This window comes from Dermacoccus sp. SAI-028 (genome assembly GCF_004346775.1).
Taxonomy (GTDB): domain Bacteria; phylum Actinomycetota; class Actinomycetes; order Actinomycetales; family Dermatophilaceae; genus Dermacoccus; species Dermacoccus nishinomiyaensis.
In genome coordinates this window covers 2583403-2640684 of record NZ_SMFS01000001.1, presented here as the reverse complement: position 1 = coordinate 2640684, position 57282 = coordinate 2583403, and the positions used below count along the sequence as shown (strand labels likewise).

The 57282-nt window shown below is 69.2% G+C and carries 56 protein-coding genes (2 of these 56 cut by a window edge); 42 read left to right on the top strand and 14 right to left on the bottom strand.

Translation table 11 applies throughout. The annotated features are described in order from the left end of the window. The 4 genes from hemB to EDC82_RS12010 form a co-directional block, all read left to right on the top strand. On the top strand, positions 1-122 hold the end of the coding sequence (gene hemB / locus EDC82_RS12025) for a porphobilinogen synthase (RefSeq protein ID WP_074040221.1). 844 nt of this gene lie to the left of the window's left edge; the window shows 122 of its 966 coding nt (coding positions 845-966); its start codon lies off the left edge, out of view; the stop codon is at positions 120-122. A gap of 482 nt (positions 123-604) precedes the next feature. After that, positions 605-1225 carry a superoxide dismutase gene (locus EDC82_RS12020; protein WP_074040222.1) on the top strand — a complete coding sequence of 207 codons (621 nt, stop codon included), beginning with the start codon at positions 605-607 and terminating at the stop codon, positions 1223-1225. A 198-nt stretch (positions 1226-1423) separates the two neighbouring features. Next, the gene (locus EDC82_RS12015; protein WP_131941659.1) at positions 1424-1603 is read left to right on the top strand and encodes a hypothetical protein; all 180 of its coding nucleotides are present in this window, start codon (positions 1424-1426) and stop codon (positions 1601-1603) included. Next, positions 1600-2184, top strand: coding sequence for a hypothetical protein (locus EDC82_RS12010; RefSeq protein WP_131941657.1), 585 nt, complete (start codon positions 1600-1602; stop codon positions 2182-2184). The genes EDC82_RS12015 and EDC82_RS12010 overlap by 4 nt, the downstream gene beginning before the upstream one ends. A 348-nt stretch (positions 2185-2532) precedes the next feature. Here EDC82_RS12010 and EDC82_RS12005 read toward each other — a convergent pair whose 3' ends face one another. Then, positions 2533-3063 (bottom strand): YceI family protein, encoded by a 531-nt coding sequence (locus EDC82_RS12005; protein WP_006943676.1) that lies wholly within the window; start codon positions 3061-3063, stop codon positions 2533-2535. Between the two features lie 191 nt (positions 3064-3254). Here EDC82_RS12005 and EDC82_RS12000 point away from each other — a divergent pair, with 191 nt between their 5' ends. From EDC82_RS12000 to EDC82_RS11965, 8 genes are all read left to right on the top strand, one after another. Then, on the top strand, positions 3255-3725 hold the full coding sequence (locus EDC82_RS12000; protein ID WP_006943685.1) for a MarR family winged helix-turn-helix transcriptional regulator: 471 nt from the start codon (positions 3255-3257) through the stop codon (positions 3723-3725). Positions 3726-3938: 213 nt separating this feature from the next. Next, entirely contained in the window at positions 3939-5264 is a 1326-nt protein-coding gene (hemL, locus tag EDC82_RS11995) for a glutamate-1-semialdehyde 2,1-aminomutase (RefSeq protein WP_131941654.1), read from the top strand. Next, positions 5261-5980, top strand: coding sequence for a histidine phosphatase family protein (locus EDC82_RS11990; protein ID WP_006943634.1), 720 nt, complete (start codon positions 5261-5263; stop codon positions 5978-5980). The genes hemL and EDC82_RS11990 overlap by 4 nt, the downstream gene beginning before the upstream one ends. Next, positions 5977-6579, top strand: a complete 603-nt coding sequence (locus tag EDC82_RS11985) for a TlpA disulfide reductase family protein (RefSeq protein WP_006943681.1) — start codon at positions 5977-5979, stop codon at positions 6577-6579. The genes EDC82_RS11990 and EDC82_RS11985 overlap by 4 nt, the downstream gene beginning before the upstream one ends. Further along, positions 6576-7334 (top strand): cytochrome c biogenesis CcdA family protein, encoded by a 759-nt coding sequence (locus EDC82_RS11980; RefSeq protein WP_006943620.1) that lies wholly within the window; start codon positions 6576-6578, stop codon positions 7332-7334. Before EDC82_RS11985 ends, EDC82_RS11980 begins: the two co-directional genes overlap by 4 nt. Continuing rightward, a complete protein-coding gene (locus EDC82_RS11975; RefSeq protein WP_074040225.1) occupies positions 7334-9079 on the top strand; it encodes a cytochrome c biogenesis protein ResB in 1746 nt (581 codons plus the stop codon). The genes EDC82_RS11980 and EDC82_RS11975 overlap by 1 nt, the downstream gene beginning before the upstream one ends. Beyond that, entirely contained in the window at positions 9076-10170 is a 1095-nt protein-coding gene (gene ccsB / locus EDC82_RS11970) for a c-type cytochrome biogenesis protein CcsB (RefSeq protein ID WP_338122016.1), read from the top strand. Before EDC82_RS11975 ends, ccsB begins: the two co-directional genes overlap by 4 nt. Before the next feature lie 7 nt (positions 10171-10177). Then, positions 10178-10426 carry a DUF4229 domain-containing protein gene (locus tag EDC82_RS11965; protein WP_006943689.1) on the top strand — a complete coding sequence of 83 codons (249 nt, stop codon included), beginning with the start codon at positions 10178-10180 and terminating at the stop codon, positions 10424-10426. Positions 10427-10616: 190 nt separating this feature from the next. Here the strand turns inward: EDC82_RS11965 and EDC82_RS11960 are convergent, their stop codons facing one another. Both EDC82_RS11960 and EDC82_RS11955 read right to left on the bottom strand, forming a co-directional pair. Continuing rightward, positions 10617-11501 (bottom strand): 1,4-dihydroxy-2-naphthoate polyprenyltransferase, encoded by an 885-nt coding sequence (locus EDC82_RS11960; RefSeq protein WP_074040227.1) that lies wholly within the window; start codon positions 11499-11501, stop codon positions 10617-10619. A gap of 44 nt (positions 11502-11545) precedes the next feature. Then, on the bottom strand, positions 11546-12880 hold the full coding sequence (locus tag EDC82_RS11955; RefSeq protein ID WP_074040262.1) for an AMP-binding protein: 1335 nt from the start codon (positions 12878-12880) through the stop codon (positions 11546-11548). A gap of 98 nt (positions 12881-12978) precedes the next feature. Between EDC82_RS11955 and EDC82_RS11950 the strand changes: the two genes are divergently transcribed. From EDC82_RS11950 to EDC82_RS11925, 6 genes are all read left to right on the top strand, one after another. After that, positions 12979-13722, top strand: a complete 744-nt coding sequence (locus EDC82_RS11950; protein ID WP_006943688.1) for an SDR family NAD(P)-dependent oxidoreductase — start codon at positions 12979-12981, stop codon at positions 13720-13722. 302 nt (positions 13723-14024) lie between these two features. Continuing rightward, positions 14025-14936: a DMT family transporter gene (locus EDC82_RS11945; RefSeq protein ID WP_235006220.1), complete on the top strand. Its 912-nt coding sequence runs from the start codon at positions 14025-14027 to the stop codon at positions 14934-14936. Positions 14937-15148: 212 nt separating this feature from the next. Then, positions 15149-16120, top strand: coding sequence for a 1,4-dihydroxy-2-naphthoyl-CoA synthase (locus EDC82_RS11940; protein ID WP_038569428.1), 972 nt, complete (start codon positions 15149-15151; stop codon positions 16118-16120). Between the two features lie 132 nt (positions 16121-16252). Continuing rightward, a complete protein-coding gene (locus EDC82_RS11935) occupies positions 16253-17023 on the top strand; it encodes a TetR/AcrR family transcriptional regulator (protein WP_370448833.1) in 771 nt (256 codons plus the stop codon). 78 nt (positions 17024-17101) lie between these two features. Further along, positions 17102-17473: a multidrug efflux SMR transporter gene (locus tag EDC82_RS11930; protein ID WP_006943680.1), complete on the top strand. Its 372-nt coding sequence runs from the start codon at positions 17102-17104 to the stop codon at positions 17471-17473. After that, positions 17470-17790 (top strand): multidrug efflux SMR transporter, encoded by a 321-nt coding sequence (locus EDC82_RS11925; RefSeq protein ID WP_006943678.1) that lies wholly within the window; start codon positions 17470-17472, stop codon positions 17788-17790. The genes EDC82_RS11930 and EDC82_RS11925 overlap by 4 nt, the downstream gene beginning before the upstream one ends. A 96-nt stretch (positions 17791-17886) precedes the next feature. Here EDC82_RS11925 and EDC82_RS11920 read toward each other — a convergent pair whose 3' ends face one another. Next, on the bottom strand, positions 17887-18708 hold the full coding sequence (locus EDC82_RS11920) for an SDR family NAD(P)-dependent oxidoreductase (RefSeq protein WP_074040232.1): 822 nt from the start codon (positions 18706-18708) through the stop codon (positions 17887-17889). Positions 18709-18962: 254 nt separating this feature from the next. Between EDC82_RS11920 and EDC82_RS11915 the strand changes: the two genes are divergently transcribed. Further along, on the top strand, positions 18963-19991 hold the full coding sequence (locus EDC82_RS11915; protein WP_074040233.1) for an o-succinylbenzoate synthase: 1029 nt from the start codon (positions 18963-18965) through the stop codon (positions 19989-19991). A 285-nt stretch (positions 19992-20276) separates the two neighbouring features. Here EDC82_RS11915 and EDC82_RS11910 read toward each other — a convergent pair whose 3' ends face one another. Together EDC82_RS11910 and EDC82_RS11905 are read right to left on the bottom strand one after the other, a co-directional pair. Continuing rightward, complete coding sequence (locus EDC82_RS11910; protein ID WP_074040235.1) at positions 20277-21044, bottom strand: inositol monophosphatase; 768 nt, start codon at positions 21042-21044, stop codon at positions 20277-20279. Between the two features lie 137 nt (positions 21045-21181). Continuing rightward, positions 21182-21862, bottom strand: coding sequence for a DedA family protein (locus tag EDC82_RS11905; protein WP_038571631.1), 681 nt, complete (start codon positions 21860-21862; stop codon positions 21182-21184). Positions 21863-21974: 112 nt separating this feature from the next. Here EDC82_RS11905 and EDC82_RS11900 point away from each other — a divergent pair, with 112 nt between their 5' ends. Both EDC82_RS11900 and fbaA read left to right on the top strand, forming a co-directional pair. Then, a complete protein-coding gene (locus tag EDC82_RS11900) occupies positions 21975-22775 on the top strand; it encodes a TrmH family RNA methyltransferase (RefSeq protein WP_243754930.1) in 801 nt (266 codons plus the stop codon). A gap of 142 nt (positions 22776-22917) precedes the next feature. Then, positions 22918-23958, top strand: coding sequence for a class II fructose-bisphosphate aldolase (gene fbaA / locus EDC82_RS11895; RefSeq protein ID WP_062257354.1), 1041 nt, complete (start codon positions 22918-22920; stop codon positions 23956-23958). 68 nt (positions 23959-24026) lie between these two features. On the opposite strand, the gene EDC82_RS11890 is transcribed toward fbaA, so the two are convergent. Then, positions 24027-26519: a phosphoketolase gene (locus tag EDC82_RS11890; protein WP_006943697.1), complete on the bottom strand. Its 2493-nt coding sequence runs from the start codon at positions 26517-26519 to the stop codon at positions 24027-24029. 153 nt (positions 26520-26672) lie between these two features. Here EDC82_RS11890 and EDC82_RS11885 point away from each other — a divergent pair, with 153 nt between their 5' ends. From EDC82_RS11885 to EDC82_RS11845, 9 genes are all read left to right on the top strand, one after another. Beyond that, complete coding sequence (locus EDC82_RS11885) at positions 26673-27074, top strand: DUF3151 domain-containing protein (protein WP_006943618.1); 402 nt, start codon at positions 26673-26675, stop codon at positions 27072-27074. Positions 27075-27368: 294 nt separating this feature from the next. After that, entirely contained in the window at positions 27369-28331 is a 963-nt protein-coding gene (locus EDC82_RS11880) for a response regulator transcription factor (protein WP_074040237.1), read from the top strand. Positions 28332-28543: 212 nt separating this feature from the next. Next, positions 28544-29833, top strand: coding sequence for an adenylosuccinate synthase (locus EDC82_RS11875; RefSeq protein WP_074040239.1), 1290 nt, complete (start codon positions 28544-28546; stop codon positions 29831-29833). A 102-nt stretch (positions 29834-29935) separates the two neighbouring features. Then, the gene (locus EDC82_RS11870; protein WP_074040242.1) at positions 29936-30445 is read left to right on the top strand and encodes a DUF402 domain-containing protein; all 510 of its coding nucleotides are present in this window, start codon (positions 29936-29938) and stop codon (positions 30443-30445) included. 117 nt (positions 30446-30562) lie between these two features. Beyond that, positions 30563-32377, top strand: a complete 1815-nt coding sequence (gene lysS / locus EDC82_RS11865; RefSeq protein ID WP_074040245.1) for a lysine--tRNA ligase — start codon at positions 30563-30565, stop codon at positions 32375-32377. Between the two features lie 149 nt (positions 32378-32526). Beyond that, positions 32527-33534, top strand: coding sequence for a thermonuclease family protein (locus tag EDC82_RS11860; RefSeq protein WP_235006302.1), 1008 nt, complete (start codon positions 32527-32529; stop codon positions 33532-33534). A 227-nt stretch (positions 33535-33761) separates the two neighbouring features. Then, a complete protein-coding gene (locus EDC82_RS11855) occupies positions 33762-35069 on the top strand; it encodes an ISL3 family transposase (RefSeq protein WP_006943264.1) in 1308 nt (435 codons plus the stop codon). 132 nt (positions 35070-35201) lie between these two features. Then, positions 35202-35774: a hypothetical protein gene (locus EDC82_RS11850; protein WP_131941652.1), complete on the top strand. Its 573-nt coding sequence runs from the start codon at positions 35202-35204 to the stop codon at positions 35772-35774. A 2-nt stretch (positions 35775-35776) separates the two neighbouring features. After that, entirely contained in the window at positions 35777-36106 is a 330-nt protein-coding gene (locus tag EDC82_RS11845) for a hypothetical protein (RefSeq protein WP_131941650.1), read from the top strand. Between the two features lie 53 nt (positions 36107-36159). Here EDC82_RS11845 and EDC82_RS15020 read toward each other — a convergent pair whose 3' ends face one another. Next, entirely contained in the window at positions 36160-36306 is a 147-nt protein-coding gene (locus EDC82_RS15020) for a hypothetical protein (protein WP_191870482.1), read from the bottom strand. 189 nt (positions 36307-36495) lie between these two features. Between EDC82_RS15020 and EDC82_RS11840 the strand changes: the two genes are divergently transcribed. Then, positions 36496-37803, top strand: coding sequence for an ISL3 family transposase (locus EDC82_RS11840; protein ID WP_083604063.1), 1308 nt, complete (start codon positions 36496-36498; stop codon positions 37801-37803). A gap of 65 nt (positions 37804-37868) precedes the next feature. Next, entirely contained in the window at positions 37869-38720 is an 852-nt protein-coding gene (locus EDC82_RS11835) for a thioesterase family protein (protein WP_074040247.1), read from the top strand. A gap of 21 nt (positions 38721-38741) precedes the next feature. On the opposite strand, the gene EDC82_RS11830 is transcribed toward EDC82_RS11835, so the two are convergent. The 3 genes from EDC82_RS11830 to EDC82_RS11820 form a co-directional block, all read right to left on the bottom strand. Next, positions 38742-39137 carry a chorismate mutase gene (locus EDC82_RS11830; protein ID WP_081873741.1) on the bottom strand — a complete coding sequence of 132 codons (396 nt, stop codon included), beginning with the start codon at positions 39135-39137 and terminating at the stop codon, positions 38742-38744. Positions 39138-39171: 34 nt separating this feature from the next. Beyond that, a complete protein-coding gene (locus EDC82_RS11825; RefSeq protein WP_083603867.1) occupies positions 39172-41460 on the bottom strand; it encodes an AAA family ATPase in 2289 nt (762 codons plus the stop codon). Between the two features lie 110 nt (positions 41461-41570). After that, positions 41571-42758, bottom strand: coding sequence for a response regulator transcription factor (locus tag EDC82_RS11820; RefSeq protein ID WP_074040248.1), 1188 nt, complete (start codon positions 42756-42758; stop codon positions 41571-41573). A gap of 269 nt (positions 42759-43027) precedes the next feature. Between EDC82_RS11820 and purD the strand changes: the two genes are divergently transcribed. The 6 genes from purD to purL all read left to right on the top strand — a co-directional run bounded on the left by purD (position 43028) and on the right by purL (position 49104). Beyond that, positions 43028-44329: a phosphoribosylamine--glycine ligase gene (gene purD, locus EDC82_RS11815; RefSeq protein ID WP_074040249.1), complete on the top strand. Its 1302-nt coding sequence runs from the start codon at positions 43028-43030 to the stop codon at positions 44327-44329. Then, a complete protein-coding gene (locus EDC82_RS11810) occupies positions 44326-45219 on the top strand; it encodes a phosphoribosylaminoimidazolesuccinocarboxamide synthase (RefSeq protein WP_074040250.1) in 894 nt (297 codons plus the stop codon). The genes purD and EDC82_RS11810 overlap by 4 nt, the downstream gene beginning before the upstream one ends. Beyond that, entirely contained in the window at positions 45216-45695 is a 480-nt protein-coding gene (locus tag EDC82_RS11805) for a DUF429 domain-containing protein (protein ID WP_074040251.1), read from the top strand. The genes EDC82_RS11810 and EDC82_RS11805 overlap by 4 nt, the downstream gene beginning before the upstream one ends. Before the next feature lie 124 nt (positions 45696-45819). Beyond that, positions 45820-46077: a phosphoribosylformylglycinamidine synthase subunit PurS gene (gene purS, locus EDC82_RS11800; protein WP_038569404.1), complete on the top strand. Its 258-nt coding sequence runs from the start codon at positions 45820-45822 to the stop codon at positions 46075-46077. After that, positions 46074-46745, top strand: coding sequence for a phosphoribosylformylglycinamidine synthase subunit PurQ (gene purQ, locus EDC82_RS11795; RefSeq protein WP_006945326.1), 672 nt, complete (start codon positions 46074-46076; stop codon positions 46743-46745). The genes purS and purQ overlap by 4 nt, the downstream gene beginning before the upstream one ends. Before the next feature lie 13 nt (positions 46746-46758). Next, positions 46759-49104, top strand: a complete 2346-nt coding sequence (gene purL / locus EDC82_RS11790) for a phosphoribosylformylglycinamidine synthase subunit PurL (RefSeq protein ID WP_235006219.1) — start codon at positions 46759-46761, stop codon at positions 49102-49104. A 217-nt stretch (positions 49105-49321) separates the two neighbouring features. Here the strand turns inward: purL and EDC82_RS11785 are convergent, their stop codons facing one another. Both EDC82_RS11785 and EDC82_RS11780 read right to left on the bottom strand, forming a co-directional pair. Further along, positions 49322-50191, bottom strand: a complete 870-nt coding sequence (locus tag EDC82_RS11785) for an Fpg/Nei family DNA glycosylase (protein WP_131941646.1) — start codon at positions 50189-50191, stop codon at positions 49322-49324. 49 nt (positions 50192-50240) lie between these two features. Next, the gene (locus tag EDC82_RS11780; protein WP_131941644.1) at positions 50241-51101 is read right to left on the bottom strand and encodes a spermidine synthase; all 861 of its coding nucleotides are present in this window, start codon (positions 51099-51101) and stop codon (positions 50241-50243) included. Positions 51102-51188: 87 nt separating this feature from the next. On the opposite strand from EDC82_RS11780, the gene EDC82_RS11775 reads away from it, so the two are divergent. Continuing rightward, positions 51189-51557 carry a sterol carrier family protein gene (locus EDC82_RS11775; RefSeq protein ID WP_115297148.1) on the top strand — a complete coding sequence of 123 codons (369 nt, stop codon included), beginning with the start codon at positions 51189-51191 and terminating at the stop codon, positions 51555-51557. 264 nt (positions 51558-51821) lie between these two features. Here the strand turns inward: EDC82_RS11775 and EDC82_RS11770 are convergent, their stop codons facing one another. After that, on the bottom strand, positions 51822-54008 hold the full coding sequence (locus EDC82_RS11770; RefSeq protein ID WP_131941642.1) for a hypothetical protein: 2187 nt from the start codon (positions 54006-54008) through the stop codon (positions 51822-51824). Between the two features lie 121 nt (positions 54009-54129). Here EDC82_RS11770 and EDC82_RS11765 point away from each other — a divergent pair, with 121 nt between their 5' ends. The 3 genes from EDC82_RS11765 to purM form a co-directional block, all read left to right on the top strand. Then, entirely contained in the window at positions 54130-54498 is a 369-nt protein-coding gene (locus EDC82_RS11765; RefSeq protein ID WP_131941640.1) for a hypothetical protein, read from the top strand. A gap of 81 nt (positions 54499-54579) precedes the next feature. Continuing rightward, the gene (gene purF / locus EDC82_RS11760) at positions 54580-56202 is read left to right on the top strand and encodes an amidophosphoribosyltransferase (RefSeq protein WP_006943258.1); all 1623 of its coding nucleotides are present in this window, start codon (positions 54580-54582) and stop codon (positions 56200-56202) included. 86 nt (positions 56203-56288) lie between these two features. Next, positions 56289-57282, top strand: partial view of a phosphoribosylformylglycinamidine cyclo-ligase gene (gene purM / locus EDC82_RS11755; RefSeq protein ID WP_131941637.1) — the 5' portion only. Its footprint extends 122 nt past the window's final position; only the first 994 of its 1116 coding nucleotides appear in the window; its start codon is at positions 56289-56291; its stop codon lies off the right edge, out of view.

Below are 57282 nucleotides of genomic sequence, written 5' to 3'. Positions count from 1 at the left end.
TGATCGAGGCGGCTGCAGCGAACGGTTGGATCGATCGTGAGCGCATGATCCGCGAGTCGTTGACGTGCATCAAGCGTGCCGGCGCGTCGATCATCTTGACGTACTACGCGCTGACGATCTAGCTCGGTGGGGCCTGAGCTTGCGAAGGTTCCAGCGAGCGTTGAGGAAGCGCGTCAAAAAAATCGTGCGATGGCGATCTGGCTCGGTGGGGCCTGAGCTTGCGAAGGTTCCAGCGAGCGTTGAGGAAGCGCGTCAAAAAAATCGTGCGCTGGCGATCTGGCTCGGTGGGGCCTGAGCTTGCGAAGGTTCCAGCGAGCGTTGAGGAAGCGCGTCAAAAAAATCGTGCGCTGGCGATCTGGCTCGGTGGGGCCTGAGCTTGCGAAGGTTCCAGCGAGCGTTGAGGAAGCGCGTCAAAAGATCGTGCGCTGGCGATCTGACGCGTGCTGACGACCGATCGGGCGCCCAGCCCATCGCGTCACGCATGACGAGAGGCCACGAGTTGTTGCTCGTGGCCTCTCGCGCTTCCCGTCCCAGGTGCGACTGTATCGCATCTGACGAGGTATGCCTTAGTTGCGACTTCGTCGCAGGTGGATAGCGTGGGGTCATGGCTGACTACTCGCTCCCGGAACTTCCCTACGACTACGCAGCTCTCGAGCCCTACATCTCGGGCGAGATCATGGAGTTGCACCACGACAAGCACCACGCGACGTACGTCAAGGGCATCAACACGGCCGTCGACCAGCTGTCGGAGATGCGTGACAAGGAGGAGTTCACGTTCCTCGGCACGCTGGAGAAGAACCTGGCGTTCCACCTCGGTGGCCACGTCAATCACTCGGTGTTCTGGACGAACATGTCGCCTGACGGTGGTGACAAGCCCGTTGGTGATCTCGCGGCTCGTATCGACGCCGACTTCGGTTCGCTCGACAAGTTCCGCGCGCAGTTCGAGGCCAACGCCCTCGGTGTGCAGGGTGCCGGCTGGTCGGTGCTGACGTGGGACATGGTCGCGCAGAAGCTGTACATCGTTCAGCACTTCGACCACCAGGGCAACGTGCCGATCTGCATGGTTCCGCTGCTCATGCTCGACATGTGGGAGCACTCCTACTACCTGCAGTACAAGAACGACAAGGCGACGTTCGTCAAGCAGTGGTGGAACATCGTCAACTGGGCTGACGTGCAGGCGCGTTTCGAGAAGGCGTCGAAGCAGACGCCCGGTCTCATCGTCTGACCGCTGCATCAGTCATCGACGCAAGGGTTGAGGAGGTTCGCGCTCCAGGGGGGGGCGCGAACCTCCTCAACCCTTGTCGGCGTCTGCGGCTGTCATTCCCGGCGGTGACGATCGTGGGCGTCATCGTGAGGTGGGGGAGGCCCCAGGGTGGGCCGGCGTCGATGGCGCCGGGCGCGGCGCGCGCGTCAGGCTGGATCCATGACTGTGGAGCGAGTGAGTGCAACGCAGGTGGCGGCTGACCTGGCCGTGGCCTCGTGCGGCGTCGTCGGCCGCGTTCAGTTGCGCGAGCGAGGCGTCGAGCGTCACTACGTGCGTACGCTCGTGCGCCGGGATGCTGCGGGCCCGCGAAAGGCGCGGTTCGGCCTGGCGACGGCGTGAGTGAGCATCGTGTTCGCCACGTGCCGCCGCTGCACGCCCCTCCCGTTCCGCGAGCGCGCGAGGACGTCGCAGCCATTCGTGCCGCCTCTTTCGCCGCCACGGATCACGCGGCCGGGGCGCTGCTCGCGATGACGGTGCAACAGCGCCTCACCACACCTGAGTGGCTCTCTACGGCGTCGCAGATGCACCCCACGCTGCGGCGACGACGTGCCATCGCCGGGTTCATCCGCGACATCGGCGGTGGGTCGCAATCCATCGACGAACTCGCCTTCGTCGCGCACCCGCGTCGACGCCGGTCTCCACTGCCGGATCGTCAGGTCGTGCGCCAGGGCCCCGACGGGGGCTGGTACCTCGATGCACGCTGGAACGCCGACGGCCGCGTCGCCGATATCGACGGCGCACACCACCAGGGCGGCGCCAACCCGATCACCGACGCACTGCGGCAGAACGCCGTCGCCCTCCACGGCGATCGCGTCCTGCGCGTTCCCGACATCGGCCTGCGCAGCGACCCTGATGCGTTCCTCGACCAGATCGAAGCCGCACTCATCGACGCAGGGGTTGTGGAGGTTCGTGCTCCATGAAGCACGAACCTCCACAACCCCTGTGGTTGCTTGATCGTCGTCAGGCCTTTTTCCGGGCCTGACTCCTCAACGCTCGCTTCGGCAGGATCCTCGCATGACATGCGCGTTCGTCCGCGCCGCGCTCGACGAATACGACGCTGCGGTCCTACCTACGCTCGCTTGATCGTCGTCAGGCCTTTTTCCGGGCCTGACTCCTCAACGCTCGCTTCGGCAGGATCCTCGCTTGACATGCGCGGTCGTCCGCGCCCGGCGCGGGTGAAGCCATCCTCGCTTCGCTGCGGTGACTCCACCCGCGCCGTGCTCGACGAACACGACGCTGCGGTCCTACCTACGCTCGCTTGATCGTCGTCAGGCCTTCGTGAACTCGAGGTCGAGGTTGATCTTGATCTTCTCGCTGATCAGGACGCCGCCACCGTCGAGGGGAGCGTTGAACGTCATGCCGAAGTCGTTGCGGTTGATCTCACCCGACGCCTCGAAACCGGCGCGCGTGGCGCCCCACGGGTCGGTCGCGACACCGTTGAAGTCGTACGAGAACGTGACGGGCTTCGTCACATCCTTGATCGTCAGGTCACCCGTGATCTCGTCGTCCGTGATCTGCGTGGCCTTGAACGTCATCGTCGGGTAGGTCTCGACGTCGAAGAAGTCGCCCGACTTGACGTGCGCATCACGGTCGGCGTTGCCCGTGTCGACCGACGCGGTCTGCACCGTGAACTCGACGCTCGAATCCGAGATCGGGTCGGCGGCGACGACCGTTGCCGAGTAGTCGGTGAACTTGCCGCGCACCTTCGTCACCATGAGGTGACGGGCGACGAACGAGATCTCCGTGTGCGCCGGGTCGATGTTCCAGGTGCCGGCGGGGAGGGTGTTGAGGGAGGCCATGACGAGCCCCTTTCCTTCAGATCGTTGATGGGCGATGCACTCACCGTAGCGGAGTGTTGTTGAATTTTAAACTACATGCCCGGGGGTGCGTATTCCATTCCACACCCCAACAGGGGGTTCGTGTGGAACTGACGCTGAACACCGGGAATACTGGGTCTGTTGAGGAAGCGGCTGCAGGAGAGGCGAGTAGCGTGACGCGAGGTGGCGAGACGGCGTGGTTGAGCGAGTCCGAGCAGGCTGCGTGGCGCCACTATCTGCGCGGCGCGCGGGCGCTCGAGACGGCGCTCGATCGTGAACTTCTCGCCCACGGCATGTCGCTGGCCGAGTACGAGATCCTCTCGATGCTCTCCGAATCGGAGGGTCGGCGCCTGCGCATGAGTGCGCTCGCGACCATCGTCGTGCAGTCACGCAGTCGGCTGACGCACACCGCCAACCGCCTCGAACGGCGCGGCTGGGTCGAGCGTCAGCCCTGCCTCGACGACTCGCGCGGCGTCGAACTCGTCCTCACCGAGGACGGGCTGCAGGCCCTGCACGAGGCAGCCAAGGTGCACGTCGCGAGTGTGCGCGCCTTCATGGTCGACGTGATGCCCGCGCGTCAGTTCGCGAGCCTCGGGGATGCCATGCGCCGCGTCGGCGAGGCCGTCGAGGCCAGCGAGCGCTGACGACCGGAGCACGCCACCACCCCGCGCACGGTGTGTCGAGGCACCACCTGCCACGCCCGGAGCGAGGAGTATGACGGGACGTTCCCTGCGACGGCGCGCACCGGCCGTCCCCGTCGCAGGTGCGACGACGCGACGCTGCTGTGGTAGGCCTCACGGGCCGTGAGGGGGCCGGCGTGGAGGGGGTTGTCAGTGCGCGATGGAACAATGATGCGCATGAGCCAGAACACCTCGACGTCTCAGGCATTGCTCGATCACGCCCGCTCGGTCACCCCAGGCGGCGTCAACTCCCCGGTGCGGGCGTTCCGCGCCGTCGGCGGCACGCCGCGCTTCATCCGTGAGGCGAAGGGGCCGTGGCTGACGGACGTCGACGGCAACCGTTACGTCGACCTCATCTGCTCGTGGGGGCCGATGATCCTCGGCCACGCCGACCCGCGCGTCATGGACGCGGTGCAGCAGGCCGCGTCGCGCGGGTTCAGCTTCGGCACGCCGAGCGAGAACGAGGTGGCGCTCGCCACCGAGATCGTCAGCCGCGTCGAGCCGGTCGAGCAGGTACGCCTCGTCTCCTCCGGCACCGAGGCCACGATGTCGGCCATCCGTCTCGCCCGCGGCGCGACGCAGCGCAGCAAGATCATCAAGTTCGCAGGGTGCTACCACGGCCACGTCGACGCGCTGCTCGCCGCCGCCGGCTCCGGCCTCGCGACGTTCGCCCTGCCCGACTCGGCCGGCGTCCCCGCCTCGAGTGCGGGAGAGACGATCGTGCTGCCGTACAACGACGTCGACGCGCTCGACGCGGCCTTCGCCGAGCACGGTGACGAGGTCGCCGCCGTCATCACCGAGGCCTCGCCGGGCAACATGGGCGTCGTGCCGCCGGCGCCCGGTTTTACGAAGGCGCTGCGCGACATCACCACGAAGCACGGCGCTCTGCTCATCTCCGACGAGGTGATGACGGGCTTCCGCTGCTCCGCGGCCGGCTGGTTCGGTCACGAGGGTCAGCAGGGTGAGACGGCGCCCGATCTGTTCACGTTCGGCAAGGTCATGGGCGGCGGCTTCCCGGCTGCCGCGTTCGGTGGGCGTCGCGACCTCATGGAGCTGCTCGCACCCGACGGCCCCGTCTACCAGGCGGGCACCCTCGCCGGTAACCCGATCGCGACGGCCGCCGGCCTCGCGACGCTGCAGGCCTGCACGCCGGAGGTCTACGCGCACCTCGACCTCGTCGCACACACGATCGCCGATGCGGCCTCGAGCGAGCTGACGAAGGCCGGCGTCCCGCACCAGGTGCAGTGGGCGAGTTCGATGTTCTCGATCTTCTTCACCGACGAGGCCGTGACGAACTACGACGGCGCCAAGAAACAGGACATCCATGCCTTCGCCCGCTTCTTCGACGCGATGCTCGCCCAGGGCGTGCACCTGCCGCCGTCGTCGTTCGAGGCCTGGTTCGTCTCCGCGAGTCACGACGACGAGGCCGTCGCGCACATCGTCGAAGCGCTGCCGACCGCGGCGCGCGCCGCGGCGTCCACAGACTCGGCTGCGACACTGTGAGCATGTCCGAGCACGCCACCTCCGATCCGTCGCGGACGCCGCAGCCGTCGCCCGCCGCCGTCAGCGAGCCGCGGGTGCCCGTCACGACGCTCGTGCACCTGGTGCGCCACGGCGAGGTCCACAACCCCGAGAAGGTGTTGTACGGGCGCCTCGATGGATACCACCTCTCTGAGCTCGGGCACGAGATGGCCGAGTTGACGAGCCAGTGGTTGGCGCCACGCGACGTCACGCACCTCGTCAGCTCGCCGCTCGAGCGAGCGCAGGAGACGATGGCGCCGATCGCCGACAAGCTCGGTCTGCCCGTCACGCTCGACGAGCGTGTCATCGAGGCAGGCAACGACTTCGAGGGCATGACGGTGGGCTCGAACCCCAAGCAGCTCATGCAGCCGCGCTTCTGGCCGAAGCTCACCAACCCGTTCCGCCCCAGCTGGGGCGAGCCGTACGACGAGATCGCCGCGCGCATGGATGCGGCGATCCGTGATGCTCGTGATGCGGCATCCGGGCACGAGGCCGTCATCGTCAGCCACCAGCTGCCGGTGTGGACGGCGCGTCGTTTCGCCGAGGGCAAGCGCCTGTGGCACGACCCGCGCTCGCGCGAGTGCACGCTCGCGTCGGTGACGACGATCGAGTTCATCGACGATGAGATCACCGACGTGCGCTACACCGAACCCGCCGGCCGGTTGCTCGCCGCCTCGACGAATGCGGTGGGAGCATGAGCAGCAGCATCACCCGGCGCGCCGCCGCCGTCATCGCTGCCGGTGCTCTGACGTTCGGTGCGACGGCGTGCGGTGACGGCAAGAACGACGAGATCAGCAAGCAGGCGCAGGACCAGAAGGGCTACGTCGGCGGCGACGGAACCGTCGAGGAGCTTCCCGCAGCCAAGCGCGACAAGCCCGTCACGTTGAGTGGCAAACTGCTCGACGGCACCGACTGGAACGTGGAGCAGGCTCGCGGCAAGGTTGTCGTGCTCAACGTCTGGGGCGCCTGGTGCGGCCCGTGCGGGGCCGAGATGCCGCACCTGCAGAAGGCGTGGCAGTCGTACGAGAAGGCGGGCAAGAACGTCGTGTTCATGGGCATCGACCAGCGTGACTCGAACGCCGTCGCCAGTTCGACCCTGAAGAAGTGGGGCGTCACGTACCCGTCCCTGGCCAATGACGACGGCGCCAACCTGCAGGGCCTTCAGCGCAAGGTCTCCGCGACCCCGACGACGCTCGTGCTCGACGCGCAGGGCCGCATCGCCGCGCGCGTCAGTGGGGCGACGACGGAGACGACGGTGCGCAACATGGTCGACAAGGTGCTGGCGGAGAAGGCTTGATCGCGTTGCTCGCGGCGAGCGACTCGCCGAGACAGATCGTCGCGGACGGCGCGTTGCCGCTCGCGATGTTCTTCGCTGCCCTCGCGGGGCTCGTCTCGTTCGCCTCGCCGTGCGTGCTGCCACTCGTACCAGGCTTCCTCGCCTACGTGACCGGCCTGACCGACGAGAAGCGTCGCACCCGCATCATCCTCGGCGCGTGCCTGTTCGTCCTCGGCTTCTCCGTCGTGTTCGTCGGCCTGCAGGCCGCGCTGTCGTTCTTCGTCGACACCGTCGGCGCCCACGACACGCTGCTGCTGCGCGTCGGCGGGGTGTTCGTCATCGTCATGGGCCTGCTGTTCCTCGGCGTGCTCGGCCAGCGCGGATTCACCGTGCGCTGGCGCCCGGCCGCGGGGCTGCTCGGCGCTCCGCTGCTCGGCGCCGTGTTCGCGCTCGGCATGTCGCCGTGCGTCGGGCCGGTCTACGGCGCGATCCTCGCGGCCAACACCGCACTCGGATCGAGCGGCGTCAACGGGCGCGGGTTGCTGCTCACCGCCTGCTACAGCCTGGGCATCGGCATCCCCTTCATTCTCATCGCGGCCGGCTGGAGCCGCGCCGAGCGCGCCTCGAAGTGGTTGCGCGCGCGGCATCGTCCGATCCAGCTCGTCGGCGGCGGCCTCATGATCGCCATCGGCGTGCTCATGGTGACGGGTCTGTGGAACTCGCTCATCGCCGACATCCAGACCCATCTCGTCAATCAGTTCGAACCGGTGATCTAGTGGCCAAGACGTCAGACAACCCCGAACCCGGCGCGTTCCGCGTCGACGACGCTGCTCACGGCGAGGCATCCATGGGCGGTGCGGCGCGCGACGACGTGCCCCGTGACGATGCGGCCGACGCAGACTCGACGAAGACGTCCTCGCGGGACGATCGGGCGACGGTGACGCAGCCGCGTCTCGGGTTCCTCGGCGGCCTGCGCTGGTTCTGGCGGCAGTTGACGAGCATGCGCACGGCGCTGTTCCTGTTGCTGCTCGTCGCGGTCGGGGCCGTGCCGGGCTCGATCTTCCCGCAGCACTCGATCGACGAGCAGCGTGTCACGCAGTACCGCCTCGATCATCCGGATCTGGCGCCGTGGCTCGACCGGCTCGGCATGTTCAACGTCTACAGCTCGCCGTGGTTCGCCGCCATCTACCTTCTGCTGACTGTGTCGCTCGTCGGCTGCATCATCCCGCGCGTCCGGGTGCACTACAAGGCGATGCGGCAGGGCCCGCCCGCGATGCCCCGCCGCCTCTCACGCCTTCCCGCGCACCGCGAGGTGACGCTCGAGGCGACCCCCGAGCAGGTCATCGCCGCGACGCGTACCGTCCTGCGGCGCAAGCGGTTCGCGCTGCGCAAGGGCACGGGCGAGTTCGAGGTCGCCTCCGAGGGCGGCATGCTGCGCGAGACGGGCAACCTGCTGTTCCACCTCAGCCTCATCGGCATCATCGTCTCGGTCGCGGCCGGGCACGTCTGGGGCTGGCGCGGTGACGTCATCGTCCCCGAGGGCAGCGGTTTCGCCTCGACGCCGTCGCGCTACGACACCCTGAAGCTCGGGCCGTGGGTCGATGCGGAGCAGGACATCCCCGACTGGGCGCTCAAGATGAACACGCTCAAGGTGATGTTCGAGAGCAACGTCGACCCGACGAGCAGCCAGTGGGGTCAACCGCGCGACTTCACCGCCGACGTCGACTACCGGGAGTCGGCGAACAGCGCGTGGAAGAAGGACACGATCAAGGTCAACCACCCGCTGAAGGTGGGAGGCGGCGAGGTGTACCTGCTCGGCAACGGCTACGCCCCGAAGATCACGTTCAAGGACGCGAAGGGCAACGTCCTGTATGACGAATCCACGCCGTTCCTGTCGATCGACAACAAGTACAAGTCGACCGGCGCATTCAAGATCTCGGGCGCCTCACCGAAGCAGATCGGCCTCACCGGCTTCTTCCTGCCGACGGCCTACCTCGACCCGAACCTGGGCCCGAGCTCGGCCTTCCCCGACGCCAAGGCGCCGGCGCTGTACCTCACGGCGTTCACGGGCGACCTGTACCCGAACGGTCGCCCGCAGTCGGTGTTCAGCCTCGACACCGGCACGATGACGCAGCTCAAGGACGAGAAGGGCCAGCCGGTGCGTCTGCAGCTCGCCCTCGGCCAGACGGTGCAGCTGCCGAACAACCTCGGCTCCGTGACGTTCGACGCGGCGCCACGGTGGGCGGGGCTGTCGATCCGTCACGACCCCGGCAAGGGGCCGGCCCTACTGTTCAGCGTCCTCGCACTCGCCGGCCTCGTGCTTTCCCTGACGATCCGTCGTCGGCGCGTGTTCGTCCGCGTCCGTCCCGCTACGGATGGTGACACCGACGCGCGTACAGTGGTTGAGATCGGTGGGCTCGCCAAGGGTGAGGATCCTCGTCTCGCGCTGGCGGTCGACGACATCCTCGAACGCATCAGCCGCGCGGCGGCCCCCACCACGGAGACGACAGGTAAGGCATGATGTCCGCTTTCGCATTCATCGACGAGGCGCACAGCACCCTCGCGCAGAACTCCACGCGCGCCGTGTATGCGGCCGCGCTCGTCCTCACCCTCGCGATGCTCTCGTTCTGCGTCGACCTCGCCCAGGCCCCTGGCCGTCAGGCGCGGGCCGGACGTCGAGGCGCGGCCGATGACGCTGCCGTCGAGAGCGGCGCGGAGAGCGCAGCCGAGGCCGACGAGGCCACGAGCGCCGGCGTGGCAGCGACGTCGACGGCCAGCGTCGGTGGTGCGACGGCGGTGCTCGAACGCACCCGCGAACGTCGTGACCTCGACGGCGACGGCACCCCCGACGTCCCGGCCGACGGTCACAAGCGTCAGTGGGCCGGCACCGGCATGGCGCTGACGTGGCTGGGCGCCGCGTTCCTCATCGCGGGCATCGTCATGCGATCGCTCGCCGTGCACCGCCCGCCGCTGGGCAACATGTACGAGTTCGACCTCGCCGGTACCGCGTTCCTGCTCGTGTGCTTCCTGCTGTGGAGCCTGCGAAAGGACGTGCGCTGGCTCGGCGCGTTCGTCACGCTGCCCGCGACTCTGTTCCTCATCCTCGCCGCGAAGGTGTACTACACCGAGGCGAGCAAGCTCATGCCGTCGCTGCAGTCGTACTGGTTGTCGATCCACGTGACGGTCGCGACGCTGTCCGTCGGCCTGTTCACGATCGGCTTCGTCATCACGTGCCTGTACCTCGCGCAGAAGACGCGCGAGGAGAAGGGCAAGAGCGGCGGTTTCCTGCGCTCGTTGCCCGATTCGGAGACCCTCGACCGCCTCTCCTACGGCGTGCACATCATCGCGTTCCCGCTGTGGATGTTCACCGTCCTGTGTGGCGCCATCTGGGCGCAGGAGGCCTGGGGTCACTACTGGAACTGGGATCCGAAGGAAGTCTGGTCGCTCGTCATCTTCATCGTCTACGCGGCGTACCTGCACAGCCGCGTGACGGTCGGGTGGAGCGGACGCAAGGCCGCCGCAGTCGTCCTCGTCGGCTTCGCGTGCATCCTCATCAACTACGGCGTGGTCAACGTGTTCTTCGTCGGCCAGCACTCCTACTCGGGGCTGTGATCGGCTGATGGCACCTGTCGCTCGTTACACCGTTCTGCGCATCCTCGTCTTCTTCGGCTGCGTGTGCCTGGGCTACCTGTGCGGGCTGCGCAGTTTCCTGCTGCTCATCGTCGCGGCGCTCGCGTCGACGGCGATCAGCTTCTTCGCGCTCAACCGCTTCCGTCAGGAGACGGTCGACGTCGTCGAAGATCGCGTCGAGAAGCGTCGTGCCCGTGCGCAGCAGATGCGTGAGGCCGAGGACGTCGAAGAGGACTGATCGACGCTCGATCCGCACCGGGCCCCTGACGGGCCGGGCGTGCTGGTCGCAGACGAATGATGACGAAGGCTGGCCGTCTCCGAGGGGCGGCCGGCCTTCGCGTGTGTTGAAGTCTTTGTCGTCGTTGCTGCTGTCGTCGTCGGATTGGCAGCGGATGACGGCGTGGTGGGCGCTGCAGCCGTCAGGGCCGTCAGTGCATGAGGTGCGCGGCGTAGAGGCCGCCGCCGAGGAGCAGGCCGTAGAGCAGCTGGTAACGGCCGGTGCCGGCGAGGGCCGGCACGAGGTCGCGGCCCGTGGCGCCGCGCATGACGCGCAGCACCGGCGGGATCGCGGCGATGAGGGCGACGAAGCCCGCCGCAGCGGCGACGTGGAACAGCGTGCACGCCGCGACGGCGGCGACGGACACGGCGATGAGCAGGACGTAGAACGTGCGGGTGGCCTTGTCGCCGAGCCGCACGGCGAGGGTGTGCTTGCCGGCTTCGACGTCCGTCGGGATGTCGCGCAGGTTGTTCGTCACGAGGATCGCGCAGGCGATCGCGCCCACGCCGATGCTGCCCGCCCACGCGGACGGCGACAGCGTGTGGGCCTGCGTGTACGTCGTGCCGAGTACCGCGACGAGGCCGAAGAAGACGAAGACGAAGACCTCACCGAGCCCCATGTAGCCGTAAGGGCGCTTGCCGCCGGTGTAGAACCACGCCGCGAGGATGGCGGCGGCGCCGACGAGCAGCAGCCACGGCGTGTTCGACAGCGTGACGAGCGCGAGGCCGACGAACGCGGCGACGAAGAAGCATCCGAACGCGGCGAGCTTGACGTTGCCCGGGTTCGCGAGGCCTTGACCGACCAGGCGCACCGGGCCGACGCGGTCCTCGTCGGTGCCGCGGATGCCGTCGGAGTAGTCGTTGGCGTAGTTGACGCCGATCTGGAGGAACAGCGCGACGATGAGCGCGAGCAGCGCATAGCCGGGGTTCGCCTTCTCCATCGCGTAGGCCGCGCCCGTTCCGACGAGGACGGGGGCGATGGCGGCGGGCAGCGTGCGGGGGCGCGCGCCCTCGACCCATTGGTTCAGGGTGGCCATGTGCGGGATGTTCTCCAGGTCGTGTGGGCCGGGGCTCCGGCGATCTAGCGGGGGTCTCGTAGATTGTGCCACTCGGGCGAGCAGGCGATGAGCGCGCGATCGGGCTTGCCGACGCCCGTCAGCGGGATCGTCTCGAGCACGCGAGCCATGGCCGGGACGGCGTACGGCGGCAACGCCTTTCGGCACTCACCCATGAGACGCGCGAGGACGTCATCGGTTGCCTCGCGACGTTCGGTCGTGACGACAGCCACAGCGACGCACTGCCCCCAGCGCTCGTGCGGGCGGGCGACGACGACGGCGTCACGGATGCCGTCGACACCGCGGACGACCTCCTCGACGACGCGCGGCCTCACCTTGTATCCGCCGGTGTTGATGACGTCGTCGATGCGCCCCTCGATGTGCAACGCGCCGTCGAAGCGTCCGAGGTCGTCGGTGAGGAACAGCGTCGCCTCGCCGGGTGTCGCCTGGGTGCGTCGGCGCTCTGACAGGCCCGTGGGGGCAGATTCGCGGGTCGCGTCGCCGTCGGGTGCGGAGTCGACGGGCGATGAGTCGATCGTGGGCCTGGCGAGAGTGCGTGCGGCGACGAACGTCGCGGCCGATCGTTCGGCGTCGCCGAGGTAGCCACTCGCCAGCGTCGGGCCGGACAGGGCGATGCGACCGAGGCCTTCGTCGTCAGCGTCGAGGACGTGGACGCCGACGCCCGCGAGGGGGACGCCGTCGTAGACGCAGCCGCCGGCCGTCTCGCTCGAGCCGTACGTCGTCACGATGGCGAGCCCGGCGTCGCGGGCGCGCGACTGCAGGTCGGGGGGCGTCGCGGCGCCCCCGACGAGGATGCTGCGGTAGCGCCGAGCCGTCTCGAGAGCGCGCACGCCGACGGGGTCGTCGCGCTCGGCGGCGTCGAGGACGTCACGCAGCTGCGTCGGGACGAGGCTCGTGTGGATGGGGGAGAAGGGCGGCGCGTTGCGGGCGACGAGCGTCGTGGCCCTGGTGAACCGCTCGAGCGACCAGGCGTCCATGACGATCGGTGTCGTGCCCGCGATGAGTGAACGCACGATGACCTGCGTGCCCGCGATGTGATGCGGCGGCAGCGGAAGCAACCACGTACCCGCGCCGATGTGCTCGTGGGTCGCGGTGGCGCTCGCGATGAGCGCGTCCTTCGTCAGCATCGCGCGCTTCGGGGTGCCGGTAGAACCGCTCGTCGAGACGACGAGCGCGAGGCGTTCGGGCGCGTCGGTGGGGTGACGCGGGACGTCTGGGGCCGGAGTGCCCGCCTCGTAGGGCGCGAGGGCCGGGCCGGTTCCGGCGAGCGCGGCATCGAGGGCCTCGTAGTAAGGCGTGATGTCGGCGCGGTCGACGGCGAACGGCACGAGCTCAGGCATGACGTTCACTGTACGACGCGCCCGGCAGAGCCAGGTGAGGTGCCTCGCGCCGGCGGACGTCAGGTGCGGGGTGCGGCCAGGACGGGCAGGATGGGGTCATGACTGAGCGCAAGGTGGCAGTGGTGACGGGTGCGAGCAGCGGGATCGGGCGGGCATCAGCTCGCGCTCTCGCGGCGAGGGGGTACGACGTGGTGTGCGCGGCGCGCCGACTCGACCGGGTGGAGGAGCTCGCCCGGGAGATCGACGGGCGCGCCGTCCAGTGCGACGTGACGAACGTCGACGACGTGAAGAACCTCGCCGCTCAGGCCGGCTCGCGCGTCGACGTGCTCGTCGCGAACGCCGGTGGCGCGTTCGGTGCCGAGCCCGTCGCGACCGCGAACCTCGACGACTGGCGCCGCATGTACGACGTCAACGTCATCGGAACCGCGGCGACGATCCAGGCGTTCCTGCCGGCGCTCGAGGCGGCACACGGCGTCATCATCACGATCGGGTCGACGGCCGGCATCGTCAGCTACGAGGGCGGCGCCGGGTACTGCGGTTCGAAGCACGCCGTGCGCGCTCTCATGGGGGCGTTGCGCCTGGAGCTGTTCGACAAGCCGGTGCGCGTCTGCGAGATCGACCCCGGCATGGTGAAGAGTGACGAGTTCGCGCTCGTCCGTTTCGGCGGTGACGCCGACAAGGCCGCGGCCGTGTACCAGGGCGTCGAGGCGCCGCTGACGCAGGACGACATCGCCGACGCCGTCGCCTACATCGCCGAACTGCCGGAGCACGTCAACATCGACCAGATGGTCGTGCGTCCGCGCGCCCAGGCCGCGCAGCACAAGGTGCACCGCACCTCCTGACGCTCTCGCCCGCCGGTCCCCAGATGGGGCACGGTCGGTCGAGCGCGGCGCGTGAGGGACGAGCGGCCAGGGCTGGGGATGAGCGATCGGGGCTGGGTGACGACGCTGCCAGGGCCCCGTCTGCATGCCACCGGTTCACGGGCTGAGCCCGTCTGGCGACGCGTTGCGGCGCGGCCGTATCGTGGCGCCCGTCAGCAGTGGTGACCGCGGCGCGGTCAGTGTCGTGAGAACCAGGGTTTGCGGCGGCCCACAGATGTTCAGGAGCTTCGTTGGCCCCGTCACGGTTTTCCTCGTCCAGCGTCATGTCCTCCTCGACGGCCCCGGCCGTTCTCATGGTCATCGGCTCGTGCACGTCACTGCAGTTCGGCGCGAGCCTCGCGACGCAGCTGTTCGGCCCGCTCGGAGCGACGGGCGTGACGACGCTGCGGCTCGGTCTCGCCGCCGTCATGCTGGCGCTGGTGACGCGCCCGAGGGTGCGCACCTGGACGCGTTCGCAGTGGACGGCTGTCGCCGCGTTCGGCCTCGCTCTCGCAGGTATGAACGGGATGTTCTACGAGGCGATCGCGCGCATTCCTCTCGGCCCGGCGGTCGCCATCGAGTTCCTCGGCCCGCTCGGGCTGGCCGCGATCCTGTCGCGCAAGCTCAAGGACTTCGCCTGGATCGTGCTGGCGCTCGTCGGGGTCATGATCCTCGGTTTTGATGACGCAGGTGGTTCGCTCGACCTCGTCGGCGTCGCGTTCGTCCTCGGCGCGGGGTTCTTCTGGGCGCTGTACATCCTCGCGAGTGAACGCGTCGGGGGAGCGGTCGACGGCGCGGGTGGCCTCGCGATGGCGCTCGTCGTCGGCACCGTCGCACTCGTCCCGTTCGGAGCGCAGGGCGCCTGGACGGGGCTGACGGACGTCCATTACCTCGCGCTCGCCATCAGCACCGCGTTCCTCGCCTCCGTCGTCCCGTATGCGCTCGAGCTGTCGGCGCTGCGGCGGCTGCCGAAGGCCGTGTTCGGGGTGCTGCTCGCCCTCGAACCCGTCATCGCGGCGCTCGCGGGTTGGCTGCTGCTCGATCAGGGCTTCGGTGCGACGCGCACGCTAGCAGTGCTCCTCGTCGTCGTCGCCGGCGCGGGGTCGGCCATCACGGCGTCACGGCGTGACGCGACGGTCGGCGTCGCCGCCGAACATGCTCCTGACGAGCTCGCCGCGTCCATCCACGGAGGGTGACGACGCCCGCGACGGTCGGTGCCGGCGGGCATGCTCCTGCCGAGTTCGCCGCCGTCCATGACGACCGGCACTCTGCCACGGCCAGTGGCGAATGTGGACGAAATTCACGGAGGGGGACGAAAATCGCAGGGGTGCACGGGGCTGCGGGGCCGCCACCGTCGCCCTTCGAGTGGCGCGATGGGGTCGTCACCGCCGCGTCCTAGACTGACGGCATGAGTGAGACCACCCCTGACGAAGCCGTCCGGCAGCCCGAGAACCCCTTCGACCCGAGCGCGTGGACCGCCGTCGAGGGGTTCGAGGATCTCACCGACATCACGTACCACCGCAGTCGCGAACTCGGTTGTGTGCGTGTGGCGTTCGATCGTCCCGAGGTGCTCAACGCCTTTCGTCCGCACACCGTCGACGAGTTGTATCGCGTGCTCGATCACGCGCGCCGCACGCCGGACGTCGGCGTCGTCCTGCTCACCGGCAACGGCCCCGGGCCCGAGGGCACCGGCAGCGCCGGCAAGTGGGCGTTCTGCTCGGGCGGCGACCAGCGCATCCGTGGCCGCTCCGGCTACCAGTACGCGGCCGATCCAACGGGTGACGACTCCGCGAGCGGCGTCGACGAACTGCGTGTCAAGGCCGAAGGTGGGCGTCTGCACATCCTCGAGGTGCAACGGCTCATCCGCACCATGCCGAAGATCGTCATCTGCCTCGTGCCCGGCTGGGCCGCCGGTGGCGGGCACAGCCTCCACGTCGTGTGCGACCTGACGATGGCCTCCCGCGAGCACGCGCGGTTCAAGCAGACCGACGCCGACGTCGGCTCGTTCGACGCCGGCTACGGCTCGGCGTACCTCGCGAAGATGGTCGGGCAGAAGTTCGCGCGGGAGATCTTCTTCCTCGGCCGCACCTACACCGCCGACGACATGCACCGGATGGGTGCGGTCAACTTCGTCTGCCCGCACGCCGAGCTCGAGAGCGAGGCTCTGCAGGTGGCGCGGGAGATCATGGCGAAGTCGCCGCAGGCGCAGCGCATGCTGAAGTTCGCGTTCAACCTCACCGACGACGGCCTCATGGGCCAGCAGGTGTTCGCCGGTGAGGCCACGCGCCTCGCGTACATGACGGACGAGGCCGTCGAGGGCCGCGATCAGTTCCTCGAGAAGCGCGACCCCGACTGGTCGGGTTTCCCCTGGTACTTCTGAGAACCCCCAGGGCCGCCCGCGCCGTCTCCTGCTGAGGCCGGGGGCCGCCCTCTGCGCGCAAATGCACCCGGGTGCATTTGCGGGCAAGGTGAGGGCGCGGTCTTCGCGCATGGCGGGCCGGGCGTTCCACACGTGATCTGCGATGAGCGCGCACCCGCGGGGGTGCGCGCTCATCGCTTTGGTCCATCGTCCCCCGAGGCAGAGGCAGAGGCAGAGGCCGGCGCCCAGCCCCCGTTCGCGGCAGTTTTACTTTACCAACCGAAAGGTAAAGTAAAGCCCACGAGGCAGAGTTCACGTGAGGTCATCCTCGACGCGGCGCTCGCGCTGATGCGGCGTCAGGAGCCGGTATCGCTCGACACGGTCGCGCACGCGGCCGGGCTGACGAAGCCGGGGCTGATGTACCACTTCAAGACGAAGGAAGCGCTCATGCTCGCGGTCGTCGATCGGGTGGCTGACGACCAGAAGCGCCAACTGGAGAAGCTCCTGGCGGACGTCGACCCCGTGTCGCCGTGGCCGCGGCTGACGGCGTACGTCCGATGGATGCTCGCGGGCGAGGTCGACGAAGCAGACCTCGCGATGATGGCAGATCCGCGCCTGCGCGAGGTCCTCACGCGCCGCTGGGAAGAGCACTTCGAGCCCTGGGTGGCGCTGCCCGAAGGTCTCGACCCGCAGACGCGGGCACGCCTCGAGGGCGCCCGCTTCATGGCCGACGGCGTGTGGTTCGCCGACGCCAGCGGCGCCCTGCCCCTCGACGACGACGGCCGCTCGGGCGTGCAGGCACTCGCCGAACAGCTCCTCGCCCCTCAGACGCAGGGCGAGCGACACGCAGCGTCTTCGCACCAGGGGCATGCTGACGACGTCCTGCATGGGCGCCACATCGGAGATCGGCGCCGTCGACGATGACGCCCCTCACCACACGTCGCCACACGAACCCGACACGAAGCCCGGCAAGAAGATCAAGAACGTGAAGGAGGAGGAGGCGTGAAGAACTACCTGATGCTCGGATGCGCGGTCGTGTGCGAGGTCATCGGCTCGTCAGCGCTGAAGCGCGCGGAGCAGGACGCCGCGTGGTTTCTGCTCACGCTCATCGCCGACCTCGTCGCCTTCGTCCTGTTGGCGTTGCTGTTGCGCCGGGGCATGGCACTCAGCGTCGTCTACGGCATCTGGGGCGCGCTCGGCGTGGCGCTCACGGCATTCGTCGGGACGGTGGTGTTCGGCGAGCCCTTCACGCTGATGATGGGTTGCGGCGTCGCACTCGTCATCGGGGGCGTGATCATGGTCGAGGTCGGCTCCGACTCCCAAGCACCGGCCGAGGACGGTTCGAGCGCGACGATGAACGAGGTGCGCGCGTGAGCTACATCTTCCTCGTCAGTGCGGTCATCAGCGAGGTGATCGGCACGGCCTTCATGCGCGTCGCAGCGCAGGGGCGGGCCCGGTACTACGCCGTGGTCGGGGTCGCTTACACCCTGGCGCTGTACCTGCTCGTGCGCACTCTGAGTGAAGGCATGGGCATCGGTGTCGCGTACGGCATCTGGGCCGCCGCAGGCGTCGCGCTGACGGCACTCGTCAGCCGGTTCGTGTTCAAGGAGCCCATCACTCGCATGATGTGGTGCGGCATGGCCCTCATCGCCGTCGGCGTCGTGCTCATCGAGGGTGGCGCACACGCCTGAGGCCCTCGACGTCGCCGCTCTGGAACCGGCCTTGCCGACGACGAACGCACCGGACGATCCGTGATCGTCCGGTGCGTTCGTCTTGTCTGCGCTGCGTCAGCCCTGCGTCCAGCTCCGCGTGGCCTCGAACACCTTCGAGCCGTCGAGGTCCGCGAGCGACATCCCCGCGAACGTCGTCGCCGCGTCGCTCGTCTGCCAGCGGAAGCGGTACTCGTCCGACAGGGCCGCCCCGGCGATGGCCTCGCCCGCGCTCTCGGCGCTCTGGGCGTTGGCGAAGGCGCCTTCGGTGCGCTTCATGTACGCGGCGAGCAGGTCGGCGTACGGCCCCGCGTCGTCGCGCTGGACGTTCTCGACGAAGTTCGTCGCCACGGCGGCCGGTTCGATGACGCTGACCTTGATGCCGAACGCCGCGGCGACCGTCGACAGCGACTGCATGAAACCCTCGACGGCGAACTTGGCGCCGCAGTAGGCGTCGGCGAACGGCTGGCCGACGGCGCCGCCGACCGACGTCACCGTCAGGATCGTGCCGGACGTGGCCTTGCGCATGTGCGGCAGTGCGGCTTGCGTCAGCGCGACGGCCGAGAAGTAGTTCGTCTCCATCTGCTCCTTGATCGTCAGCATGTCGAGCGTCTCCGCCGTACCGACGCACCCGCGCCCCGCGTTGTTGACGAGCACGTCGAGTCGCCCGTACTGCTCGACGACCGCATTGACGAGCTTCTCGCCCGCGCCAAGATCGGTGACGTCGAGTTCACGGACGTCGAGCGTGACGCCCGCCTTGGCCGCCGTCTCGTTGAGCTCGCCCGCCTTGTCGGACGAACGAACCGTCGCGACGACCGTGGCGCCCGCCTTGGCGAGAGCGATGGCGGCATGCAGCCCCATGCCGCTGGAGGTTCCGGTGATGAGCGCGATCTTCGTCATGACGCCATTGTGTGTCCGCCTCCTGAACACGAGCGAATCGGTCGAGTAGGAGCGGCAGGATGCGCCGATTCGACCCTGCCGCTCGTATTCGCGGGGGTGCTGCGCGCGAGTGTGGGAAGCGCCGCCCGCGCATGGCCGTCAGATGGCATGAAGGCAGTTCATGTCCCGGGCTGGACGCGCGGGCCTGCACGTGGCGTAAGGGCGGTTCGTGTCCCGGGGCCTGCATCGCGGAAGCTGCTGCGACGATAGGGGGCATGAACGCGCGGCCTCTTGAACTGCCCCTCTCGTCGCTCGATGAGCTGCTCGATGGGTTCGAGGTCGTCTCGATTCCGCTCAACACGCGCTTTCGTGGTGTCGAGCATCGCGAGTGTGCCTATCTTCAGGGGCCTTGTGGTGCAGGAGAATTCGCGCCGTTCCTCGAGTACGGGCCAGCCGAGGCGTCGCGCTGGCTCGCGGCTGCGATCGAGGCGGCGTACCTCGGGTGGCCCGAGCCGGTGCGCGCGACGGTGCCCGTCAACGCGACCGTCCCGGCTGTTCCCGCCGGCGCCGTCGCCGGGGTGCTCGCCCGGTTCGATGGGTGCCGCACCGCGAAGGTCAAGGTGGCAGAGAGGGGCCAGAACCTCGACGACGACGTCGCCCGCGTCGCCGCCGTCCGTGACGGCCTCGGCGCCGACGCGAAGGTGCGTCTCGACGCGAACGGCGGATGGGATGTCGACCAGGCCGTCGCCTCGATCACACGACTGGCTGCGTTCGACCTCGAATACGTCGAGCAGCCCGTCATGCCCGTCGAAGATCTGGCGCGCGTTCGGAAGACGCTCGCGCGCAACGGAATCGACGTTCTCATCGCCGCCGACGAGTCGATCCGCAAGGCCGACGACCCGATGCGCGTCGTCGAGCTCGAGGCCGCTGATCTAGCGATCGTCAAGGTCGCGCCGCTCGGGGGAGTGCGCGCGGCGCTGCGCATCGCAGACGAGACAGGCCTCCCGATGGTCGTCAGTTCGGCGCTCGATTCGAGCCCCGGGATGGCGGCAGGCGTGGCGCTCGCGGCTGCTCTGACCGAGCTCGATCACGCGTGCGGCCTCGGCACGATCAACCTGCTCGACGGCGACGTCATCGCCGACCCCCTCGTCCCTCGTGACGGGACGATCGACGTAGCTCGCGCCGCCGCCGCGCGCCACCTCGACCCGACGTGCGTCGAGCGTCACCGCGCGAGCCCCGAGCGCCGGCAGTGGTGGCGCGAGCGACTGATCGCGAGCTACCAGCACCTGAAGCGCGACGCCTGACCGACGCTCACCACCTGACCGACGCAGACTGCCTGACCGACGCAGACTGCCTGACCGACGCTCGGCGCGGGTTCGTCATGCCCCGGTCAGAGCTGCGAGCCGACATGGCGGGGTTTCGGCCCTCAGGGGCACCGCTGGGAGCTGTAATTCCGCATGGTGGGGTTGCAGCTCCTAACCGACAGCCGGCCGGCTCACACGGCCACGCCCCCACGCAGCCAGCGCGACCCACTCAATCGGCGCCACTCACTCAATCGGCGCCACTCACGCAGGCAGCGCAGCGCGTCATCAGACGAACGGCCGCAACCGCTCGTGCAGCGCGGCGTCGGCCGTCACGAGCAGCGGCTTGGGTGTCAGTTCGTAGCGCGGGTCGTAGGGCGAGCCGTCGGCGTAGGCGGAGACGCCGCCCGCCTCGCGGATGAAGAGCGCGCCGGGCGCGTGGTCCCACGGCTTCGTCGTGACGTACAGGATGTAGTCCGCGCCGCCCGAGGCGATCTGGGGGTAGTCGACCGCGCAGCACACCCACGGCAGCCCGAGCGGCGGCAGCCCGTCGAGTGATTCGCCGACGCGCGTCTGACGTGACGTCACGCCCTTCGGGGCATCGCCGACGACGCGCGGCTCGATGCGCACCCCGTCGAGGAAGGCGCCATTGCCCTTCTCCGCGACGTACGCGTGCCCGAGCTGCGGCTGCCACATCCAGCTGCGGACGATGTCGCCGCCGCGCATCTCGGCGACCATGACGCCGTGGTTCGGTGAGCCGTGGACGAAGTTCTTCGTGCCGTCGACGGGGTCGACCGTGAACCAGTGGTCGGCGGATTCGATGCGGTCGAGGATGCTCGGGTCGGCTGCGACGGCTTCTTCGCCGACGATCAGCGCGTCAGGGTAGGCCTTCTGCAGTTCGGCGGTGATGAACACCTCCGCCTCGCGGTCGGCGACGGTGACGAGGTCGCCCGGGTTCTTCTCGGTCACCTCGTGCGAGGCGAGCGCCTCGAAACGGGGGTTGATGTAGGTCTCGGCGGCTTGCTGGAGCAGGGTCAGAACAGCCTGGGTATCCACGCCCTCATCCTAGGGAGTGACGCGACGTCCGACGAACCGCACGCACGAACGGCGCCGCGGCCTGGGCCGGGCGCCGTTCGTCAGCGTTTCTCGATGCGGCAGCGTTGCTCGCTTCGTCAGCGTGGTCGCGACGAGTTTCAGTTGTCAGGGTTGTGATCGACGATGTCGCCGGCTTCCTTGACGAGCGCCTTGGCGCGCTTGCGGTGCTTGACCCACTCGAAGATCATCGGCAGCACGCTGACGAGGACGACGACCATGATGGCGGCGTCGATGTTCTTGCCGAGGCTCGGGAAGGCGCGGCCGAGGAAGAACCCGGCGAACGTCACGACGAGCACCCACAGCACGGCACCGATGGCCGACCAGGTGAAGAAGCGTTTGCGGTCCATGTGGCTCGCGCCCGCGACGACGGTGATGAACGTGCGGACGATGGGCACGAAGCGTCCGATGACGAGGGCCTTGCTGCCGTGCTTGTCGAAGAACGCGTTCGTCTGGTCGAAGTACTTCTTCTTCAGCACCCTGCCGTCGCGTTCGTACAGGGGGGTGCCGACGATCCGCCCGATCTCGTAGCCGACGACGTTGCCCGCGAACGCGGCGACGCACAGAGCCGGCAGCGAGACGTAGAGGGGGATGTCGAAGCCGCTCGTGGCAGACGTCGCGGTGAACATGCCGATCGCGAACAGCAGCGAGTCGCCGGGCAGGATCGGGAACAGGAGCCCGCATTCGATGAAGACGATCGCGAGCGAGATCCAGAAGAACGCGCCGCCGAAGTGGGCGAGCAGGTAGTTCGGATCCATGAACTGAGGGCCGAGGGCATGCATCACGAGGCCGAGCCTACCGGCGGGCGATAAGAAACCGCTGAGACGCGCGGGTGAGGTACGGCGCGTCACCCGGACGATGGTGAACTCGTCGCGCCCGCCTACGCTGACGGCCATGGCAGACGTGGACGGGGCGAAACAGATCGACGACGGCGACGCACAACACCGCCGTGCTGACGCCGGGGGCACGGACGAGGTCGGCGTCGGACCGTGGCAGGGCGCCTGGCCGAGCACACCCGACGGCTCGCTCGACCCGCGCTACGACCCCGAGCTGCTCGAGCACGGCGACCGCCGCAACGTCGAGGATCGTTTCCGCTACTGGCGGCACGACGCCATCGTCGAAGAGCTCGACACGGCGCGTCATGCGTTTCACGTCGCCGTCGAGAACTGGGAGCACGACTTCAACATCGGCTCCGTCATCCGCACGGCGAACGCGTTCAACGCCAAGGCTTTTCACATCGTCGGACGGCGGCGCTGGAACCGTCGCGGCGCGATGGTGACCGACCGCTACCAGCACGAGTTCCACCACCCCACGGTCGACGACCTGCTCGCCTGGGCCGCCACGGCCGGGCCCGTCGACGCCGCCGGCCACCCCACGCGCCTGCCCGTCATCGCCATCGACAACGTGGCGGGCAGCGTCCCGCTCGAGGCGTTCGACCTGCCCGAGCACTGCGTCCTGCTCTTCGGCCAGGAGGGCCCGGGTGTGAGCGCCGACGCGCTCGAACGCGCCGACGCCGTCCTCGACATCGCCCAGTTCGGTTCGACGCGCTCGATCAACGCGGGCGCCGCGGCCGCCGTCACGATGCACGCGTGGATCCGACGGCACGTGTTCGGCCAGCGTGTCGACGGCGACGCCCATGGGAGCGCAATCGGAAGCAACCACGCGGACGCCGGCGACGCCCACCCCCGCGCCTGACGCGGCCGGAACTCGGGCGAAGCAAACTCCCGCCGCCCGCCCCGTTGCGCGACGCCCCGTGCGAGGATGGAGGCAGCGGGCCAGCCGCTCACGAAGTGCGCCCGAAACGCGTCATTGTTGTGCCAACACGAGAGGTGATGACATGCCCATCGCAACCCCCGAGATCTACCGCGAGATGCTCGATCGCGCGAAGAAGGAGGGCTTCGCGTACCCGGCCATCAACGTGTCGTCGTCGCAGACGCTGAACGCCGCCATCCGTGGCTTCGCCGAGGCCGGTTCGGACGGCATCATCCAGGTCTCCACCGGTGGCGCCGAGTACTTCTCGGGCCCGACGCAGAAGAACATGGTCGCGGGCGCGCTCGCCATGGCCGCGTTCGCTCGTGAGGTCGCCAAGCAGTACGACGTCAACATCGCCCTGCACACCGACCACTGCCCGAAGGACAAGCTCGACGGTTTCGTCCGTCCGTTGCTCGAGGCGTCGATCGAGAACGTCAAGAACGGTGGCGAGCCGTTCTTCCAGTCGCACATGTGGGACGGTTCGGCCGTGCCGCTCGAAGAGAACCTCGAGATCGCCCAGGAGCTTCTCGCCAAGTGCAAGGAGGCGAACATCATCCTCGAGATCGAGGTCGGTGTCGTCGGCGGTGAAGAGGACGGCGTCGCCAACGAGATCAACGAGCAGTTGTACTCGACGCCGGAGGACGCCATCGCGACCGCCCAGGCGCTCGGCGCGGGCACTGACGTGTACTACATGACGGCCCTGACGTTCGGCAACGTGCACGGCGTCTACAAGCCGGGCAACGTCAAGCTGCGCCCGTCCGTCCTCAAGGACGCGCAGGACGCTGTCAAGGCGAAGTTCTCCGAGGCGGAGGACAAGCCGTTCCACCTCGTCTTCCACGGCGGTTCGGGCAGCTCGCCCGAGGAGATCGCCGAGGCCGTCTCGTACGGCGTCGTCAAGATGAACGTCGACACCGACACGCAGTACGCATTCACGCGTCCCGTCGCCGGTTGGATGCTCGGCAACTACGAGGGCGTCCTCAAGATCGACGGTGAGGTCGGCAACAAGAAGCTGTACGACCCGCGTGCCTGGGGCAAGGCCGCCGAGGAGGGCATGGCGAAGCGTGTCGTCCAGGCCTGCAACGAGCTCGGTTCGGCCGGCAAGAGCAAGGCCGCCAAGAAGGCCTGATCGCCTGACCCGCCGCTGAGGAACGGCCCGCCCCGAATGATCGGGGTGGGCCGTTCGCGTGTCAGGTATCAGACGTTGTCGCCGCCCGTGTCCTGCTGCGGGCCACCGGTTTCGGTGCCGGTGTCGCCGGCGTCGGACCACACCCACGACGCGACGGCGGGGAGGTCCTCACCGTTCTCGTAGGCGTAGGCGCGTGCCTCGAGGCGCAGATCCTGCATCTCCTGACGCAGCCCCGCGCAGCGTGCACCGAGGCCGGGTACACGGTCGAGGACGTCGATGACGAGGTGGAAGCGGTCGAGGTCGTTGCGCATCACCATGTCGAACGGCGTCGTCGTCGTGCCCTCCTCGATGAACCCGCGCACGTGCAGGTTGCTGTGGCCGCTCCGGCCGTAGGTGAGGCGGTGGATGAGCCACGGGTAGCCGTGGTAGGCGAACACGATGGGCTTGTCGGGTGTGAAGATCGTGTCGAACTCGCGGTCGCTCAGGCCGTGCGGGTGCTCCTTCTCGGCCTGCAGGCGCATGAGGTCGACGACGTTGACGACGCGCACCTTCAGCCCCGGCACGCGTTCGCGCAGGATCTTCGCCGCGGCGAGCACCTCGATCGTCGGGATGTCGCCCGCGCAGGCGAGCACGACGTCGGGCTCCTCGCCGGCGACCTCGGTGCCGGCCCATTCCCAGATGCCCAGGCCGCGCGCGCAGTGCCGGACGGCCTCGTCCATCGTGAGCCAGACGGGGTTGGGCTGCTTGCCTGCGACGACGACGTTGACGTATTGCTCGGTGCGCAGGACGTGGTCGAACGTCGACAGCAGCGTGTTCGCGTCGGCCGGCAGGTAGACGCGGATGACGTCGCTCTTCTTGTTGACGACGTGGTCGATGAAACCGGGGTCCTGGTGGCTGAATCCGTTGTGATCCTGACGCCACACGTGCGAGCTCAGCAGGTAGTTGAGCGACGAGATGGGTCGACGCCAGCCGATCTCGTTCGTCACCTTGAGCCACTTGGCGTGCTGGTTGAACATCGAGTCGACGATGTGGATGAACGCCTCGTAGCTCGACATGAGCCCGTGGCGGCCGGTGAGCAGGTATCCCTCGAGCCAGCCCTGGCACTGGTGTTCCGACAGCATCTCCATGACCTGCCCGACGCGGCCCATCGGGTCTTCGGCGTCGTTGGGCTCGTACGCGCCCATCCACTGCTTGTTCGTCGTCTCGTAGACGGCCTGCAGCCGGTTCGACGCGGTCTCGTCCGGACCGAAGATGCGGAAGTTCTCAGGGTTCGCGGCTGCGACGGCGCGCAACCACTCGCCGAGCACCCGCGTCGACTCGGCGACCGAGGTGCCGCGCTCGTCGTCGCGGCCCGCGTCGACGGCGAAGTCGCGGAAGTCGGGCAGTTCGAGGGCGATGCGCAGTTCGCCACCGTTGGCGTAGGGCGTCGCGCCCATGCGCAGCTCGCCGTCGGGGGCGAGGGCCATGATGTCGTCGGCCGGGCGGCCGGCCTCGTCGAACAGCTCGTCGGGGCGGTAGCTGCGCAGCCACGCGTCGAGGTCGTGGAGGTGTTCGTCGGTGTCGCGGGCGTTGGCGAGCGGCACCTGGTGGCTGCGCCAGTGACCCTCGGCGACCTTGCCGTCGATCGTCTTCGGGCCCGTCCAACCCTTCGGCGTGCGGAAGACGATCATCGGCCAGTGCGGACGCTCGGCGTTCTCGGCACCCGCTTCGGCGGCCTCGGCCTTGATGCGGGCGATGTGGTCGAACACCTCGTCGAGCAGCGTCGCGAAACGGCGGTGGATCGAGATCGGATCCTCGTCGTCGAAGCCCGCCTCGAACACGTACGGCGTGTGGCCATAGCCGCGCATGAGGGCATCGAGCTCCTCGTCGCTGATGCGGGCGAGCACCGTCGGATTCGCGATCTTGTAGCCGTTGAGGTGCAGCACGGGCAGGACGACGCCGTCGGTGACAGGGTTGACGAACTTGTTCGAGTGCCACGACGTCGCGAGCGGCCCCGTCTCCGCCTCGCCGTCACCGATGACGGTGAACGCGAGCAGTTCGGGGTTGTCGAAGACGGCCCCGTAGGCGTGGCTGAGGGCGTAACCCAGCTCTCCGCCCTCGTGGATCGAGCCCGGTGTCTCGGGTGCCGCGTGCGACGGGATGCCGCCGGGGAAGCTGAACTGCTTCACGAGCCGGCGCAGGCCCGCCTCGTCGAGCCCGACGTTCGGGTAGATCTGCGAGTACGTGCCCTCGAGGTAGGTGTTGGCGACCATGCCGGGGCCGCCGTGGCCGGGGCCGGTGACGTAGATCGTCGGCTGAGAGCGCTCGGCGATGACGCGGTTGAGGTGGGCGTAGAGGAAGTTGAGCCCGGGCGTGGTACCCCAGTGCCCGAGCAGGCGATGCTTGACGTTGTCGCGCGTCAGCGGCTCGCGCAGCAGGGGGTTGTCGAGCAGGTAGATCTGCCCGACCGACAGGTAGTTGGCGGCGCGCCACCAGCGGTGGATCGTCTCGAGAGTCGCGTCGGTGAGCTCGGTTCCGGGGGAGGGCTGCCAGGGGGTCGCGGTGCTGACGTGGAAGGTCATGCCTCCATTCTCGTCGTGCGGCACGAGCGATGAAAGGGGCTGGGACGTTGGTCCTGACGCTCGGTGGAGTCGGTCGGCGGCGTGAGGGGTGTGACGTGGGTGTTGCCGGCCCGCCGCGGCGGGGTTGTCGGGTGTCGATGCTTGAATGGCGGCATGGACAACCTTCTTGCCATTCCGGAGACCAAGCTCGACGTCGACCCCGCAGCCGAGAAGCTCGACCTCGGCGTCCACGCCCGCGACGTGGCCCGCATGTACCCGGCGAGTTCGCTCGTGTGGGCGACGCTCGCCGAGGACGCGCTGGGTGACGGCGAAGCTGTCGAGGCGTACGCCTACGCGCGCACCGGCTACCACCGCGGCCTCGATTCCCTGCGCCGCGCCGGGTGGAAGGGCCAGGGGCCCGTTCCGTGGGAGCACGAGCCGAACCGCGGTTTCCTGCGCGCACTCGCCGCGCTGAGCAAGGCCGCCGGCGAGATCGGTGAGGTCGACGAGCAGCGACGCTGCGCCGACTTCCTGCGCGACTCCTCGGCCACCGCGGCGCGTGAGTTGGGCGTCTGAGACGCGCTTGAGCGCCGCGTCCGAAAATGATGTCGGCGTGAGGGAACCGATCTCCTGATCGCGGCGTCTCAGATGTGACGATGCCCGGTCAGGGAGCGCTCGCACTCGGTGCGTCGAATCGTCGTGCCTCTCGGGGCGCGGCTGTCGGCGCCCGGTATCTCTGGGGGGATGAGCGAACGGGAGTCGGGCGTCGTCCGCCGCCTGCAACAGGGCGGGCGCGACGGGGGTGTGGCCGGGAGGGGCCACACCCCCGTCGCATGTCATCTGGCGGCCACGGCGCGCTAGCCTGACGGCGTGAATCCTCTCGCCGTCCTCGGCATCGACGACCTCGCCGAACAGCTCTACCGCCAGGTGTTGCGTGACCAGGCGCGACCGTTCGGTGTGTACGCCTCGCGGCTCAACACGCCCGTCGGTGACGTCGAGGCAGCGGCTGAACAGTTGCGCGCGCTGCGTCTCGTGCGCATCACCGAGGACGGTCGTCCCTCCGCCGATCATCCGCGCGCCGGGCTCGAACGCGTCCTGTCGGCCGAGGAGGCGCGTCTCGCCGAGCGACGCCGCGACCTCGCCCGCCTGCGCGACGCCATCGATGGTTTCGCCGGCGACCACCGTGCGGGCCAGGAGCAGGCCGACCCCGCCGAGGCGGGTCGCGAGTACGTCGAGATCGACGGGCTCGGTGACGTCATGGAGCACCTGGCGGCATCGACCTCGGGCCCGATCCGGTTCACGCACACCGACGCACTCGCCGTCAGCGCCGGGGAGCAGCCGGTGCTCGCGCGCCTCGTCGCCGACGGGCGCCTGCTGCGTGGCCTGCACGAGTTCGACGCCGCGAGCACGCGCAGCCTCGACGTCGTCGAGTGGGCGAACCTGGGCGAGGAGCAGCGCCTCGCGACGCACATCCCGAACGAGTTCGTCTGCTATGGAACGGATGCTGTCATCGCCAACACCGATTGGGGCGGCGAGGGCGGGCGCTACGTCGTGCTGCGTGACGCCGTCGTCGTGCGTGCGTTCGTCGAACTCTTCGATCGGATGTGGGCCGCGTCCTCCGGCGTCGACGACGGCGCGGAACCGACGTCGGAGCGTCTCGTCGAACTCATGCAGGCCGGGTTGAAGGATGAGGCGATCGCGCGGGCGCTCGGCGTCAGCCTGCGGACGGTGCGACGCCGCGTCGCGGCGCTCATGGAGGAGTGCGGTGTCGAGACGCGCTTCCAGCTCGCGGTGAAGCTCACCGAACGTGGCCTCACCGGCTTCGAGGGCTGACCAGGCACTCGATCAGGGGCGCCCCGGGGCGCTCGGCGGGCGGCGCGTCGGCTCGCCTGCTGACGACGACCGCGACGGATGCGTGCCAGCGGGTAACCTTGGGCGGTAAGAGTTGACGCCCGGTTCGTCGCTCGAGGCCACCGCGCGCCGGGGGTCGAGCGTGGCGGGGGAGCGGCGTCAGCCCACCAGCTACGCAAAGGCAGTTGATACCGATGCCGGCAATCGTTCTCGTCGGCGCCCAGTGGGGCGACGAAGGCAAGGGCAAGGCCACCGACCTTCTCGGAAGCCGAATCGACTACGTCGTGAAGTTCAACGGCGGCAACAACGCCGGGCACACGGTCGTGATCGACGGTGAGAAGTACGCGCTGCACCTGCTGCCGTCGGGCATCCTGACCCCGGGTGTCACGCCCGTCATCGCGAACGGTGTCGTCGTGGACCTCGGCGTGCTGTTCGAGGAGATCGATGCCCTCGAGGCGCGTGGTCTCGACACGAGCAAGCTCGTCATCTCCTCGAACGCGCACCTCATCCCGCGCTACAACAAGGTGATCGACCAGGTCTCCGAGCGCTTCCTCGGCAATCGCAAGATCGGCACGACCGGGCGCGGCATCGGCCCGACGTACGCCGACAAGATGAACCGCATCGGCATCCGCGTGCAGGACCTCTTCGACGAGTCGATCCTGCGGCAGAAGGTCGAGGCGGCGCTCGAGACGAAGAACCAGCTGCTCGTGAAGACGTACAACCGTCGCGCGATCGAGGTCGACGAGGTCGTCGAGGATCTGCTGCAGTACGTCGAGCGGCTGCGCCCGATGGTGAAGGACACGTCGCTGCTGCTGAGCAAGGCGCTCGACGCCGACGAGGTCGTGCTGTGCGAGGCCGGCCAGGCGACGCTGCTCGACGTCGACCACGGCACCTACCCGTACGTGACGAGTTCGAACGCGATCTCGGCGGGCGCCTGCACCGGTGCGGGCATCCCGCCGACGCGCATCGACCGCGTCATCGCCATCCTCAAGGCGTTCACGACGCGTGTCGGTGAGGGCCCGTTCCCGACGGAGTTGCACGACGAGGTCGGCGACCGCCTGCGCGAGATCGGCGGCGAGTTCGGCACCACGACGGGGCGCCCTCGCCGCATCGGTTGGCTCGACACCGTCATCGGGCGTTATGCGACGCGCGTCAACGGCGTCACCGACTTCGTCGTCACCAAGCTCGACAACCTCGACACCTTCGACGAGATCCCCGTCTGCGTCGCGTACGACATCGACGGCGAGCGCGTCGAGGAGATGCCGGAGAACCAGACCGACTTCCACCACGCGAAGCCGATCTACGAGATGCTGCCGGGTTGGAACGCCGACATCACCGGTTGCCGCACGTTCGAGGACCTGCCCGAGAACGCGCAGCGCTACATCGAGTTCGTCGAGAAGCAGATCGGCGCGCGTGTCTCCGTCATCGGCGTCGGCCCGGGTCGTGACGAAGTCATCGTCCGTCACGATCTCCTGAACGACTGACGCTCTCATCCCGCGCCGCAGGGGTCGACTCGCTGACGAGTCGGCCCCTGCGGCGCGTTCGTGTGCGTCCTGGCGTCGGCGGGCCGCCGGTAGGCTGAGTGTGTGGCGAGGGAAGCGATCCGACTGCAGTTCGGCAAGTACAACGGTGACGAGCACTGGGGGTTCGACGCCGTCGTTCTCGGTCGTGATGCGCAGGGGCTGTGGCTCGGGGTGACGGGTGGCACTCGTGTGGCACGACCCGGGCTTGAGTTCGCAGCGCACGGCGACTTCGTCGTCCTTGTTCCCGACGACGCCTGGTGGGTGGCCACCTTCAACACCGCTCCGGGCGGCAAGGACCATGACATCGACGTCTACGTCGACATCACGACGCCGACGACCGTCAACCAGGGTGAGGCGTTCACGCTCGACCTCGACCTCGACGTCGTCAAGCGCACGAACGGCGACCTCGACCTCGACGACGAGGACGAGTTCGAGCGGCACGCCCGCGAGATGAGCTACCCGCCGCGACTCGTGACGGCTGCGCGCGAAGCTGCCGACACTGTCATGGCGATGGTGCGTGACGGCGCCGCACCGTTCGACGGTTCGCACGAGACGTGGCTCGCGAAGCTCTGACGAGGCGCCGTCTGTTTCGGTTCACGGCCAGCTCGTCCGCCATCCTGCCGATGTCAGCGCGAAGAGCCCCCTGCGGGCGCGTCAGAACCACCCTGACCGGGCGCCTAAAATGAACCCATGACGACTGTGTTGCCTCCTGACGCCGACTGGGTTTCGCGACTTGCCGACGAGACGATCGCCGAAGCCGAGAAGCGTGGCACGAAGGTCGTCGTCGCCTCCGGCATCAGCCCCTCGGGCCCGGTGCACCTGGGAAACCTGCGCGAGGTCATGACGCCGCACCTCGTCGCCGACGAGATCCGTCGCCGCGGCATCGCGTGCGAGCACATCATCAGCTGGGACGACTTCGACCGCTACCGCAAGGTGCCGAACGTCGAGGGCGTCGACGCCTCGTACGAGCAGTACATAGGCATGCCGCTGACGCGCGTGCCCGCGCCGAAGGGCAGTTCGGCGAGCAGCTGGGCCGAGCACTTCCGCGCCCAGTTCGAGGAGGGCCTCGCCGCGCTCGGCGTCGTCTACCGAGGCATCAGCCAGAGCGAACAGTACGGCGCGGGCGCCTACACGGATCAGATCCTCTTCGCGATGAGCAAGCGCGACGAACTCGACGCCATCCTCGCGCGCTACCGCACCCTGCCGAAGCCTGACGGCGACGCCGCCGGCAGCGGCAAGCCCGTCAAGGGCGGCAAGAAGGCGCCCGTGTTGTCCGAGGAGGAGCAGGCGGCAGCCGCCGAGGCGGAGGCCGGTTCCGGGGCGGCAGCCGAGGACGACGGCGGCAGCGCGTCCGGTTACTACCCGTACAAGCCGTACTGCTCGGCGTGCGGCACCGACTTCACCACCGTCACCGCCTATGACGACGCCACGCACGACCTCACGTACACGTGCCGCTGCGGGCACACCGAGACCGTCGACCTGCGTGAGCACCGCAACGGCAAGCTCGTGTGGAAGATCGACTGGCCGATGCGCTGGTCGGTCGAGAAGGTCGTCTTCGAGCCGTCGGGCGTCGATCACCAGAGCCCCGGTTCGAGCTTCGTCGTCGGCAAGGACGTCGCTCCGATCTTCGGGTGGGAGCGCCCGCTCGGCCCGATGTATGCGTTCGTCGGCATCAAGGGCATGGCGAAGATGAGCTCGAGCAAGGGTGGCGTGCCGACCCCGAAGGACGCGCTCGGCATCATGGAACCGGCCCTGCTGCGCTGGCTTTACGCGCGCAAGAAGCCAAACCAGAGCTTCACCGTCGCGTTCGACTCCGACGTGCAGCGCATGTACGACGAGTGGGACGCGCTCGACGCGAAGGTCGCCGCCGACAAGGGCCAGCCGGGCGACGTCGCCGCCTACGTGCGCGCGTCGACGACGGCTGAGAAGGTGCTGCCCGCGACCGAGTACCCGGTCGCCTACCGCACCCTCGCGAGCATCACGGACATCACGACGGGTGACGAGACGCAGACGCTGCGCATCGTCGGCACGCTCGACCCGGCGAACCCCCCGTCGAGCCTCGACGCGCTGCGCCCGCGCCTGACGAACGTCGAGAACTGGGTCGCGCGCTACATGCCCGACGACGAACGCACGGTCGTGCGGGAGACGAAGAACGCTGACGCCCTCGCAGCCGCCAGCGACGAGCAGAAGACCGCCCTGCGCATCCTGCTCGACGGCCTCGACGTACCGGGCGAGCAGGGGCTGCCGCGCATCGAGGACGCGTGGTCGCTCGACGGGCTGACGACGCAGGTCTACGGTGTGCCGAAGGTGCAGATCGGCAAGGGTGCCGACTTCCGACCCGACCGCAAGGCCGACCCCGAGACGGCCGCAGCCCTCGGCGCGAGCCAGCGCGAGTTCTTCAAGCTGCTCTACACACTGCTCATCGACAAGGAGACCGGCCCGCGTCTTCCGACGCTGCTGCTCGCCGTCGGCCCGCAGCGCCTGCGCGAACTCGTCACCCCCTGACGGCCGACCCCCGTCCACGTCGGCGATTCTCGTCCACATTCGTCGAGCCGGGCGGGGTCGGTGATCGGGTCAGCGAACGCCGCAGTGACGGGCGTCTCCGGCCCGATCGGGCCGCGTTGTCGGTGCCGACGTCTACGCTGATGCGCGTGATGACGATGACGACGATCCGCGGAGCTGTGACGAGCCTGGGCGCGGCTGCGCTCCTCGCGGGCACCGCGGCCTGCGGCACCTCGTCGGACGCATCGCACTCGGCGACGAGCGCGTCGCCCACGGCGTCCTCGTCGAACGGCACGCAGCCGGCGCCCTCGGCGTCGGGCTCGTCGCGCGCGTCAGCGTCAGGGCCCACGCCTGCCGACAGTGGCTCGACATCGACGAAGCCGGCGTCCGACGCCACGTCGAGCTCCGCGAAGGGCGGCGACACGCACGGGCAGGGCGCCGGGACGGGTCCGGGAGCGGCGTACGACGTCGTCAGCGTCATCGACGGCGACACCATCGCCGTCCGTATCGACGGAAAGCGCGAGAAGATCCGCATCATCGGCCTCGACACCCCCGAGACGCGCAAGCCGAACACGCCCGTGCAGTGCTTCGGCAAGGAGGCGAGCAGTCACATGCAGTCGCTCGTGCAGAGCAAGCAGGTGCAGCTCGCGGCGGACTCGTCGCAGGGCGATCGCGACAAGTACGGCCGCCTGCTGCGTCACGTCTTCGTCGGCGGGACGACGAACGTCGCGCTCGCGCAGATCGAGGGTGGCTATGGGCGCGAGTACACGTACGACGGGCCGTACCAGCACCGCCTCGAATATCTCGCGGCGCAGAACCAGGCGAAGAACGCCCACCGCGGCACGTGGGGCCCGCCGTGCAACGGTTTTCACCAGGATGACGCAGGCTCGAGCGCTGCTGCGTCGACGTCAGCTGCGCCGGCACCCTCGACGCCCGTCGCGTCGGCGGTGCCAGCCGCTCCATCGTCGCCGGCCGGTGCCGGCTCGAGCGGCGGAGCGTGCGCGATCAAGGGCAACATCAACTCGAAGGGCGCCAAGATCGCGCACGCGCCCGGTTCGGCGACGTACGACAAGACCGTCATCACGCCGAGCAAGGGGGAGCGCATGTTCTGCTCCGCGGCCGAGGCCATCGCCGCAGGGTGGCGCATGGCGAACGACTGACCTGACCGCAGCGCACCACGTCGGCCTGGTGGCCGCCCTGCTCGACGCCGGCCGATGCAGGCGCGCGCCATGGGTGGGAAGGGCCCGGCCACGCCCCGCCACCCCCTGGATTACTGGCTCTTCACGAACGAGGGTGTAGTCGGTTGAGCGCGTCGGTGGCCGGGTAGGGGTCGAGGTCTCCCGGATGATGGAAGTTCTTCACGCTCGCCATCCCGAAAGACCTCGACGTGCTCCACCCTACTTTCGCGACCCCTGACCTGACCACGTTCTGCCGCCTCGACGAGCTCGGCCTCGTCGCCGTCGGCCAGCTGATCGAGCCGGATCGGGCCACGATCGAATGCCGCGTCGTCGGGGACGACCCGTGGTGTCGGAAGTGCGGTGTCGAGGGCGTGCCGCGGGACACGGTCACGCGTCGACTGGCGCACGAGCCGTTCGGGCACCGGCCGACGACCCTGCTGGTGCGGGTGCGCCGGTACCGGTGCGGACACTGCCGGCGCACGTGGCGGCAGGACATGACGCGGGCAGCGGCGCCGCGTGCGAAGATCTCCCGCGGCGGCCTGGAGTGGGCGCTGCGGGGCATCGTCATCGACCACCTCACCGTCACCCGCGTCGCCGCAGGTCTCGGGGTGTCCTGGAGTGCCGCGAACACCGCCGTCCTCGCGGAAGGCAAGCGGCGCCTGATCGACGACCCCGCCCGGTTCGACGGGGTCACCACGATCGGTGTCGACGAGCACGTCTGGCGACACACGAGGCTGGGCGACAAGTACGTCACCGTGATCATCGACCTCACGCCCGCGAGGAACAAGACCGGGCCGGCGAGGCTGCTGGACATGGTCGAGGGCCGCTCCAAGGCGGTGTTCAAGCAGTGGCTCGCCGCCCGCCCTGCGGACTGGGCGAAGCGGATCGAGGTGGTCGCGATGGACGGCTTCGCCGGGTTCAAGACCGCTGCCGCCGAGGAACTCCCCGACGCCGTCCCCGTCATGGACCCGTTCCACGTGGTCCGCCTCGCCGGCGACGCGCTGGATGTCTGCCGGCGTCGGGTCCAGCAAGACACCACCGGTCACCGCGGGCTCAAGGGCGACCCGCTCTACAAAGCCCGCCGCACCCTGCATACCGGGGCTAGCCTGCTCACCGACCGGCAGCGGGCACGCCTGGACGCAGTGTTCGCGAGCGAGGAGCACGTCGAGGTCGAGGCGACCTGGGGCATCTACCAGCGCATCGTCGCGGCCTACCGGGAGCCCGACAAGAAGAAAGCGAAGGCGATGATGCAGGAGGTGATCGCTGCGATCAGCAGCGGCGTTCCCGCGGTGCTCGTCGAGGTCCGCAAGCTCGGCCGGACCATGAAGCAGCGGGCGGGCGACATCCTCGCGTTCTTCGACCGCCCCGGCACCAGCAACGGCCCGACCGAGGCCATCAACGGGCGACTCGAACACCTCCGCGGCTCCGCCCTCGGCTTCCGCAACCTCACCCACTACATCGCTCGGTCGCTGCTCGAAGCCGGAGGGTTCAGACCCGCGCTACACCCTCATTCGTGAAGAGCCCGTTTCCCCCTTCCCCAGCCCCTGACCTAGGTATGCTGCGAAAGCCCGAAGAATTGACCTAGTGAGAGCGGTTGTCATGTCAACACGTATGCGCATCGCAGCAACAAGCCTGCCCTCGTCTTCGGCGTGTCTCTTGTGACGCCGACAGCCCTGGCGGCTGAGAAGCCCGTGCCCGCAGCTCAGAGCTCAACCGACCGCTCTAGCGACGCAGAGTGCCTTGACCAGTTCCTCAAGGGTGGCGAGGCGAAGGCAACGCCCTTCATCCAGGCGAGCAGTCAGGAAGAAGCAATCAAAAAGCTCAATGACTACCAATGTGGAAAGGGCGCATCGGTACGTTTTACAACACCCAACTATGGGCCTTGCACGCTAAACCCCGGTGCAGTTTACCTGCGGAAGGAATATGACTACAAGGCTGCGGGTAATAAGCCTATCACGACATGCACCACGCCCGTAACATCTATCACTCACGCTGAAGAGATTCACTACAAGTGGTATGCGTGGTGGAAGAAGGCCGGCGGCACAACGATGTCAGGTGGTCGCAATATCGCAAAGCTCGAGCAGAAGAACGTGGTGAAGACCTGCAAGGGAACCACGAACACCACGTTTATTGGTTCCACGCTCGGTACGATCGTTTGGAAAAACAAGACCTACTACGCGCGGTCCTACACGAAGGTTGCTCAACTGAAGCGCACGATGTAGGCATGATCGCAGTCTTCGTAGACGGCTCAGCCAAGGTCGCACTCACGTCGGAAGACGAGCTTCTGAAGATCCTTGATAGCAACAAAAATCTTAGGACAAGAGTCTCATGGGAAGACTTGGACCTAGCCGGTGCAGCTCGGATTGAGAATAATCTGTACATTTGGGCTGCTGGAGACCTGAACGAATCGCCAGCGATTGCTTCAGCCCATGCAACATCAGAAGAAGCGACCGCCTGGATTGAAGATGACCCGATGAAACAATCTGGGTATTCAGCCGAAGTTCTGAGCCTCATTCGCCTGCCGATCGATGATCTCACCCAATTAGAGGTCTGACGTAACAGTGGAGGGGTAAGGCAGGTTTTCTGCCTTACCCCTCCACTGTTTTCTCACTCCGGCTCAACCGGGGTCCAGTGCAAGATCTTCATGTTCACCGGGCTCGTGCCGCCCATCCACGCATCGATCAGCGCGGCGTTGAAGGTCGCTGCGGCTTCCTCGTACTCCTGCGCTTCGATGCACGCGGCCACGGTCTCCATCTCAGACGCGTCGAGAGGGACGGTCGTCGTGATGTGCGTACGGTCTTCGATCGACGATGCTTTACCGGGCTCTTCACAGATGAGGGTGTAGCGCGTAGTCAAGGATCGAACGGCGTGGCGCTGCCCGGGTAGGCGTCGAGGCCTTCCGATGATGGAAGTTCTCACACTGCCCATCTGGAAGACCTCGACGTGCCTGACGCTACCTTCACCGACCCTGACCTGACCATGTTCTGCCGCTTGAATGAGCTCGGCCTTGAGGCCACCGGTCAGCGCCTCGAGCCCGCCGGTGCGGTCCTGGCCTGTCGAGTCGTCGAACCCGACCGCTGGTGCCGACGCTGTGGCTGTGAAGGAACCGCGCGCGGCACGGTTGTCCGCCGGCTGGCCCACGAGCCGTTGGGGTGGCGTCCGACGACGTTGGAGGTCACGGTCCGCCGCTACCGGTGCACCGGCTGCGGCCACGTGTGGCGCCAAGACACGTCTTTGGCGGCCGAGCCACGCGCGAAGCTCTCCCGGCGAGGGCTGGCGTGGGCGCTGGAGGGCATCGTCATCGCACACCTGACGGTCGCGCGGGTCGCTGAGGGGCTCGGGGTTGCGTGGAACACCGCCAACGATGCCGTCCTGGCCCAGGGCACACGCGTCCTGATCGAGGACCCGAACCGCTTCGACGGCGTCCGCGTGCTCGGCGTCGACGAGCACGTCTGGCGGCACACACGCAAAGGCGACAAATACGTGACCGTGATCATCGACCTGACCCCGATCCGCGACCGCAGCGGCCCAGCACGACTGCTGGACATGGTCGAGGGCCGCTCCAAGCGAGTCTTCAAGGAGTGGCTCGCCGCTCGCCCTCAGGCATGGCGTGAGGCCATCGAAGTCGTCGCGATGGATGGCTTCACCGGGTTCAAGAGCGCCACCGCCGAGGAACTGCCCGACGCGGCTGCGGTGATGGATCCCTTCCACGTCGTGCGCCTTGCCGGTGATGCCCTCGACCAGTGCCGACGCCGAGTCCAGCAGGAACTGCACGGGCACCGCGGCCGCAAAGACGACCCGCTCTACCGTGCGCGTAGAACGTTGCACACCGGCGCGGGCCTGCTCACCGACAAGCAGCAGACCCGCCTGCAGGAGCTGTTCGTGCTCGAGGAGCACGTGCCCGTCGAGGCGACCTGGGGGATCTACCAGCGGATGATCGCGGCCTACCGCGAGAAGGACCGATCCCTCGGCCGCGCGGCGATGGAGGCGCTCATCGACGCCGTCAGCCAAGACGTCCCCGCCGGGCTGGACGAGTTGCGCAAGCTCGGTCGGACCCTGAAGGCTCGCGCCACCGACGTGCTGGCCTACTTCGAGCGGCCTGGCACCAGCAATGGCCCCACAGAGGCGATCAACGGACGCCTGGAGCACCTGCGCGGCTCGGCCCTGGGCTTCCGCAACCTGACCAACTACATCGCCAGATCCCTGCTCGAGTCCGGCGGATTCAGACCTCAACTACACCCTCATCTGTGAAGAGCCGGATTACTCGCCGGTATGACTCAGCCCACACAAGGCCGATCGACTCCTACGATGGCGTCATGAGCGACACCACCACCTCGAACACGCCGGGCGAACAGAACCAGCACGACATCGACGTCTTACTCACCGCCGCCGCGCGGCAGGGCGCCGTCACGATTCCGGCGGGCTGGGGGCAGGGTCGGGCGACGTTCGGTGGCGTCGTCGCAGGCGCCCTCGTCGCCCGCGTGCTCGGTGAGCTGGCCGCGGATCCGACGTCGCTGCGTTCGCTCACCGTCAACTTCGTCGCACCGGCCTCCGCCGGCACGGCCGAGGTGCGCGTCGAGGTGCTGCGTCAGGGCAAGTCGGCGACGCAGGTCGAGGCGCGCCTCGTGCAGCCGGACGATTCCGGCGAGAGCACCGTCCGCGCCATCGCCCTGCTGACGTTCGGTGCGCAACGCGACTCGAAGGTGGCGCTCGATCCGACCTTCGACGCAGTCACGCGCCCGGCGTTCGAGATGCTCGAGGCCATTCCGTACATCGAGCCGTTCACGCCCGAGTTCATCGCACGCGTCGACCTGCGCCCGGCCAGCGGGGTGCTGCCGTTCTCCGCAGCGACTGACGGTGACCTCACCGGCTACATGCGATTCCGCGAGCTGACGGACGACTTCAGCGTCGCGCACCTCGTCACGCTCATCGACGCGTGGCCGCCGGCAGCGGGGCAGATGCTGCACTCGCCGGCCCCGATGTCGACGATGACGTGGACACTCGAGTTCACCGCGCCCGTCTCGTCCGACCCGGTGACGACGTGGTGGTACGACGTCACGACGGACGCCGCCCACGACGGCTACGCCCACTCGGGGGCGCGCATCTACGACCCCGCGAGCGGCGCCCTCGTCGCCATCAGTCGTCAGACGGTGGCGTTGTTCGGCTGACGTACACGCGAACCAACGACGTCAGGACGCGTCGGACGCCGCCTGCAGGTGGTGGTGGATGACCTCGTCGATGACGAATCGGAGGAACTTCTCGCTGAACTCGGGGTCGAGGCCCGATTCGGCGGCGAGGCCGCGCAAGCGGGCGACCTGACGCTCCTCGCGCGACGGGTCGGCGGGCGGCAGCTCGTGCGTCGCCTTGTACTCGCCGACGGCCTGCGTGATGCGGAAGCGTTCGGCGAGCATGTGGATGATCGCCGCGTCGATGTTGTCGATGCTGCGTCGGTACGCGCCGAGCACCGCGTCGGACGTGCCCGCGACCGAGCCGTGCAGACCGCCGTCGCCCGCGGTCGGGCTGGCGTTCGCGCCGCCGTCGGGGCCGTCGCTCGCCGGCAGCGCGGCGTCAGGGGTGTGGGTCATGTCGTCCTCGCTCCGTCGTCACTCGTGTCGCGCGTCAGCGCACGTCGAGCACCGTCATGCGGTGCGCGGCACGAGTCAGCACAACATAGAGAACGCGCGCGCCGCCAGGTGACTCGGCGGTGATCTCATCGGGGTCGACGACGAGCGTCGCATCGTACTCGAGGCCCTTCGTCGACATCGGGTCGATGACGACGACGCGGCCCGCTGCGCCGTCGAGCTCGGCCAGCGCCTGCCGCCACGCCGCGGGCGCGATGACGGCGACGCTGCCGTCGACCTGCTCGAGCAGGCCGGTGACGGCTTCGCGGGCGCGGGCGATGACGTCGTCGCGGCTCACGTCGATCGAGACGGGGTGAATGCCGGTCTCGCGCACGGCTTCGGGGATGTCGGCGTCGGGCACGTAGCGTCGGATGAGGTCGGCCGCGAAGTCGAAGATCTCGCGCGCGTTGCGGTAGTTCGTCGTCATGTGGAAGCTCTGACGCTTCTTCGTCCCGAAGGCCTCCTCGCGTGCCTCGGCGGCTTCGTCGAGGTCGGGCCACGACGCCTGCGCGAGGTCGCCGACGACGGTCCACGACGCGAACTTTCCGCGCCGACCGACGGCGCGCCACTGCATCGGCGACAGGTCCTGCGCCTCGTCGACGAGGACGTGACTGTATTCCTCGGCGCGCGTGAGGCGCCCGGCGAGCAGGCGCTCGCGGGCGTCGGCGGGCGTCACCTCGAAGCCGACCTCGCCGCCCTGACGGCGCGATCCGGTCACCTCGACCTCGTGGACGCCGTACTCGGTGAGGTTGTCGAACTCCTCGATCTCGTAGAAACCACGCTCCTCGCGGGCGGCCTCGGGCACCTCGGCGAGGCGGGCGAGCAGGTCGTCGACGAGCGCAACGTCGGCCACGGACCACTCGCCGCGCTCGACCGCGACGGCGATCGACGCGACGAGTTCCGCCTGCTCACCAATGCTCAGCACGCCGCGTGCATACCGCGCGAGCCGGTCGGCGTCACCGAGCCACAGCAGCACGTGACGCGGGTCGATCGGGCGCCACCAGTCGGCGACGAACGCCTCGACGTCGCGCGAATCCTCGAAGCGGTCGACGAACTCGGGGCGCTCCAGGTTCGTGTGCTCGCGCACCTGCAGCCACGCCGCGGCCGCGAGGGCCTCGACGACGTCGGCGGGGTTGCTGGCGAGCTTGTTGTGCTGGTGGTGGCTGAGCAGGCTCGCACGGACGCGGCGCAGCTCGCGCTCATCGAGGTGGACGGCGAGGCCCGCGACCATCGCGCGCAGGCTCGTCGCCGCGTCGGGCGCGACGTCCTTCGCGGCGCGCGAGAGCACCTTTCGGATGCGCAGCCCACCCTTGACGGCGGCCGCGGCCGGCGCGTCGAGGCGCGTCGCCGTCAGCCCGCCGACGAGGTCGCCGAGCGCGCGCAGCGCCACCGAATCCTCGCCGAGCGACGGCAGGACGCGCTCGATGTATGCGGTGTAGGCGGCCGACGGGCCGACGACGAGGATGCCGCCCGACTCGAATCGGCGCCGATCCGAGTAGAGCAGGTAGGCCGCGCGGTGCAGCGCGACGACGGTCTTGCCCGTGCCCGGCCCACCCGTGATGAGGGTGACGCCGCGCGCGTCGGCGCGGATCGCCTCGTCCTGGTGGCGCTGGATCGTCGCCACGATGTCGCGCATCCGCGCCCCGCGCGAGCGCGTCAGGGCGGCCATGAGCGCACCGTCACCGACGACCGTCATGCCCTCCGGCGCCTCCACCGTCATGAGGTCGTCCTCGACGCCGAGGACGCGAGCGTCACGGCAGCGCAGCACGCGGCGGCGCACGACCTTCTCCGGGGCGACGGGCGTCGCGCGGTAGAACGGTGATGCCGCCGGCGCGCGCCAGTCGATGACGAGCGGTTCGTACTCGTCGTCACGCACGCCCAGGCGACCGATGTAGCGCACCTCGAGGTCGTCACCCGAGCCGGTGGAGACGAACCCGCCGGGGGCGTCGTTCGCGTCCCCACCCGCCGTCATCGCGTGGTCGAGGTCGAGGCGCCCGAAGACGAGGCCTTCGAACTGCTGCTCGAGCGTCGCGCGTCGCTTGCCGGCGGAGAACATGAGCGCGTCACGCTCGAACAGGCCGGCCTTCTCCTCGTCGCGCATGTCGCCGGAGCGGCTCGCGCGCCCGCGCGCGAGGCCCTCGGATTCGACGATGCCGACGCGCTCGCCGGCCTTCGCCAGTTCGGCGTAGACGCGCTCGACGTGCGCCTGTTCGATCGCGATCTCGCGGGTGACCTCGTCGGGCAGTTCGTCGACCTGGCCGGCCGGACGTCCCTCAACCGTGCTCACGCAGTGCTTCCCCTCGCCGTGCTGGCTCACCGCGCCGCGCGCGGATGACCCTCTACCTTAGAGCGTTCGTCGGCCCGTTCGGCGCGTCGGGGTCCATGTCGCGACAGGGCTCACAACCAGCCGCGTCGGGCGGCCAGCACCCCGGCCTGAAACCGTGTCTGGGCGTTGAGGCGATCCATGACGCTGCGGACGCGCCGATCGAACGTGCGCTGGCTGACGCCGACGCGACGCGCCACGGTGGCGTCGGGCACTCCTGCGGCGAGCAGCGTCAGGATGAGGCGCTCCTGGTCGCTCAACGCATCCGACGTGGCAGCCTGCACACCGTCCGTGCGCTGGCGCGCCATGGACTGCGTCGACGCACGCGGATGGGTCGCGGCGAGGGGAGCGGCGAGGCGCAGCATGAGGTCGATCGTCGACGACACCGCCGCGACGAGTCCGGCGTCGTGCACGACGAGCCCCGCCACACCGCCACCGCTGACGGTCTCGATGACCGCCATCCCGTCGTCGTTGACGGCGGCGGTGAACGGAACGCCCGTCGCAAGGGTGACGCGGACGTTCGGCGTGGGTTGCAGAGAGGCGAAGTCGTCGGCGTCGAAGTCGGCGACCAGGCTCGAGTCGATGACGGTGTCGACCGTCACGAGACGTTGCGAGGCGCCGACGCGCCCGTCGCGTGAACCGGGCAGCGCGTCGAGGATGGGCGAGCGCGTCGCGATGGATCGCGTGCGCATGGCTCGCACCTCATGACGAGCGTTCGCGACGCACTGGGCGAACGCGAACGCGACCTCGCGCTCGCCGTCGAGCGCGTCGGTGCCTTCTAACAGTCGGTTCGCGCCCGTGGCCTTCGCGGCGTTGCGGTGGGCGGCGACGAGGCCCGGCAACGCGGCGCGGATACTCGTCGCGCGTGACTCGAGCTGCCCCGCGAGGGTGGGCAGCGCCTGCTCCGGGGGCGTGACCCGCCACCCCGACGAATCCCGCTCGACCATGGCACGCGCGGTGAGGATGCGCAGGGCGACGGCGGTAGCCTCAACGGCGAATCCGGCTGCGGCGAGATCGTTCTCGTCGCACGCGCCGTGCATGAGCAGGTGGAGGTAGAGCTCGGTCGGACGGTCCTCGCCGATGAGGTCGGCGAGCGCGTTCGTCGTCGCAGCGCCCTCGGGCATCGTCGCGGCGAGGTCGGCGATCGCGTCGGCGGGCGTGCCGCCGCCGATCGTGCCGGGGGTGTCGGCAGGCGCGCCGAGAGCGTCGGCGGGTGTGCCGGGTGCCCCGGAAGGTACATCGGTGGATGACTGATGGGGCATGACGACCGCCTGTCGACGAGGGAGAAAGAAGTAACGCTCTTGGCGAATGTTCGCCAATGACGCCATTCTGCCAAACCGTGAGCGAACGGGTGTCCGTGGTCGTGCCATAGTGGGTCTGCCGGCCCGTCCGGTGCGCGAAGGAGCGTGTCACCACCTACCCCCGATGGTTCGACCCACTTCGCGCCAGGTGCGCGCCGCCCCGGGAGCATTTCCTCCCCCTGGGTTCCCGGGGCCGCGCGCGCCGCCTCCTCGCCGGTAGGGTTGCGGCCATGAAGGCTTTGGTCGTCGGAACGGGCGCGCGCGAGCACGCCATCGTCAAGGGTCTCGCAGCGGATCCGCAGGTCGACATCATCGTCGCCGCCCCCGGAAATCCAGGCATGGCCGCCGACGCCCAGGTGCGTGACGTCGACATCCTCGACGGTGACGCCGTCGCCGAACTGGCGCAGGAGATCAGGGCCGACCTCGTCGTCATCGGGCCCGAGGCGCCGCTCGTCGCCGGGGTGGCGGACGCGGTGTGCGCAGCCGGAATCGACACGTTCGGCCCGTCGGCCGAAGCCGCCCGACTCGAGGGGTCGAAAGCGTTCGCCAAGGACGTCATGGCGGCCGCCGGCGTCCCGACCGCCGGCGCGCACGCGTGCACGAACATGACGCAGGTCGCCGCGGCCCTCGATGCGACCGGCGCCCCGTACGTCGTCAAGGACGACGGGCTCGCGGCCGGCAAGGGTGTCGTCGTGACGAACGACCGCCACGAGGCGCTCGCGCACGCCCGGGCCTGTCTCGACGCCGGGTCGAGCCTCGTCATCGAAGAATTTCTCGACGGCCCCGAGGTGTCGCTGTTCTGCATCAGCGACGGTGCGACGGTCGTTCCGCTCGAGCCGGCGCAGGATTTCAAGCGCGCCCATGATGACGATGCGGGCCCGAACACCGGTGGCATGGGCGCGTACTCGCCGCTCGACTGGGCGCCGGTGGGGCTCGTCGACGATGTCGTGAAGCGAGTCGCGCAGCCGACGATCGACGAGATGGCGCGCCGCGGCACGCCGTTCGCGGGCGTGCTGTACGTCGGGCTGGCGCTGACGTCGAAGGGTCCGAAGGTCGTCGAGTTCAACGCGCGCTTCGGCGACCCGGAGACGCAGGTCGTCCTCGCGCGTCTGCGCACGCCGCTCGGCGGTCTGCTGCGCGCTGCCGCACGGGGTGAGCTCGCTGACTTCGGGCCGCTCGAATGGAGCGATGACGCCGCCGTCACCGTCGTCGTCGCGAGCGAGGGTTACCCCGCGAAGCCGGTGACGGGTGTGCGCATCGACGGCCTCGACGAGGTGAACGGTGACGGCACCGCGGCGGGTGACGGTGCGTACGTCCTGCATGCGGGGACGAAGCTGGGCAGCGACGGCGGAATCGTCTCGTCCGGTGGGCGTGTGCTGTCGGTCGTCGGACGGGGTGCGGATCTCGCCGCCGCCCGTGAGGTGACGTACGCGGGCGTCGAGCGCATCAGGTTGCCCGGCAGTCATCACCGCACCGACATCGCGCTCAAGGCACTCAAGGGTGAGATCACCGTCGAAGGAGAGCAGGCATGAGCGAGACACTCGACCTTCCTGGGTACGCGCACGTCTACTCCGGCAAGGTGCGCGACCTGTACGCGCCGCTCGACGCGGACGGCAAGGCTCGCGACGACCAGGTGCTGCTCGTCGCGAGCGACCGCATCTCGGCGTTCGACTTCATCCTCTCGACACCCATCCCCGACAAGGGCAAGGTGCTGACGCAGCTGTCGCTGTGGTGGTTCGAGCAGATGGCAGACCTCGTGCCCAACCACGTCGTCTCGACGGACGTGCCCGACGCCGTCGCGGGCCGTGCGGTGCTCGTCGAACGGCTCGACATGGTGCCGCTCGAAGCCATCGCCCGCGCGTACCTGACGGGTGGCGGGCTCGCCGAGTACCGCGCCACGGGTGCGGTGTGTGGGGTGGCCCTGCCGGACGGCTTGGTCGATGCCTCCAAGCTCGAGACGCCGATCTTCACGCCGACGTCGAAGGCCGAGATCGGGGATCACGACGAGTCGATGACGTTCGACGAGGCCGTCGTGCTCGTCGGGCGGGAGCGCGCGGATGAGATCCGCGACCTCACCGTGCGAATCCTCGCGCGTGGCAACGAGATCGCCGCCGAGCGGGGCATCCTCATCGCCGACACGAAGGTCGAGTTCGGCGTGCGTGCCGACGGCACGCTCGTGCTCGCCGACGAGCTGCTGACGCCCGACTCGTCCCGCTTCTGGCCGGCCGCGTCGTGGCAGCCGGGGCGCGCACAGGATTCGTACGACAAGCAGTTCGTGCGCGACTGGCTGACGTCCCCGGCCTCTGGTTGGGACAAGTCGTCGGGCGAGCAGCCGCCGGCATTGTCCGACGACATCGTCGCCGCCACGCGCGCCAAGTACATCGAGGCCTACGAAGCACTGACGGGCCGCACGTTCGCGTGACGGGTCGCAGGGCGGCGGGCGAGCCCGAGGTTCAGCGACCGGCCCACGGCATCAGTATCGGTGTCGACCTGGCTGCCGCCCCGGTCAACACCGCTGCGGTGGAGTTGGCTTGGGAGGGGGACCGCGCGAGGATCGTCGACGTCTGGGGCGAGGGTCGTGAGTGCGTCAGCGACGCGGTGCTCGTCAGCCTCCTCGATCGCAGTGACGCCAAGATCGGCGTCGACTGCCCGTTCGGCTGGCCTCAGGAGTTCGTCGAACTCGTGGGTGATCAGGGTAGTGGGGAACCGGGAGGGTCCGAGGTGCGGGAAGCGTCCTACGCGACGCCGGACGAGCGCCAGCGCTTGGTCTATCGGGCGACGGATCTCGACGTCATCGAGGTGACGAAGCGCCACGGCTCGAGCGCTGATCCGGCACGGCCGGCCGTCAGGCCGCTCAGTGTCTCGGCCGATCGCATCGCCCACGTGTGCGCACCGTGACGCGGCCCGTCAAGAGGGCTGGATCCACCTGCCGCTGCGCACGACGTGAGCGGGAATGGGGCGTTGTCGGTGGCGCCGCCTAGACTCAGGGTGCTGGACACACCGCCTCTCACAGGGAGAACCCATGGGCCACGTCGTCGTCGACGTCATGCTGAAGTCCGAGATCCTCGACCCGCAGGGTCAGGCCGTCGCCGGTGCGCTGCCGCGCCTCGGTTTCGAGCAGTTCACCGACGTGCGTCAGGGCAAGCGTTTCGTCCTCGCCGTCGACGGTGATGTGACGGACGCGCACCTCGCCGCGGCGCGTGAGGCGGCCGACAAGCTGCTGAGCAACCCCGTGATCGAGGACGTCGTCAGCGTGCACGACCTGAAGGACGAGCAGTGAAGATCGGCGTCATCACCTTCCCCGGTTCGCTCGACGATCACGACGCGAAGCGCGCCGTCCGCCTCGCCGGGGGAGACCCCGTCGACCTGTGGCACGGTGACGCCGACCTCAAGGGCGTCGACGCCGTCGTCGTGCCTGGCGGTTTCAGCTACGGCGACTACCTGCGCTGCGGCGCCATCGCGCGGTTCGCGCCTGTCATGGACGAGCTGATCCCTGCAGCGCAGGGCGGCATGCCCGTGCTCGGCATCTGCAACGGCTTCCAGATCCTGTGCGAATCGCATCTGTTGCCCGGCGCGCTCATCCGCAACGACCACCAGAAGTTCCTGTGCAAGGACCAGGTGCTGCGTGTCGAGAACACCTCCACCGCGTGGACGAACGCTTTCACGGCCGATCAGGAGATCACCATCGCGCTGAAGAACGGGGAGGGCTGCTTCGTCGCAGATGACGCGACGCTCGACCGCCTCGAGGGCGAGGGCCAGGTCGTCTTCCGCTACCTGCAGGGCAACCCGAACGGCTCGTACCGCGACATCGCCGGCGTCACGAACGAACGCGGCAACGTCGTCGGCCTCATGCCGCACCCCGAGCACTGCGTCGAGGAGGGCTTCGGCCCCTCGACCGACGGGCTCGCCTTCTTCACGTCCGCCATCACGGCGCTCGCGAGCGTCTGAGGAGACAGCACTGATGACTGAGATGAACACGAGCCCGGAGCCGGGCCAGCTCGCCGCTGCCGAAGAGGGCTTCAGCGCCGAAAGCCAGATCATCGCCGCGCCGAAGACGGACGGTCTCGACACGGTGAGCAAGGCCGAGGCGACGCCCGACGTCGAGCAGCCGTGGGCCGAACTCGGCCTCAAGGACGACGAGTACGCGCGCATCCGCGAGATCCTCGGGCGTCGCCCGACGAGCGCCGAACTCGCGATGTACTCCGTCATGTGGAGCGAGCACTGCTCGTACAAGTCGTCGAAGACGCACCTGCGCCGCTTCGGCGACCTGCCGAGCGAGACGCCGCGCGGCAAGCAGCTCGCCGGCATCGGCGAGAACGCCGGCGTCATCGACATCGGTCAGGGCTGGGCCGTCACCTTCAAGGTCGAGAGCCACAACCACCCGAGCTACATCGAGCCCTACCAGGGCGCCGCGACCGGCGTCGGCGGCATCGTGCGCGACATCATGGCGATGGGTGCGCGCCCGATCGCCGTCATGGATCCGCTGCGCTTCGGCGCGCTCGACCACCCCGACACCGCGCGCGTCCTGCCCGGCGTCGTCGCCGGCATCGGCGGCTACGGCAACTGCCTCGGCCTGCCGAACATCGGTGGCGAGGTCGTGTTCGACGACTGCTATCAGGGCAACCCGCTCGTCAACGCGCTGTGCGTCGGCAAGCTGCGCCACGAGGATCTGCACCTCGCCAAGGCCGCAGGCCAGGGCAACAAGGTCGTGCTGTTCGGCGCCAAGACGGGTGGCGACGGCATCGGCGGTGTCTCCGTGCTCGCCTCCGAGACGTTCGACTCCGAAGGGCCCACGAAGCGACCCGCCGTCCAGGTCGGCGACCCCTTCGCCGAGAAGGTGCTCATCGAGTGCTGCCTCGACCTGTACGCCGCGGGCGTCGTCGAGGGCATCCAGGATCTCGGGGGCGCCGGATTGTCCTGCGCGACATCCGAACTCGCCTCCGCCGGTGACGGCGGCATGCACATCGAACTCGACCGCGTCCCGCTGCGCGACAGCTCGCTGCGGGCCGAGGAGATCCTCATGTCCGAGTCGCAGGAGCGCATGATGGCCGTCGTCGCGCCGGACAAGCTCGACGCGTTCATGGCGATCGCCGAGAAGTGGGACGTCGAGGCCGTCGTCCTCGGCGAGGTCACCGACGGTGAGAACCTCGTCATCACCTGGCATGGCGACGTCGTCGTCGACGTGCCGCCGCGCTCCGTCGCGCACGACGGGCCGGTCTACGAGCGCCCGCTCGCGCGACCCGAGTACCTCGACGCGATGCAGGACGACGTGTCGTCGCTGCTGCGCCGACCGGCGTCGGGCCACGAGCTGCGCGCGCAGCTGCTGCAGGTGCTGGGTTCGCCGAACATCGCCGACAAGTCGTGGATCACCGACCAGTACGACCGCTACGTCATGGGCAACACGGCGCTCGCCATGCCTGACGACGCCGGCGTCGTGCGCGTCGACGAGGGCACCGGGCTCGGCGTCGCGCTCTCGACGGACTGCAACGGCCGTTTCGCGAAGCTCGACCCGTTCATCGGCGCGCAGCACGCCGTCGCGGAGGCGTACCGCAACGTCGCGGCCGCCGGCGCGACGCCGCTCGCCGTCTCCGACTGCCTCAACTTCGGCTCGCCCGAGGACGCGGGCGTCATGTGGCAGTTCAGCCAGGCCGTCGACGGCATCATCGAGGCGTGCCGCGCGTTCGGCACTCCCGTGACGGGCGGCAACGTGTCGTTCTACAACCAGACGGGTGACGTCGCGATCCACCCGACGCCCGTCGTCGCCGTCCTCGGCGTGCTCGACGACGTCAGCAAGCGCACGCCGTCGGCGTGGAAGGATGCGGGCCTCGCGCTCTACGTGCTCGGCGAGACGCGGGACGAGCTCGACGGCTCCGAATGGGCCGGCGTCGTGCACAGCCACCTCGGGGGCCTGCCGCCGATGGTGCACCTCGAGAACGAGAAGGCGCTCGCGTCGGTGCTCATCGACGGTGCCCGTGACGGCCTGCTCGCCGCGGCTCACGACCTGTCGTCCGGCGGTCTCGCGGTCGCGTTGGCTGAAGGCGTCATGCGTCATGGTGTCGGTGCGTCGGTGTCGTTCACCGACAACGCGTTCGTGTCGCTGTTCTCCGAGTCGGCCGGTCGCGCCCTCGTCGCGGTGGCACCGGAGCACGTCGAGGCGTTCGAGGCGCTCGCGTCGAAGGCCGGTGTAGCCGCAGCGAAGATCGGCGAGACGGGTGGCGGCGCGCTCGCCGTCGGCGACCTGTTCTCGATCCCGGTCGCCGAGCTCTCCGAGACGCACCAGGTGCCGCTGCGAAAGATCTTCGGCTGACGGCCTGCGCATCGCTGACGGTTGGTGCGCGCTCGTTCGAGAGGCCCATTCCTGGAACCAGGAATGGGCCTCTCGACGTGTTCACGAGGTGCGGGTCCAGGCGTGTGCCCCATCTCGGCTCGGCTGCTCGGATTGGGGCTGAAACTCTGCCATGCCAGATTGCGGCTCTCAACCGGCGAGTCGGGGTCCGAAACTCTGCCATGCGGGATTGCGGCCCTCACGGGTTGGGCGTGCGACGGCGGTGACGCGGCTGGCAGCGCGGGCACCAGAACAGGTTGCGGCCCGCGAACTCCTCGTGTGCCACGGGCGTGCCGCAGACGAGGCACGGTTGCCCCGCGCGTCGATAGACGTAGACCTCGCCGCCGTGCTTGTCGACGCGCGGATCACGCCCCATGGTCTCGGGCGAGTGTTCGTCGCGGACGGTGTCGATGCGGCCGTCGCGTACCCCGAGCGGCATGAGCGCGATGAGGTCCGCCCAGATCGCGTCGAACTCGGTGCGGCGCAAGAACTTCCCCGGCATCTTCGGGTCGAGGCCGTGGCGGAAGAGCACCTCGGCTCGGTAGATGTTGCCGACGCCGTTGAACACCTTCTGGTCCATGAGCAGCGCAGCGATCGGCGTCGACGTGCGGCGGATCCGCACCCACGCGACGTCAGGGTCGGCGTCCACGCGCAACGGGTCGGGCCCGAGCTTGCCGACGATCGCCGCCACCTCGTCCGGCGTCTTGAGCGCGCAGACGTTGGGGCCACGCAGATCCATGACCACACTGCCGCGCGCATCACCGTCGTCGGACGATGCTCCGAGACGCCACCGGATGGCGCCGGTGATCGGCGCCTCGCCGGGCTCGACACCGTACGTCCAGAAGAACTTTCCGAGCAGACCGAGGTGGATGTTGACGCGCTCGTCGAGCCCTTCGAACGCGACGAGCATGTGCTTGCCGTAGGCCTCGGCGTGATCGAAGGCACGGCCGTCGATGCGCGCTGAGCTTTCGGCGAATCGGCCCTGGGGAGAGGACGATTTGATGATTCGCCCAGCGAAGTTGTCGTTCATCATCCCCGCGATGCGGTGCGTGACGTGGCCCTCGGGCATCGTTCTCCTTCGTCGTGGCGGTGCAGCCGATCGTGTCACGCTCGCAGCGTCAGCGCACTCGCCACGCACCGAGCTGCGGCGGGACGGGGGAGCGTGCCGCGTCGTTGTCGGTGAAAGGGGCGGCCGCCCGCAACATCCGTGCCAGCTCGGCGGCGCGCCGGACGCCCGTCGGCAGGGGCGCACGAGCGGCGGCGCGGGTGACGGCGTCGAGGTCGAGGGCGCTGGCATCGGCCGACGCGGTCAGCACGACGTTGCCGAAGCGCTTGCCCTTGAGCACCTCGTGCGCCCCGACGATGACGGCGTGTGGCAGCACGGCGGTGAACGTCGCGGCGGCGCGTGAGGTCCACGCGAACCCTGGCTCGTCGGCGAGATTGGCGATGAACACGCCACCCGGCTTGAGCACACGCGCGACGTCGGCCGCGAACGTCGGGCTGACGAGCTCGGCCGGCACGCGTCCGTCGGCGAATGCGTCGAGGACGATGACGTCGGCCGAGTCGTCCTTGAGAGCTACGACGCCCGAGGCGCCGTCAGCCGGCCGTACCCGGATGCGATGCGCGCGGGGCAGCGGCAGTTCGCGACGGACGGCGTCGGTGAGGCGGACGTCGGGCTCGAGGACGATCTGCGGCGAACCGGGGCGGGTCGCCTCGACGTAGCGTGCCAGCGTCAGCCCTGCGCCGCCGACGTGCGTGACGCCGAGCAGGGACGGCGCGGGCGGCGTCAGCGCGTCGAGCACGAGCGCGAAGTGCTGGACGTACTCGAACTCCAGCAGCGTCGGATCGTCCGGGTGGACGTGCGACTGTGGGTGCCCGTCGCGCATGACGGTGACACCGCCGCGCTCGTCGGTGATGAACTCGAAGGGGTCGCCGGCGGCGGTCTCAGGGGCAGTCGTGGGGATGCGTCGGCGAGCCATGCGACCAATGTAGGCGGTGCGAATGTGGACGAAGATCGCCGATGGGAACGAGAATCGCGGAAGGGGGACGCCCCTAGGATGGGGCGCATGCCACCTCGTCGCCGCATCGCGCCAGAAGCGGGTCGCGCCGCCGTCCTCGACTGGGCCGCGAACCCCGCTGACACGGCACGACCCACCACCGCCCTCGCCGTGCGCTACACGCTCGAAGAGCTCGGTATCCAGGTGCCCGGCCGCACCGTCGAGGTGCGCGTGCCGCCGTTCGGCGCCGTCCAGTGCATCGAGGGCCCGGTCCACACGCGCGGCACGCCCCCGAACGTCATCGAGACCGACGCCGTCACCTGGCTCGAACTCGCCACCGGCCGCCTGACGTGGGACGCCGCCCGCGCCGAGGGGCGCCTACGCACGTCGGGGCAGCGCGCCGACGTCTCGGCCCAACTGCCGCTCGTCCCAGCCTGACGGGACTCGCAACGTTGCCGGGCCGGCCAGCAGCGCCGGCCGCGGAGGTGGCCGGGGCCCCGCCCGCCCGGGAGACAAAACGGAGCCTGGAGGATGGCGGGTAACTCACAGGTCGGCGGGCAGTTACCTGCCGACGTGTGAGCTACTCGCCATCGGGAGCGTGTGCGGACGCGCGGAGGGTGCCGAAGGGCTCGGTCAGGCGGCCGAGGACGGCGATGGCCGCCCACCTTCGAGGTGAGCGGCCATCGTCAGGAGCCGAGTCGATCAGCGCTGGGCGGGGTCCCAGTGGCGGAACATCGCGGCCTTGGCGGCGTCCACGCTCGTGAACCACACCTCGGCCTCGGTCTGCTCGTAGCTCGGGCTGTCGGGCGTGTGGAACAGCATCGTGTCCGCGTTGCCCTTGATCGTGTACGCCGGCGACGGCGCCGAACCGTCCTCGTTGGGTTCGGCCGAGCCAGGACCGAACGGACCGTCAGCCACCTCGGCAGCCGAGACCTCAGCCGCCGTGGGAGCAGCCTGCAACGGCGAACCGGCGCCCTGCGGCGACTGCCCCGACTCGCTCGATGAAGCCGTGTCGTGAGCCAGCTCGTCGGACGTGAAGTCCTGCAGTGGCTGAGCGGCGTCGTCGGTGCGTCCGTCGGCCTCGACCGCCGTCTGCGAGGCGCTCGCGGCATCCTCGGACGCCGACGGCTGTGCCACCGTCGTCGTGGCGGCGTTCGACGCAGCGCCGGTCGTCGACGTGGACGGGTCGGCGACGGGCTCGCTCACACCGACACCGGCCGACTCCGCAGGCGCTGCGGCCGCGTCGGTCGTCGCCGGAGCGAACTGGTCAAGCTGGTCCAGCGGAAGCGGCTCGGTGCCCCAGTCGTCGCCGCCCGAGGGCTTCGGCGCAGCAGGGGTCGTGGCGGGTGCCGACATGGTGGCGTCCTGCGCTCCCGAGCCCGCGTGCTTGGACTGAGTCTGCGTCGCGGTCGAGTCGGCTTCCGCGGAACGGTCCGACGCGACGGTCGCCGTGTCGTCCGACGAGCGGCCCGACGCCATCGCGGCAGCGGCGGCCGCCCCTCCCGCGACACCGGCCGCAACCGCAGCACCGGACGTGCCGTGGTCGGTGGTGTCAGCGGCCTGTTCGGACGGGCGGGTGGCGGCGTCAGTCGTCGTGTCGTTCGTGCTCGTCGATGCGCCGTGAGTCGACGTCGAGTCCGCCGCCGGGGTGGATGCTGCTTCGGCAGCGGCCTTCTCGCCGTCAGCTTCGGGAGCAGCCGGGGTGCTCGGGGTCGAGTCAGCAGCGGTGGACGCGGCCGCAGGGGCAGCCTTCTCGTCCGTCGCTGCGGGCGCTGCCGGGGCGAGCGAGTCGAGCTGGTCGAGCGGCAGCGGCTCCGTTCCCCAGTCATCGCCACCCGACGACGCCGGTGCGGGTGTCGGGGCCGCGGCAGGTTGGCTCGTCGCCGTGTCCTGGGCCGGCGCGGGGGTCTCGGCCTGGGCCGGATCGCTTGCCGGGGCAGCTGCCTGCGGCTGCGCAACGGGGGCGGGAGCGGAGTCGTCGAGAGCCGGGGGAGCAGCGTCCCAGTCGTCGCCACCGGAGGCGGCGGGTGCGGCTTGCGGTGCCTGGGTGGCTTCGGGTGTCTGTTGCGGCTGCGCGGCCGGAGCCGAGTCGTCGAGTGCGGGCGGCGGGGCGTCCCAGTCGTCACCACCGGAGGTCGCAGGCGTGGCCTGCGGTGTCTGGACGGCTTCCGGGGTCTGCTGCGGTGCGGCAGCCGCCGCGTCATCGAGAACCGGGGGAGCAGCGTCCCAGTCGTCACCACCGGACGCGGCAGGCGCAGCGGCGGCAGGGGCGGAGTCGTCCAGAGCGGGGGCGGGGGCGTCCCAGTCGTCGCCGCCAGATGCGGCGGGCGCGGCGGGCGCAGCCTGAGCCGGCGCGGCCGGGGCAGCGGTCGCGTCGAGAGCCGGAGCGGGGGCATCCCAGTCGTCACCACTCGATGCGGCGGGCGCGGCGGGCGTCTCAGGAGCAGGAGCCGGGGCGGCATCCCAGTCGTCGGCCGCTGCCGACGCAGCGCCACCGGCAGACGCCGCAGCACCGGCCGCGGCAGCCTTCTGGCCGTTGGACGGCGCGTTCTTCGGCGCGGGAGCCTCCGCCTTCGCGGGCGCGTCCTGGGCGGCCGGCTGCTGCTTGGCCGTCTCGTTCTTCGGTGCGCCGGTCTTCACCTCGTCGGCCGTCTTCGCGGCACCCTTCGCAGGCTTCTCCTCGAGTTCGGAGGTGGCCGCGGCCTTCGCGTCAGGCGTCTCGACGCTCTCGTCGACGGAGTCGTCACGGCCGATCTTGTTCTTGCCGTTCACTCCGTGGATGCCGACCGAACCCGGGCGCTTCGGCGCGCCCTTCTTCGGGTCGCGCATGAGCAGGTAGGCGATCAGAGCCAACAGCAGGATGACGTTTTCGAGGATGAACCACTTCACGGTCGCGTCCCATCAGTCGTACGAGCACACATTTCTGTGGCCACCCTACCGCCGAGTCACTTGCGCCGGGCCGGGATTTACCGCGTCGTGATGCGCCCGCGGGCGTTGCTACCGTGGTGGGGTGAGCACGCCTGAACCCCGCACCGAAACCGCCGAGCGCGACGAGAGCCGCCACGACACCCGTGACGACGCCCGCCGGGCGTCCGAGGCGCCACGCCCGGCCCATGACGAGGCGCGCGCTGACGAACGTCCGGCCATGAACCGCGACGGCCTGCCCCTCGCTCGCGTGCGTCGTGCGCCCCGCGTCATGCCGTTCCTGCTGACGGGCGCCGTCATCGGAGCCCTCGCGGGCCTCTTCGTCTCCCTCGACGGCGGTGACGGCGGCAACTACACGGCGTCGTCATCGACCGGTTATCTCGTCGTCCTGTTCGGTGCCCTCGGCACGCTGCTCGGCGGCCTCGCCTTCGTCGTCGCCGACCGTCGTTCCTGACGCCCGTACGCGTCCTGCGCCCCGGCGCCCGGCTGCTCGCACGATGCACGCTGCGGCTCAGGTCGTGAAAGACTGATGTCTGTGGCACGCGGCGACGGCAAACTCTCACACGACATCCTTCCCGGCGAGAAGGGCCCCCAGGACGCATGTGGCGTCTTCGGGGTCTGGGCGCCGGGTGAAGAGGTCGCGAAACTCACCTACTACGGCCTGTACGCGCTGCAGCACCGCGGCCAGGAGTCGGCAGGTATCGCGACGAGCGACGGCAAGAGCCTGCTCGTCTACAAGGACATGGGCCTCGTCTCCCAGGTGTTCGACGAGACGAGCCTCGCCTCCCTGCGCGGCCACCTCGCGATCGGCCACTGCCGGTACTCGACGACGGGTGGTTCCACCTGGGAGAACGCGCAGCCGACGCTCGGTGACACCGAGGCGGGCACGGTGGCGCTCGCGCACAACGGCAACCTCATCAACTCCGCCGAGCTGCGCGAGAAGCTCGAGGAGATCCACGGCGAGCTCGGCAACACGCTCGGCGAGCTGCGTCGCGGCAACACCACCGACACCGCGCTCGTGACGGCGCTGCTCGGCGCTCAGTTCGACACGAGCCTCGAGAAGACGGCCCTCGCCCTGCTGCCTCACCTGCGGGGGGCGTTCTGCTTCGTCTTCATGGACGAGAACACGCTCTACGCCGCGCGTGACCCGCAGGGCATCCGCCCGCTCGTCATCGGCCGCCTGGAGCGCGGTTGGGTCGTGGCGAGCGAGACGGCGGCGCTCGACATCGTCGGCGCCAGCTACGTGCGCGAGGTCGCGCCGGGCGAGATGATCGCCATCGACGCGGACGGTCTGCGCTCGACGACGTTCGCCGAGCCCGAGCCGAAGGGCTGCGTCTTCGAGTACGTCTACCTCGCCCGTCCCGACACGACGATCGCCGGCCGCGAGGTCTACGAGAGCCGCGTCGAGATGGGCCGTCAGCTCGCGCGTGAGTTCCCCGTCGACGCTGACATGGTCATGCCGACGCCGGAATCCGGGACGCCCGCCGCGATCGGGTACGCCGAGGAGTCCGGGATTCCGTACGGCATGGGCCTGGTGAAGAACGCCTACGTCGGGCGGACGTTCATCGCGCCGAGCCAGACGATCCGCCAGCTCGGCATCCGCCTCAAGCTCAATCCGCTCAAGCCCGTCATCAAGGGCAAGCGCCTCGTCGTCATCGACGACTCGATCGTGCGCGGCAACACCCAGCGCGCCCTCGTGCGGATGCTGCGCGAGGCCGGCGCGGCCGAGGTGCACGTGCGCATCTCGAGCCCGCCCGTGCGCTGGCCGTGCTTCTACGGCATCGATTTCGCGACGCGCGCCGAACTCATCGCCAACGGCCTCGTCGTCGACGAGATCGCGACGTCTCTCGGTGCCGACTCGCTCGGTTACATCAGCGAGGACGGCATGATCGCCGCCACCGGGCAGCCCCGCGAGAACCTGTGCACCGCCTGCTTCACGGGCCGTTACCCCGTCGAGCTGCCCGCTGAGGATCGCCTCGGCAAGGGCCTGCTCGAGCTGCAGCTGCCTGTCGAGTTCGGCGGCGTCGATCCGACGACGGTCGGCACGGCCGACCTCGGCCAGGACGAGTCGATCGACCTCGCCCGCACCAACCCCGACGGCGTCTCGCCCGCCGGGGGCGCCGCCGTCAGCCCGGCCCGTCGGCACACGTCGAACTGACCGACGCCTCTCGATCCTCCCGCGCCGCCGCAGCCCTGACGGCGGCGCCGCGCCCGCACCGTGACCTCGCACCTCGAAGGACGACGATGACCCAGCACAACGAACCCATCACCTACGCAGGCGCCGGCGTCGACGTCGAGGCCGGCGACAAGGCCGTCGAACTGATGAAGGCCTCCGTCAAGCAGGCCCAGCGCCCCGAGGTGCTCGGCGGCCTCGGCGGGTTCGCGGGGCTGTTCGACGCCTCCGTCCTCGCGCGCATGGAGCACCCGATCCTCGCGACGTCGACGGACGGCGTCGGCACGAAGGTCGCGATCGCGCAGGCGCTCGACACGCACGACACGATCGGGTTCGACCTCGTCGGCATGGTCGTCGACGACATCGTCGTGTGCGGCGCGGAGCCGCTCTACATGACCGACTACATCGCGACCGGCAAGGTCGTGCCCGAGCGCATCGCGGCCATCGTCAAGGGCATCGCCGCCGCGTGCCGTCAGGCGAACGTCGCCCTCATCGGTGGGGAGACGGCCGAGCACCCGGGCCTGCTCGCCGCGGACGAGTACGACGTCGCGGGCGCCGCGACGGGCGTCGTCGACAAGGCCAATCTCATCCTTCCCGAGTCGGTGCGCGAAGGTGACGTCGTCCTCGGCCTCGCCGCGAGCGGCCTGCACAGCAACGGCTACTCGCTCGTGCGCAAGGTCTACGCGAGCGCCGGGTGGGGCTACGACAAGCACGTCGAGGAGTTCGGTCGCACGCTGGGGGAGGAGCTGCTCGAACCGACGCGGGTCTACGCTGCTGACCTGCTGCGCCTCATCCGCACCGACGGCGTCGACATCCACGCACTGTCCCACGTCACAGGCGGGGGCCTGGCGGCGAACGTCGCCCGCGTCCTGCCCAAGGGCATGGGCGCGCGCATCGAGCGTTCGACGTGGACGCCGCCGGCCGTCTTCGACGTCACCCAGCGCGTCGGCAACGTGCCCCAGGACGACATCGAACGCACCCTCAACATGGGCGTCGGCTTCGTCGCCGTGCTGCCCGCCGAGCAGGCCGCGACGGCCATCGAGGTGTGCGCCGAACTCGACCTGC

Bases quoted from the DNA above. Each gene is read 5' to 3' on its own strand.
- EDC82_RS12015 (WP_131941659.1), top strand. From the start codon at position 1,424: ATGACTGTGGAGCGAGTGAGTGCAACGCAGGTGGCGGCTGACCTGGCC.
- EDC82_RS11955 (WP_074040262.1), bottom strand. From the start codon at position 12,880: ATGCCTGAGCTCGTGCCGTTCGCCGTCGACCGCGCCGACATCACGCCT.
- EDC82_RS12005 (WP_006943676.1), bottom strand. From the start codon at position 3,063: ATGGCCTCCCTCAACACCCTCCCCGCCGGCACCTGGAACATCGACCCG.
- EDC82_RS11875 (WP_074040239.1), top strand. From the start codon at position 28,544: ATGCCGGCAATCGTTCTCGTCGGCGCCCAGTGGGGCGACGAAGGCAAG.
- EDC82_RS11965 (WP_006943689.1), top strand. From the start codon at position 10,178: ATGGCACCTGTCGCTCGTTACACCGTTCTGCGCATCCTCGTCTTCTTC.
- EDC82_RS11920 (WP_074040232.1), bottom strand. From the start codon at position 18,708: ATGACGAAGATCGCGCTCATCACCGGAACCTCCAGCGGCATGGGGCTG.
- EDC82_RS11900 (WP_243754930.1), top strand. From the start codon at position 21,975: ATGGCAGACGTGGACGGGGCGAAACAGATCGACGACGGCGACGCACAA.
- EDC82_RS15020 (WP_191870482.1), bottom strand. From the start codon at position 36,306: ATGGAGACCGTGGCCGCGTGCATCGAAGCGCAGGAGTACGAGGAAGCC.
- lysS (WP_074040245.1), top strand. From the start codon at position 30,563: ATGACGACTGTGTTGCCTCCTGACGCCGACTGGGTTTCGCGACTTGCC.
- EDC82_RS11945 (WP_235006220.1), top strand. From the start codon at position 14,025: ATGTCCTCCTCGACGGCCCCGGCCGTTCTCATGGTCATCGGCTCGTGC.
- EDC82_RS11820 (WP_074040248.1), bottom strand. From the start codon at position 42,758: ATGCCCCATCAGTCATCCACCGATGTACCTTCCGGGGCACCCGGCACA.
- EDC82_RS12020 (WP_074040222.1), top strand. From the start codon at position 605: ATGGCTGACTACTCGCTCCCGGAACTTCCCTACGACTACGCAGCTCTC.
- EDC82_RS11940 (WP_038569428.1), top strand. From the start codon at position 15,149: ATGAGTGAGACCACCCCTGACGAAGCCGTCCGGCAGCCCGAGAACCCC.
- EDC82_RS11950 (WP_006943688.1), top strand. From the start codon at position 12,979: ATGACTGAGCGCAAGGTGGCAGTGGTGACGGGTGCGAGCAGCGGGATC.
- purL (WP_235006219.1), top strand. From the start codon at position 46,759: ATGACTGAGATGAACACGAGCCCGGAGCCGGGCCAGCTCGCCGCTGCC.
- purS (WP_038569404.1), top strand. From the start codon at position 45,820: ATGGGCCACGTCGTCGTCGACGTCATGCTGAAGTCCGAGATCCTCGAC.
- EDC82_RS11775 (WP_115297148.1), top strand. From the start codon at position 51,189: ATGCCACCTCGTCGCCGCATCGCGCCAGAAGCGGGTCGCGCCGCCGTC.
- EDC82_RS11890 (WP_006943697.1), bottom strand. From the start codon at position 26,519: ATGACCTTCCACGTCAGCACCGCGACCCCCTGGCAGCCCTCCCCCGGA.
- fbaA (WP_062257354.1), top strand. From the start codon at position 22,918: ATGCCCATCGCAACCCCCGAGATCTACCGCGAGATGCTCGATCGCGCG.
- EDC82_RS11785 (WP_131941646.1), bottom strand. From the start codon at position 50,191: ATGCCCGAGGGCCACGTCACGCACCGCATCGCGGGGATGATGAACGAC.
- EDC82_RS11885 (WP_006943618.1), top strand. From the start codon at position 26,673: ATGGACAACCTTCTTGCCATTCCGGAGACCAAGCTCGACGTCGACCCC.
- EDC82_RS11845 (WP_131941650.1), top strand. From the start codon at position 35,777: ATGATCGCAGTCTTCGTAGACGGCTCAGCCAAGGTCGCACTCACGTCG.
- EDC82_RS11985 (WP_006943681.1), top strand. From the start codon at position 5,977: ATGAGCAGCAGCATCACCCGGCGCGCCGCCGCCGTCATCGCTGCCGGT.
- EDC82_RS11915 (WP_074040233.1), top strand. From the start codon at position 18,963: ATGAACGCGCGGCCTCTTGAACTGCCCCTCTCGTCGCTCGATGAGCTG.
- hemL (WP_131941654.1), top strand. From the start codon at position 3,939: ATGAGCCAGAACACCTCGACGTCTCAGGCATTGCTCGATCACGCCCGC.
- EDC82_RS11860 (WP_235006302.1), top strand. From the start codon at position 32,527: ATGACGATGACGACGATCCGCGGAGCTGTGACGAGCCTGGGCGCGGCT.
- EDC82_RS11810 (WP_074040250.1), top strand. From the start codon at position 44,326: ATGAGCGAGACACTCGACCTTCCTGGGTACGCGCACGTCTACTCCGGC.
- purD (WP_074040249.1), top strand. From the start codon at position 43,028: ATGAAGGCTTTGGTCGTCGGAACGGGCGCGCGCGAGCACGCCATCGTC.
- EDC82_RS11960 (WP_074040227.1), bottom strand. From the start codon at position 11,501: ATGGCCACCCTGAACCAATGGGTCGAGGGCGCGCGCCCCCGCACGCTG.
- EDC82_RS11905 (WP_038571631.1), bottom strand. From the start codon at position 21,862: ATGCATGCCCTCGGCCCTCAGTTCATGGATCCGAACTACCTGCTCGCC.
- EDC82_RS11835 (WP_074040247.1), top strand. From the start codon at position 37,869: ATGAGCGACACCACCACCTCGAACACGCCGGGCGAACAGAACCAGCAC.
- EDC82_RS11780 (WP_131941644.1), bottom strand. From the start codon at position 51,101: ATGGCTCGCCGACGCATCCCCACGACTGCCCCTGAGACCGCCGCCGGC.
- EDC82_RS11830 (WP_081873741.1), bottom strand. From the start codon at position 39,137: ATGACCCACACCCCTGACGCCGCGCTGCCGGCGAGCGACGGCCCCGAC.
- ccsB (WP_338122016.1), top strand. From the start codon at position 9,076: ATGATGTCCGCTTTCGCATTCATCGACGAGGCGCACAGCACCCTCGCG.